General features: G+C 74.0%; 49 protein-coding genes and 1 pseudogene (1 of these 50 only partly in view). 23 read left to right on the plus strand and 27 right to left on the minus strand.

Features of this window, described 5'->3' with window-relative positions; genetic code table 11:
- Positions 1-191: the final stretch of an NAD(P)-dependent oxidoreductase gene (locus tag LCD35_RS00265; RefSeq protein ID WP_225043536.1), read on the plus strand. The gene continues 466 nt to the left of window position 1, outside the view; 191 of the gene's 657 nt are visible here — the last part of the coding sequence; its start codon lies off the left edge, out of view; it ends in the stop codon at positions 189-191.
- A 1-nt stretch (position 192) separates the two neighbouring features.
- On the opposite strand, the gene LCD35_RS00270 is transcribed toward LCD35_RS00265, so the two are convergent.
- Together LCD35_RS00270 and LCD35_RS00275 are read right to left on the minus strand one after the other, a co-directional pair.
- Entirely contained in the window at positions 193-1,416 is a 1,224-nt protein-coding gene (locus tag LCD35_RS00270; RefSeq protein WP_255613930.1) for an MFS transporter, read from the minus strand.
- A 485-nt stretch (positions 1,417-1,901) separates the two neighbouring features.
- Complete coding sequence (locus LCD35_RS00275) at positions 1,902-2,477, minus strand: M15 family metallopeptidase (RefSeq protein WP_225043537.1); 576 nt, start codon at positions 2,475-2,477, stop codon at positions 1,902-1,904.
- A gap of 86 nt (positions 2,478-2,563) precedes the next feature.
- On the opposite strand from LCD35_RS00275, the gene LCD35_RS00280 reads away from it, so the two are divergent.
- Both LCD35_RS00280 and LCD35_RS00285 read left to right on the plus strand, forming a co-directional pair.
- A complete protein-coding gene (locus LCD35_RS00280; RefSeq protein ID WP_224957618.1) occupies positions 2,564-3,241 on the plus strand; it encodes a response regulator transcription factor in 678 nt (225 codons plus the stop codon).
- A 10-nt stretch (positions 3,242-3,251) separates the two neighbouring features.
- Positions 3,252-4,319 carry a HAMP domain-containing sensor histidine kinase gene (locus LCD35_RS00285; protein ID WP_255613932.1) on the plus strand — a complete coding sequence of 356 codons (1,068 nt, stop codon included), beginning with the start codon at positions 3,252-3,254 and terminating at the stop codon, positions 4,317-4,319.
- Between the two features lie 48 nt (positions 4,320-4,367).
- Here LCD35_RS00285 and LCD35_RS00290 read toward each other — a convergent pair whose 3' ends face one another.
- The 5 genes from LCD35_RS00290 to LCD35_RS00310 form a co-directional block, all read right to left on the minus strand.
- Positions 4,368-5,240, minus strand: a complete 873-nt coding sequence (locus LCD35_RS00290) for a sucrase ferredoxin (RefSeq protein WP_224957638.1) — start codon at positions 5,238-5,240, stop codon at positions 4,368-4,370.
- Complete coding sequence (locus LCD35_RS00295; RefSeq protein WP_225043539.1) at positions 5,237-6,493, minus strand: JmjC domain-containing protein; 1,257 nt, start codon at positions 6,491-6,493, stop codon at positions 5,237-5,239. Before LCD35_RS00295 ends, LCD35_RS00290 begins: the two co-directional genes overlap by 4 nt.
- Positions 6,483-6,776, minus strand: coding sequence for a hypothetical protein (locus LCD35_RS00300; RefSeq protein ID WP_224957640.1), 294 nt, complete (start codon positions 6,774-6,776; stop codon positions 6,483-6,485). The genes LCD35_RS00295 and LCD35_RS00300 overlap by 11 nt, the downstream gene beginning before the upstream one ends.
- Before the next feature lie 77 nt (positions 6,777-6,853).
- On the minus strand, positions 6,854-7,528 hold the full coding sequence (locus tag LCD35_RS00305; protein ID WP_225043540.1) for a GNAT family N-acetyltransferase: 675 nt from the start codon (positions 7,526-7,528) through the stop codon (positions 6,854-6,856).
- Between the two features lie 202 nt (positions 7,529-7,730).
- Entirely contained in the window at positions 7,731-8,423 is a 693-nt protein-coding gene (locus LCD35_RS00310) for a FadR/GntR family transcriptional regulator (protein WP_224957622.1), read from the minus strand.
- Between the two features lie 154 nt (positions 8,424-8,577).
- On the opposite strand from LCD35_RS00310, the gene LCD35_RS00315 reads away from it, so the two are divergent.
- The 5 genes from LCD35_RS00315 (at position 8,578) to LCD35_RS00335 (ending at position 13,893) form a co-directional block, all read left to right on the plus strand.
- Positions 8,578-9,009, plus strand: coding sequence for a VOC family protein (locus tag LCD35_RS00315; RefSeq protein WP_224957623.1), 432 nt, complete (start codon positions 8,578-8,580; stop codon positions 9,007-9,009).
- A gap of 83 nt (positions 9,010-9,092) precedes the next feature.
- On the plus strand, positions 9,093-10,478 hold the full coding sequence (locus LCD35_RS00320; RefSeq protein WP_225043541.1) for a GntP family permease: 1,386 nt from the start codon (positions 9,093-9,095) through the stop codon (positions 10,476-10,478).
- Positions 10,479-10,512: 34 nt separating this feature from the next.
- Entirely contained in the window at positions 10,513-11,610 is a 1,098-nt protein-coding gene (locus LCD35_RS00325; protein ID WP_224965821.1) for an isocitrate/isopropylmalate dehydrogenase family protein, read from the plus strand.
- Position 11,611: 1 nt separating this feature from the next.
- Entirely contained in the window at positions 11,612-13,066 is a 1,455-nt protein-coding gene (locus LCD35_RS00330) for a four-carbon acid sugar kinase family protein (RefSeq protein ID WP_224965822.1), read from the plus strand.
- Positions 13,060-13,893 (plus strand): class II fructose-bisphosphate aldolase, encoded by an 834-nt coding sequence (locus LCD35_RS00335; RefSeq protein ID WP_224965823.1) that lies wholly within the window; start codon positions 13,060-13,062, stop codon positions 13,891-13,893. Before LCD35_RS00330 ends, LCD35_RS00335 begins: the two co-directional genes overlap by 7 nt.
- A 75-nt stretch (positions 13,894-13,968) precedes the next feature.
- On the opposite strand, the gene LCD35_RS00340 is transcribed toward LCD35_RS00335, so the two are convergent.
- Positions 13,969-15,015, minus strand: coding sequence for an Lrp/AsnC family transcriptional regulator (locus LCD35_RS00340; RefSeq protein WP_224977723.1), 1,047 nt, complete (start codon positions 15,013-15,015; stop codon positions 13,969-13,971).
- Positions 15,016-15,082: 67 nt separating this feature from the next.
- Between LCD35_RS00340 and LCD35_RS00345 the strand changes: the two genes are divergently transcribed.
- Both LCD35_RS00345 and LCD35_RS00350 read left to right on the plus strand, forming a co-directional pair.
- Complete coding sequence (locus LCD35_RS00345; protein ID WP_224957631.1) at positions 15,083-15,790, plus strand: SDR family NAD(P)-dependent oxidoreductase; 708 nt, start codon at positions 15,083-15,085, stop codon at positions 15,788-15,790.
- Complete coding sequence (locus LCD35_RS00350; protein ID WP_224957632.1) at positions 15,787-16,794, plus strand: amidohydrolase family protein; 1,008 nt, start codon at positions 15,787-15,789, stop codon at positions 16,792-16,794. The genes LCD35_RS00345 and LCD35_RS00350 overlap by 4 nt, the downstream gene beginning before the upstream one ends.
- Here the strand turns inward: LCD35_RS00350 and LCD35_RS00355 are convergent.
- From LCD35_RS00355 to LCD35_RS00365, 3 genes are all read right to left on the minus strand, one after another.
- Entirely contained in the window at positions 16,791-17,246 is a 456-nt protein-coding gene (locus LCD35_RS00355; protein WP_224957633.1) for a hypothetical protein, read from the minus strand. The two genes, LCD35_RS00350 and LCD35_RS00355, sit on opposite strands and share 4 nt — an antisense overlap.
- A gap of 38 nt (positions 17,247-17,284) precedes the next feature.
- Complete coding sequence (locus tag LCD35_RS00360; RefSeq protein WP_224957634.1) at positions 17,285-18,775, minus strand: FAD-dependent oxidoreductase; 1,491 nt, start codon at positions 18,773-18,775, stop codon at positions 17,285-17,287.
- A gap of 247 nt (positions 18,776-19,022) precedes the next feature.
- Positions 19,023-19,706 (minus strand): TetR/AcrR family transcriptional regulator, encoded by a 684-nt coding sequence (locus LCD35_RS00365; protein ID WP_224957635.1) that lies wholly within the window; start codon positions 19,704-19,706, stop codon positions 19,023-19,025.
- Between the two features lie 79 nt (positions 19,707-19,785).
- Between LCD35_RS00365 and LCD35_RS00370 the strand changes: the two genes are divergently transcribed.
- Positions 19,786-20,916, plus strand: coding sequence for an NAD(P)/FAD-dependent oxidoreductase (locus LCD35_RS00370; RefSeq protein WP_225043542.1), 1,131 nt, complete (start codon positions 19,786-19,788; stop codon positions 20,914-20,916).
- Between the two features lie 57 nt (positions 20,917-20,973).
- A complete protein-coding gene (locus tag LCD35_RS00375; RefSeq protein ID WP_225043543.1) occupies positions 20,974-21,558 on the plus strand; it encodes a TetR/AcrR family transcriptional regulator in 585 nt (194 codons plus the stop codon).
- Between the two features lie 160 nt (positions 21,559-21,718).
- Here the strand turns inward: LCD35_RS00375 and LCD35_RS00380 are convergent, their stop codons facing one another.
- The gene (locus LCD35_RS00380; RefSeq protein WP_308015880.1) at positions 21,719-22,618 is read right to left on the minus strand and encodes an alpha/beta hydrolase; all 900 of its coding nucleotides are present in this window, start codon (positions 22,616-22,618) and stop codon (positions 21,719-21,721) included.
- Between the two features lie 244 nt (positions 22,619-22,862).
- On the opposite strand from LCD35_RS00380, the gene LCD35_RS00385 reads away from it, so the two are divergent.
- Positions 22,863-23,732, plus strand: coding sequence for a DedA family protein (locus LCD35_RS00385; RefSeq protein WP_225043544.1), 870 nt, complete (start codon positions 22,863-22,865; stop codon positions 23,730-23,732).
- Positions 23,733-23,956: 224 nt separating this feature from the next.
- Here the strand turns inward: LCD35_RS00385 and LCD35_RS00390 are convergent, their stop codons facing one another.
- The 9 genes from LCD35_RS00390 to LCD35_RS00430 form a co-directional block, all read right to left on the minus strand.
- Positions 23,957-24,709 carry an HAD family acid phosphatase gene (locus LCD35_RS00390; RefSeq protein ID WP_224962784.1) on the minus strand — a complete coding sequence of 251 codons (753 nt, stop codon included), beginning with the start codon at positions 24,707-24,709 and terminating at the stop codon, positions 23,957-23,959.
- Positions 24,710-24,907: 198 nt separating this feature from the next.
- On the minus strand, positions 24,908-26,032 hold the full coding sequence (locus tag LCD35_RS00395) for a M20 family metallopeptidase (RefSeq protein WP_224962782.1): 1,125 nt from the start codon (positions 26,030-26,032) through the stop codon (positions 24,908-24,910).
- Entirely contained in the window at positions 26,029-26,700 is a 672-nt protein-coding gene (locus LCD35_RS00400) for a DUF1028 domain-containing protein (RefSeq protein WP_224962780.1), read from the minus strand. Before LCD35_RS00400 ends, LCD35_RS00395 begins: the two co-directional genes overlap by 4 nt.
- Positions 26,697-27,143: a RidA family protein gene (locus LCD35_RS00405; RefSeq protein ID WP_224962786.1), complete on the minus strand. Its 447-nt coding sequence runs from the start codon at positions 27,141-27,143 to the stop codon at positions 26,697-26,699. The genes LCD35_RS00400 and LCD35_RS00405 overlap by 4 nt, the downstream gene beginning before the upstream one ends.
- 43 nt (positions 27,144-27,186) lie before the next feature.
- Positions 27,187-28,455 carry an NAD(P)/FAD-dependent oxidoreductase gene (locus LCD35_RS00410; RefSeq protein ID WP_225043545.1) on the minus strand — a complete coding sequence of 423 codons (1,269 nt, stop codon included), beginning with the start codon at positions 28,453-28,455 and terminating at the stop codon, positions 27,187-27,189.
- 111 nt (positions 28,456-28,566) lie between these two features.
- Positions 28,567-29,937: an MFS transporter gene (locus LCD35_RS00415; protein ID WP_224962776.1), complete on the minus strand. Its 1,371-nt coding sequence runs from the start codon at positions 29,935-29,937 to the stop codon at positions 28,567-28,569.
- A 176-nt stretch (positions 29,938-30,113) separates the two neighbouring features.
- On the minus strand, positions 30,114-31,022 hold the full coding sequence (locus tag LCD35_RS00420; protein WP_224962774.1) for a LysR family transcriptional regulator: 909 nt from the start codon (positions 31,020-31,022) through the stop codon (positions 30,114-30,116).
- A gap of 226 nt (positions 31,023-31,248) precedes the next feature.
- On the minus strand, positions 31,249-33,045 hold the full coding sequence (gene nhaA, locus LCD35_RS00425) for a Na+/H+ antiporter NhaA (RefSeq protein ID WP_224961571.1): 1,797 nt from the start codon (positions 33,043-33,045) through the stop codon (positions 31,249-31,251).
- Between the two features lie 107 nt (positions 33,046-33,152).
- Positions 33,153-33,836: a FadR/GntR family transcriptional regulator gene (locus tag LCD35_RS00430; protein ID WP_224961540.1), complete on the minus strand. Its 684-nt coding sequence runs from the start codon at positions 33,834-33,836 to the stop codon at positions 33,153-33,155.
- 109 nt (positions 33,837-33,945) lie between these two features.
- On the opposite strand from LCD35_RS00430, the gene asnB reads away from it, so the two are divergent.
- Positions 33,946-35,808 carry an asparagine synthase (glutamine-hydrolyzing) gene (asnB, locus tag LCD35_RS00435; protein ID WP_224961542.1) on the plus strand — a complete coding sequence of 621 codons (1,863 nt, stop codon included), beginning with the start codon at positions 33,946-33,948 and terminating at the stop codon, positions 35,806-35,808.
- Positions 35,809-35,853: 45 nt separating this feature from the next.
- On the opposite strand, the gene LCD35_RS00440 is transcribed toward asnB, so the two are convergent.
- A complete protein-coding gene (locus LCD35_RS00440; RefSeq protein WP_224961544.1) occupies positions 35,854-36,123 on the minus strand; it encodes a helix-turn-helix transcriptional regulator in 270 nt (89 codons plus the stop codon).
- Positions 36,124-36,209: 86 nt separating this feature from the next.
- Here LCD35_RS00440 and map point away from each other — a divergent pair, with 86 nt between their 5' ends.
- Entirely contained in the window at positions 36,210-36,995 is a 786-nt protein-coding gene (map, locus tag LCD35_RS00445; RefSeq protein ID WP_224961546.1) for a type I methionyl aminopeptidase, read from the plus strand.
- Between the two features lie 154 nt (positions 36,996-37,149).
- On the opposite strand, the gene LCD35_RS00450 is transcribed toward map, so the two are convergent.
- Positions 37,150-38,328, minus strand: a complete 1,179-nt coding sequence (locus LCD35_RS00450; RefSeq protein ID WP_224961549.1) for a YbfB/YjiJ family MFS transporter — start codon at positions 38,326-38,328, stop codon at positions 37,150-37,152.
- Positions 38,329-38,420: 92 nt separating this feature from the next.
- On the opposite strand from LCD35_RS00450, the gene LCD35_RS00455 reads away from it, so the two are divergent.
- A complete protein-coding gene (locus LCD35_RS00455) occupies positions 38,421-39,275 on the plus strand; it encodes a LysR family transcriptional regulator (RefSeq protein WP_224961551.1) in 855 nt (284 codons plus the stop codon).
- A 118-nt stretch (positions 39,276-39,393) separates the two neighbouring features.
- Here the strand turns inward: LCD35_RS00455 and LCD35_RS00460 are convergent, their stop codons facing one another.
- The 3 genes from LCD35_RS00460 to LCD35_RS00470 all read right to left on the minus strand — a co-directional run bounded on the left by LCD35_RS00460 (position 39,394) and on the right by LCD35_RS00470 (position 42,342).
- Complete coding sequence (locus tag LCD35_RS00460; RefSeq protein ID WP_224961554.1) at positions 39,394-40,401, minus strand: 1-aminocyclopropane-1-carboxylate deaminase; 1,008 nt, start codon at positions 40,399-40,401, stop codon at positions 39,394-39,396.
- A gap of 173 nt (positions 40,402-40,574) precedes the next feature.
- Positions 40,575-41,135 carry a GNAT family N-acetyltransferase gene (locus LCD35_RS00465; protein WP_224961556.1) on the minus strand — a complete coding sequence of 187 codons (561 nt, stop codon included), beginning with the start codon at positions 41,133-41,135 and terminating at the stop codon, positions 40,575-40,577.
- 328 nt (positions 41,136-41,463) lie between these two features.
- On the minus strand, positions 41,464-42,342 hold the full coding sequence (locus tag LCD35_RS00470; protein ID WP_224961557.1) for an alpha/beta fold hydrolase: 879 nt from the start codon (positions 42,340-42,342) through the stop codon (positions 41,464-41,466).
- Between the two features lie 97 nt (positions 42,343-42,439).
- Here LCD35_RS00470 and LCD35_RS00475 point away from each other — a divergent pair, with 97 nt between their 5' ends.
- Entirely contained in the window at positions 42,440-42,946 is a 507-nt protein-coding gene (locus LCD35_RS00475) for a CGNR zinc finger domain-containing protein (protein WP_224961559.1), read from the plus strand.
- Between the two features lie 3 nt (positions 42,947-42,949).
- Here the strand turns inward: LCD35_RS00475 and LCD35_RS00480 are convergent, their stop codons facing one another.
- Positions 42,950-44,104: a sugar MFS transporter gene (locus LCD35_RS00480; protein WP_224965837.1), complete on the minus strand. Its 1,155-nt coding sequence runs from the start codon at positions 44,102-44,104 to the stop codon at positions 42,950-42,952.
- Between the two features lie 1,099 nt (positions 44,105-45,203).
- Between LCD35_RS00480 and LCD35_RS00485 the strand changes: the two genes are divergently transcribed.
- The 6 genes and pseudogenes from LCD35_RS00485 (at position 45,204) to add (ending at position 50,808) form a co-directional block, all read left to right on the plus strand.
- Entirely contained in the window at positions 45,204-46,688 is a 1,485-nt protein-coding gene (locus tag LCD35_RS00485; RefSeq protein ID WP_224965860.1) for an aldehyde dehydrogenase (NADP(+)), read from the plus strand.
- Between the two features lie 144 nt (positions 46,689-46,832).
- A pseudogene (locus LCD35_RS00490) lies at positions 46,833-47,144 on the plus strand (alcohol dehydrogenase catalytic domain-containing protein); the annotation flags it as partial.
- Positions 47,145-47,167: 23 nt separating this feature from the next.
- Positions 47,168-47,902: a zinc-binding dehydrogenase gene (locus LCD35_RS00495; protein WP_224961563.1), complete on the plus strand. Its 735-nt coding sequence runs from the start codon at positions 47,168-47,170 to the stop codon at positions 47,900-47,902.
- A gap of 36 nt (positions 47,903-47,938) precedes the next feature.
- The gene (locus LCD35_RS00500) at positions 47,939-49,063 is read left to right on the plus strand and encodes a mandelate racemase/muconate lactonizing enzyme family protein (protein WP_224961565.1); all 1,125 of its coding nucleotides are present in this window, start codon (positions 47,939-47,941) and stop codon (positions 49,061-49,063) included.
- A 119-nt stretch (positions 49,064-49,182) separates the two neighbouring features.
- Positions 49,183-49,743, plus strand: coding sequence for a TetR/AcrR family transcriptional regulator (locus tag LCD35_RS00505; RefSeq protein WP_224961567.1), 561 nt, complete (start codon positions 49,183-49,185; stop codon positions 49,741-49,743).
- Positions 49,744-49,791: 48 nt separating this feature from the next.
- Positions 49,792-50,808 (plus strand): adenosine deaminase, encoded by a 1,017-nt coding sequence (gene add / locus LCD35_RS00510; RefSeq protein ID WP_224961569.1) that lies wholly within the window; start codon positions 49,792-49,794, stop codon positions 50,806-50,808.
- Positions 50,809-50,921: the final 113 nt, after the last annotated feature.

The raw sequence follows: 50,921 nt of genomic DNA on the forward strand, positions 1-50,921 counted from the left end.
TCTACCCGGTGACGTTGAAGTCCGGCCCGGCCGACGAGGACCGCGAGCTCGCCCCGCTGGACGAGGTGACCGCGGTCCCCGGCAGGCCGGTGCTGACCTTCGCCACCGTCGCGGCCGCCCTGATCGACCTGGTGCCGGAGCAGGACGGTCCGCGGCGGCTCGTCCTCACCGCGCGCGGGGCCTGGCGCTGACCTACTTCTCGGCGCGCTGGACTTGCGCGTCGCCTTCGCCGGTGCTCAGGACGGGTTCGATGGTGCCGCGGCGGCCGCTCGTCTCGGGCGCGGCGAACCAGGCGGCCAGCGCCAGCACCGCGGTCAGCCCGGTCACCGCGAACGCGGCCCGGTAGGAGATGAGGTCGGCGAGCACCCCGGTGACCAGCGGGCCGAGGATCGACCCGACGTCCGCGCTCATCTGGAACGCGGCCAGCACCGGCCCGCCCTTGCCCTTCGCGCCGACGAGGTCGGCGACGGCCGCGTTCTGCGCCGGGTTCAGCAGCCCCGCACCGACTCCGGCGACCAGCGACACCGCCAGGAACACCGGCACCGAACCGCTGAAGCCCAGCGCCGCGGTGCCGAGCCCCGACACGGCCAGCCCGACGAGCACCAGCGGTTTCCGGCCGTGCAGGTCGGAGAGCCGCCCGGACACCATGATCACGGCGGCGTTGCCGACGGCGAACACCGACAGCGCCACGCCACCCATCGCCTGCGTGGAGCGCAGCGCTTCGACGACGAACAGCGGGATCAGCGCGATCCGCACCCCGTACACCGCCCAGCCCATGCTGAAGTTCGACAGCATCGCCGCCCGGTAGGTGCGCGAGCGCAGCGCTTCCCGGACCGTCATCGCCGGGACGTCGTCCCTCACCGGCGCCGCCAGCGTCGACTTCCGCAGCAGCAGCCAGCCGATGAACGCGGCGAGGAACAGCGCCGCCCCGTAGGTCAGGAACGGCATCCGCAGCGAGAAGCCCACCATGACGCTGCCGATGATCGGCCCGGAGATGTTGCCCAGCAGGAAGCTCGTCGCCCACAACCCGGACGCGCGCCCGCGCTGCTGCGGCGGCGCGAGCCGCACCAGCAGCGCCACCACCGACACGGTGAACATGGTGGAGCCGATGCCGCCGAGCGCGCGGAACACCAGCAGCTGCCAGTACGAGGTGGCGAACGCGCAGGCCGCGCTGCTGACGCCGACGATGCTGATGCCCCACACGTAGATCGGCCGCTCGCCGAACCAGGCGACGAGCCGCCCGCTGGCAGGGGCGAAGGCCAGGCGCATGAACGCGAACGCGCTGACGATGAACGACGCCGCCGTCACGCCCACGTCGAAGGAGGTCGCGAAGGCCGGCAGCGCGGGCGAGACGATGCCCATGCCGATCGCGACGATGAAGCTGCCGCCGACCAGGATCCAGATCTCGCGGGGCAACCGGGTTCCACTGCCGGGACCGCCCGACGCCTGGCTCGACGACTCACCTGACACCACTGCCTCGCTTCCGCTGGATGATCCGGGCTTCCCGGCCAAGAGGGCTCAACCGCGCCCGGGGCCAGCGCATTCCCAGCAGGTGGTGGGCCCTTGACAACTCGCGCCGGACGCGTCGACGCCCGGTTGTGGATCCACGAGGGTGATCTGGCGTGGCGGCCCGGAGGCCGACCGGGTGATCCGCGGGTCGGAGCCGGTGGAGATCGGGCCCGGGCGTGATCGCGCACCCGTTCCCCAGCCCGGGGACGGCGCTGTTCCTCGCCGAGCTGCCGGGGCACGGCCCGCACCACCGGCTCCCGGCGGTGGAGATGCGCGAGCGGATGCGGGCGTTGGCGCGGCGGGCGGCGCGCTTCGACGAACCGGAGCGCGAGGACTACGGCGCGGTCCGCTACGAGCGGGGGGCGGCCCGCCCCGCCGGCCGGGACGGGCCGTCACGGGCGGATCCGCGGGTCCTCGGTGGGGTCGGTGTAGGGCTGCGGACAACCCTCGGTGATGGCCAGCGGGCGGAGTTCGAAGTGCCACGGCTCGTTGGCGTAGATCTGGCAGAGCCCGTGGTCGTCACCGTGTCGGACCAGCCAGTCCGAGGCGTCGTACGGACCGATGTCCACGGCCTGGCCGGACACGTGCGCGGAGGTCTCGGCGGTGGCGACCCAGCGCGCGGCCTCGGCGCGGGAACCGTAGGTGGTGACGGCGTCCTGCAACATCCGTTCCTGGAGGCCCGGTGATCGCCAGCCGCTGTTGACGCGGAACCGCAGTCCCTCGTCCTCGGCCTCGGTCGCGGCGGCCCGCAGCGCCTTCAGCAGGTCCTCGTCGAGCTTCGCGACGGCGGGTTCGGCGTCGTCGAACACCGACACCTCCCGGTCGTCGGGGATCGCGCCGTCCTCGGCGGTGGGTTCGCCGCGCAGCGCGGGAGAAGCGGCGATCGTCACGGCGACGCCGAGGGCGCCGAGCAGCGCGACGGCGGAGGCGGTGGTGATCCGGTTCCGGAGGTGCGGTGTCGTGGTCATGCCACCAGCGAAGACCCCGCGCCGTTGCCACCGCGTATTCGTTTTCGCATACGCTGGCGATACGTCCGCCGAACTAGCATTCCCCCATGCGAGTGCTGATCGTCGAGGACGAGCGCTACCTGGCCGAGGCGATCCGGGACGGCCTGCGGCTGGAGGCGATCGCCGCCGACGTGGCCGGGGACGGCGACACCGCGCTGGAGCTGCTGCAGGTCAACTCCTACGATCTCGCGGTCCTCGACCGGGACGTCCCCGGCCCGTCCGGGGACGACGTGGCGCGGTGGATCGTCGGCTCGGGCAGCGGGCTCCCCATCCTGATGCTCACCGCCGCGGATCGGTTGCACGACAAGGAGACCGGCTTCGAACTCGGCGCCGACGACTACCTGACGAAACCGTTCGCGCTGCGGGAGCTGGTGCTGCGGCTGCGCGCGCTGGACCGCAGGCGGGAGCGGTCCCGGCCGCCGGTGCGGGAGATCACGGGGCTGCGGCTGGACCCGTTCCGGCGCGAGGTGTTCCGCGACGGCAGGCACGTCGCGCTCACCCGCAAGCAGTTCGCGGTGCTGGAGGTCCTCGTCGGCGCGGAGGGCGGCGTGGTCAGCGCGGAGGAGCTGCTGGCGCGGGCCTGGGACGAGAACGCCGACCCGTTCACCAACGCGGTCCGCATCACGGTGTCCGCGCTGCGCAAACGGCTCGGCGAACCGTGGCTGATCACGACCGTCCCCGGCGTCGGCTACCGGATCGAGGCCGCGGTGGACGACCGTGGCTAGGCGCCCCGGGATGAGCGCCCGGTTCAAGCTGGCCGTGAGCTACGCCGGGTTCCTCGTCGTCGCGAGCGCCCTGCTGCTCGCCGTGGTGTGGGTGTTCCTGCTGCGCTACGTCCCGGAGCAGGTGAACACGCCGGGCGGTTTCGTGCCGGGACGCCGGGACCTGGTGCGCGCGTTCGCCCCGAAGGCGGCGCTGGTGCTGCTGGCGGTGCTGGTGTTCGGCCTGGTCGGCGGCTGGTTCCTCGCCGGGCGGATGTTGTCGCCGCTGCGCCGGATCGGCGCGGCCGCGCGGCTGGCGGCGGACGGTTCGCTCTCGCACCGGATCCGGTTGCCGGGGCGGCGGGACGAGTTCCGAGACCTCGCCGACGTCTTCGACGCCATGCTCGCGCAGCTGGAGGCGCACACCGCGGAGCAGCGGCGGTTCGCCGCGAACGCCTCGCACGAGCTGCGCACCCCGCTGGCGATCTCGCGGACGCTGCTCGACGTGGCCAGCCACGACCCGGATCCGGACGTGGACGCGCTCGTCACCCGGCTGCGGCAGGTCAACACCAGGGCGGTGGAGCTGACGGAGGCCCTGCTGCTGCTCGCCCGCGCCGACCGGGGTTCCTTCAGCAGCGAACCGGTCGACCTGTCGCTGCTGGTGGACGAGGCGGTCGAGACGTCGCTGCCGCTGGCCGAGCGGCGCGGTGTCGAGCTCGACGCGGGCGGGGACGCGGCGTGGGCGTCCGGTTCGGCGGCGCTGCTGCTGCCGATGGTGACGAACCTCGTGCAGAACGCGATCGTGCACAACCTGCCCGGCGGGGGTGCGGTGCGGGTGCGCACCGAGGCGCGGCCGGACGTCGCGGTGCTGCTGGTCGAGAACACCGGCGCGGTCCTCCCGCCGGAGGTGGTGGGGACGTTGACCGAGCCGTTCCAGCGCGGTGCGGAGCGGGTGCGCGACGACGAGCACGCGGGCGTCGGGCTCGGCTTGGCGATCGTGCGCAGCGTCGTGCGCGCCCACGACGGGATCCTCGACGTGGCGCCCCGGCCCGGTGGTGGTCTCCGCATCACCGCCGAACTGCCCGCGGCGCGCCCGAGCTGACCCGCCCGGTCTCCGGCCGCGGACCGGGCCGGAAGCGGAGTCCGGCGGTCAGCCGCGCAGGTCGAGGAGGTCGAACACGCGCATCCGGCCGGGTGCGGTGGCCGCGCAGGTCAACGGTCTCCCGGTGGCGACCCACCGCTCGCGCAGCCGCACCGCGACGTCCGGATCGGCGAGTTCCACCCGCCAGCCGGCGTCCCCGTCGGGTTCGACGGCGACGGGCCGCAGCTCGTCCACGCCGGTCGCCCCGGTGGCGGCCCGCGCGTGGTGCTGCGCGGCCTGCGCGGCCGGGGGCAGCGAGGTGCGGCCGCGCACCCAGCGGGCGTCGAGGTTCCCGGCGGCGTAGTCGCGCGCGGCCCCGACCGCGTCCACCGCCGGGATGCCGCCGAGCGCGTAGCCGTGCGGCAGCAGCACCAGCGCTGGCGCGAACCGGCAGCCGCCGAGGTGGCTGCACTCCCACGTGCCGCCGGGCGCCGCCGCGGCGAGGGCCGCGGCCACCGGCCGGCCGCGCACCGCGCAGCAGGTGTCGTGCCTGCCGTGCGCGCACACCAGGTTCAGCGGCCCCGCGACGGGTTCGCCGGGTGCGTCCACCGCGTCGACCAGTTCGGCGGCCGAGGCGACCGCGCCGCCCCGGACGGATTCGCGTCCCGGCCGGGAGTCCACCCGGAACCAGCGGCGGACCGCTCCGCTCGCGTTGCGCCCGGGCCGGCGCACCAGCAGCACGCGCGCGCCCGCGTCGGCGGCCCACCCGGTGATCGCGGTGACGACGGCCGGGTCGAGCCCGGACCCGGTGAGCGCGTCCCGCCCCCACGGCCCGGGGTGTTCGAGGAGGAACCACCGCTGCGCGGGCGGCGCCGATCCCTCCAGCGGGTCGCCCGCGGCCTCGGCGACGAAGGAGCAGCGCGGCCAGTGGTGCCCGGTCACGGGAGGGCCGCGGGGACGAGCACGCCCTCCCGCAGCAGCCTGCGGACCAGCACCACCTGATCGGCCTCGTCCAGCCCGGGCAGCTCGCCCACCCGGAACGTGCCGCCGGTGAGCAGTTCGCGCACGGCGTCCGCGGTGTCCGCGGGCAGCGCGAGCCGCCGGTCCGGCAGCTCCAGCACCACCTCGTCCGCGCCGTCGACGACCCGGTGGCGCAGCCCGGCGCGCCGCCGCACGACGTCCCCGGCCGCCAGCCCGCCGGCGAACTCGGCGGTGGCGACCGGCCGCACCGGTTCGGGACGTCCGCCGGACCAGACCCGGCCGCGGACGCGGCGCGCGACGTCGTCGGCGGGCACGTCCCGCAACGCGCGGGTGAGCGCCGTGCGCACCGCGTCGAGGTGCGGGGCGAGCTCCGCGGGGTCGGCGACGTCGATGCCCAGCGGCAGCGAGGCCCGCAGCTCCGGGTCCCGCGCGCAGAGCGCGGTCAGCGCCTCCACCAGCGCGAACCTGGTCAGCACGTGCACGCCCACCGTCAGGTGCGCCGACACGTCGCCGAGCGCGGTCGCGGCGTGCAGCCAGCCGCGCGGCAGGTACATCGCGTCGCCCGGCTCCAGCACCGCGTCGATCTCCGGAGCCTCGTCGCGCGCGCGTGCGGCGACGGCCGAGGCGTGGGCGTTCCACGGCTGGTCGCGCAGCGGGTCCGGGTGCACGGGCGCGTGCACCGTCCAGTGCTTGCGCCCGGCGAGCTGCAGCACGAACACGTCGTGCACGTCGTAGTGGGCGGCGAACCCGCGGGAGGACGGCGGCGTCACGTACGCGTTGGCCTGCACCGGGTGGCCGAGTTCCGCGGCGAGGTCGGTGGTGAGGTCGATGACGCCGGACCAGGTCCGGTGCAGCGCCTGCAGCACCACGGTGGTCCCCTCGGCGAACAGCGCGGCGACCTGGTCGTCGCGCACCTGGTCGCCGATCTCGGCGCCCACCCCGCCTGGCCCGGTGAACGATCCGGAGTCGACGACCTCGCCCTGCTTGGCGAGGCGCAGGAACGGGGTGCGCAGCCCGCGGCGGGAGAGCAGTTCGTCGACACCGTCGAGGTCGAGCACGTCCCGGAACGAGTCCGGGTCGGCGCCGCGCCGCAGCAGCGGTTCGCGGCCCCAGTGCCGCCGGGCGAACGCGTCCACGTCGGGCCCCACGACGCGGGAGAGCGCCGCCGCGGGTGCGGCGGCGCCCTCCACGGGGCTGCTCAGTTCAGCGGGCACCGCTGTCGGCTCCGCCGTCCGCCCCACCGTCGTGCTGGCCGGGCGTGCCGCGGCCGGTCCCCGAGTCGGCGGGCCCTTCGGCCGAGCCGTCGGCGCCCCCGTCGTGCTGGCCCGGTGTGCCGCGCCCGGCGCCGGAGTCGGCCGGGCCCTCGGCGCCTCCGTCGGCTCCGCCGTCCGCGCCGCCGTCGTGCTGGCCGGGCGTGCCGCGTCCGGCGCCGGAGTCGGCCGGGCCCTCCGGTCCGCCGCTGCCCGAACTTCTGATGTCATCGTCGTCGAGAGCCACCTGAGCCTCCTCGGTCGTGCGCGGTCACCGCCAGTGCTCCTCCCGATTACCCGGCGCCGCGCGAAATATGCCGTGGATCAGGGGACGCGGTGGCCGCGGAAGGTCACCGGCTTGCGGGTCCGGAAACCGAGCCGCTCGTAGAGCCCGAGAGCCGCGGTGTTGGTGTCGGTGACGTGCAGGAAGGCCCGTTCGCCACGCGCCGCGATGCGCCCGGCCAGCGTGCGGACCAGCCGGGCCGCGTGCCCGCGCCCGCGCGCTTCGGGCGCGGTGCACACGGCGCTGATCTCCGTCCAGCCCGGCGGCCGGAGCCGTTCGCCCGCCATCGCCACCAGCGCGCCGCCCTCGCGGATGCCCAGGTAGGTGCCGAGTTCCCGGGTGCGCGGCCAGAACGGTCCCGGCTCGGTCCGGGCGACCAGGTCGAGCATCGCGGGCACGTCCGCGACGCCCAGTTCGACCACGTCGGTGCCAGGACCGACGGGGGCGGGCTCGGCGGGGCCGATCAGCTGCCGGGCTTCGAGCGCGAACACCGGTTCCCAGCCGGGCGGCGGCACCGCTTCGGAGCTGAACATGTCGGCGAGCGCCCCGGAACCGAGCAGCCGCGCCAGGTCGTCCCACGCCGCCGGTCCCGGTTCGGCGACCGCCGCGAACGTCGTCACCCCGGGCAGGTACGTCGCCGCCGTCCCGCACCACCGAGCGAGGTGCGCGTGCCGCCCCCGCAACGACGCCAGCACCGGCTCATCCAGCACGTCCACCGCTCGCCCTTTCCTTCCTGTCAGCGGCGAAGCCGCTGAGCAAACGACCACCTGAGCAACAGGACCACCCGCGGGTTCTCAGCTGCTTCCACGCGAGGACAGCGTTTTCTCCTGTGGCGGAGCCACCGGTGAAAACGATCCCGCAGCGAGGAAGCAGCTGAGGTTCCGCCACCCCAGGTACTCAGCAAACCGAGTCGAACATTCAGTCCCCATGCCAGTAGCCGAACACCGCGCTGAGGTGGCTCGCCATCGCGGCGCGCGCCGCGTCGGGGTCGTGCGCGGTGATGGCGTCGACGATGGCCTGGTGCGAGTCGCAGGCCTCCTGGTGGGCGGCGCGCAGGGTGAGGTTGTGCTCGCGCACCCGGATCAGCCCGCCGCGCAGCGAGGACAGCAGCAGGCTGAAGATCTCGTTGCCCGCCATGACGCTGACCAGCCGGTGGAACTCGAAGTCGGCGGCGACGGCGCGGGCCACGTCCTCGCCGCTGGCGCGCAGCTCGTCGTTGGCGGCGCTGAGCAGGCGGGCGGTCTCGGCGTCGCCGCGTTCGGCGGCGGCGCCCGCGGCGTGCACCTCGATCACCTCGCGGACCTCGTGGATCGAGCGGTAGTCGAGGTCGTTGTCCCGCAGGTACAGGAAGAGCGCTTCCTGCGCGCGTTCCGGTGCGACCGCGGTGATGCGCAGTCCGCTGCCGCCGCGGGAGGCGATCAGGCCGCGCCCGGTCAGGTTGCTCATGGCTTCGCGCAGCGCCGTCCGGGAGACGCCGTACTCGGTGGCGAGGTCGCGTTCGGCGGGCAGCCGGTCGCCGGGCCGCAGCCTGCCGTCCAGGATGCGCCGCAGCAGCCCCGCCACCACCTCGTCCGAGCGGCGGATCTCGCCGGGTGCGGTGTCCTCGGCCACTGGTCGTGCTCCTTCCCGCGGAGGTCGCGTGCTCGCCGATCCTAGAGATCGGCCGGGGTGTGGACATCGGGCGCACCGGTTTGCTAGAAAACCTGTCATACCAATTGGTCGACCAAGGAGGTTCCGGTGCCCGCCACCGCCCACGAGGCCACCCGTGGCTGAGCCGCTCGTCCCCGCGGGCCCGATCGACCACGTCGCGCTCATCACCGGCGACGCCGACCGCACCGCCCGCTGGTACGCGGAGCACCTGGGCCTGCACGTCGTCCGGGACGAGTTCGTCGACGCGGTCGGGGTCCGGCTGGTCTGGCTCTACCCGCGCGGCTGCTCGCCCGGGGGGACCGCCGCCGGGCTCCAGCTGCTCGAACCGCACCGCCCCGGGCCGCCGCTGACCCACCTGCGGGAGCGCGGCGAAGGGCTGCACCACTTCTGCTTCGCCGTCGACGACCTCGACGCGGTGCTGCGCTCGGCCGGGCAGCCACCGGAGGACGCCTTCACCGGTGGATTCGGGCTGCCGTGCGCGTTCCTCGCCGAATCCGCGGGCGGCGAACTCGTCGAACTCGTCCAACGCCCGGCCCCGCCGGCCTGATCCCGCACGACCTTTCGCAACGACGCAAAAGGAATGGACAGCAGCATGCAACCGGACCACGCGCGTTCTCGCGCAGGTGCGCCGTGATCGGCGCGCAAGCCGCCGCCACGGCACCGCTCACCGGGCACGACATCCGCCTCATGGCGGTCCTGCTCGGCGGGATCGTCTTCGTCGCCGTCGCCGTCAGCGCGCTCAAGCTGCACCCGGTGCTGGCGCTGCTCAGCGGCGGCGTGCTGGTGGGGCTGGCCGCCGGGCTCGGCGTCACCGGCACCGTCGAAGGGCTCACCACCGGCATCGGCAAGACGCTCGGCGAGACCGGGGTGCTGATCGCGCTGGGCGCCATGTTCGGCGCGGTGCTGTCCGAATCCGGGGCGGCCTCGCGGATCGTGCAGACCCTGACCGGCGGGGTGGGCGTGCGGGGACTGCCCTGGGTGGTGCTCGCCGCGTCCGTCCTCATCGGACTCCCGATGTTCTTCGAAGTCGGGTTCGTGACGCTGATCCCGGTGGTGCTGCTGCTCGCGCGGCGCACCGGCATCGAGCTCACGCTGCTCGCCTTCCCGCTGCTGGCCGGGCTGGACGCGGCGCAGTGCCTGCTGCCGCCGCACCCCGGCCCGGTCGGCGCGGCCGGAGCGCTCGGGTCCAGCATCGGGCTGGTCCTGGTGCTCGGGCTGGTCGTCGCCGCCCCCGCCGTGCTGCTCACCGGCCCGTGGCTCGGTCGGCTGATGCGGCGCTGGGTGCGGGCGCGTCCGCCCGCCGGGCTGGAGCGGTTGTTCGCCGCCGACGGGAGCGACGTGCCGCGTCCGCCGGGACGCGCCCGCAGCTTCGCGGTGATCCTGCTGCCGGTGCTGCTCATGCTCGGCAAGGCCGCCACCGACCTGTTCTGGGCCGACGGCACCGGGCCGGTGCACGCGGTGGTCGAACTCGCCGGAGAACCGGCCATCGCCCTGCTGATCTCGGTGCTGGTCGCCGTCGTCGTGCTGGGCGGGCTGTCCGGCACGCCCCGCGAAGTGCGCGAGCGCTGGGTCGGCTCGTCGCTGGCGCCGATCGCCGGGATCACCTTCATCGTCGGTGCGGCCGGCGGGTTCAGCCGCGTCATCGTCGAGTCCGGCACCGCCGACGCGGTGCTCGACCTGGCCTCCGGGGCCGGGGTGCCGACGCTGCTGCTGACCTTCGGCATCGCCGCGATCCTGGTCGCCGCGCTCGGCTCCGCCACGGTGGCGGGCGTGACCGCGGCGCCGCTGGTGGCCCCCAGCGTCGGCGCGCTCGACCCGGTCCACCTGGCGCTGCTGGTGCTGGCCGCGGGCGCGGGATCCTCGTTCCTGCTGCACGTCAACAGCGCCGGTTTCTGGCTCAGCAAGGAGTACTTCGGCCTGACCGTCGGCGAGAACCTGCGGGTGTGGACGCTGAGCCACACCGTGCTGTCGTTGACCTCGATGGCCGGGGTGAGCCTGCTGTGGGTCCTGCTGTGAGCCACCGAATTCGCTGCTACCGAAGGGGAATCGCATGACCACCTACCGGATCGCCGTGCTCGGCGGGGACGGGATCGGGCCCGAGACCACCGCCGAAGCGCTCAAGGTCGCCGCGACCGCCGCCGAACTGGGCGGGTTCGGCCTCGACTTCGAGGAGCTCGACGCGAGCGCCGGGCGCTGGCAGCGCACCGGCATCGCCATGCCCGACGAGCAGTACGCGGCCTGCGCCGCCGCGGACGCCATCTACATGGGCGCGATCGGCCTGCCCGAGGCGCGCCATCCGGACGGCCGCGAGGTCAACGGCGACGTCATCTTCCGGCTGCGCTTCGGCCTCGACCTCTACGCCGGGATCCGCCCGGTGCACTCGATCCCGGCGCTGCCGCAGCCGTTGACCCGCGGTGACGGCATCGACTACGTGGTGGTGCGGGAGAACGTCGAAGGCCTCTACGCCTCCCGCGAAGGCGGGACGAACGTGCGCGGCGAGGTCGCCACCGACACCATCGTGATCACTCGGCGGGGCACCGAGAAGGTGGTGCGGCAGGCGTTCGAGCTCGCCCGCTCCCGGCACGCGGCGAACCCGGCGCGCCCGGCGAAGGTGACCTGCGTGGACAAGGCGAACGTGCTGTCCAGCTACGCGTTCTTCCGCGAGGTCTTCGACTCGGTCGCCGACGAGTACCCGGACGTGCAGCGCGATCACGCCTACGTGGACGCGATGACGGCCTACCAGGTGCAGCGCCCGCAGTCGCTGGACGTGCTGGTCGCCGAGAACATGTTCGGCGACATCATCTCCGACCTCGCCGCCGCCACCGTCGGCGGTCTCGGGCTCTCGGGCAGCGGCGACGTGGGCGACGAGCACGGCCTGTTCCAGTCCTCGCACGGTTCGGCGCCGGACATCGCCGGGCAGGGCATCGCGAACCCGGTCGCCGCGGTGCTCTCGGCGGGACTCATGCTGGACTGGCTGGGGCGGCGCCGCGGCGACGAGGGCGCGGTGCGCGCGGGCGCGCTGGTCGAACGCGCCGTGGACGCGGCGCTGCGGGACCCGGCGGGCCGCACCCCCGACCTCGGCGGCTCGGCCTCCACCGTGCAGGCCGGGGACGCGATCGTGCGCGCGCTGAAGGAGCTGGAGTCCTGAGATGACGATCTCCCAGCAGCGGTTGCTCGCCGACGCCCCCGAACCGCGGGACGTCCCGGCCGCCGAGCTGACCGCGGCGGTCGCGGCCGGACGCCGGGTGGTGGTGCTCGACGACGATCCCACCGGCACGCAGAGCATCCGGGACCTGCCGGTGCTCACCGTCTGGACCCGCGAGGACCTGGAGTGGGCCTTCGCGCAGGAGACCCCGGGCTTCTTCGTGCTCACCAACACGCGCAGCCTCGCGCCGCAGGACGCGGCCCGGACCAACCGGGAGGTCGCGCGGGCCGCGCTCGACGTCGCCCGCGACCTCGGCGTCGACTGCGCCTTCGCCAGCCGCGGGGATTCGACGCTGCGCGGGCACTTCCCGCTGGAGACCGACGTCCTCGGTGCGGAGAGCGCGGCCGCCGGGCAGGACGTGGACGGCGTGCTGCTGGTCCCCGCCCTGATCGAACCCGGGCGGATCACCGTCGACTCGGTGCACTGGATGCGGACCGTGGACGGGATGGTGCCGGTCGGTGAGACGGAGTTCGCCCGCGACCGCACCTTCGGCTACCGCAGCTCCGACCTGCGGGACTGGGTGGCGGAGAAGACCGGTGGCCGGGTCCCGCGGGACGCGGTGACCGCGGTGCCGCTGGCCGAGCTGCGCTCCGGCGGGCCGGCGGCGGTCGCCCGCATCCTCGGCGGAATCACCGGCGGGCTGCCGGTCGTCGCCGACGCCGCCACCGACGAGGACCTGCGGGTGCTCGTCGCCGGGTTGCTGCGCGCCGAGGCGGACGGCGGGCGGTTCGTCTACCGCACCGGCCCGTCGTTCGTGCGGGCGCGCACCGGCCAGCGCGCGCACCCGCCCGCGGACCCGGCGGACCTGCGCGCGGCCGAACCGGGCCCGGACGATGCGCGGGACCGGTCGAGCCGCGGGCTGGTGGTCGTCGGCTCGCACGTCGGGCTCACCACCCGCCAGCTCGCCGCGCTGCACGCCGACGGCCGCAGCGCCGAGGCCGAGCTCGACGTGGCCCGGGTGCTCGATCCGGCGGCCTGCGCCGAGCACATCGCGCAGCTGACCGCCCGCGTCGTCGCGCTGCTGCGCGCCGGGGCGGCCGAGGACGTCGTGCTGCGCACCAGCCGCGAGCTGGTCGGCGGCCGCGACGCCGAGCACAGCCTGGAGATCGCCCGCACCGTCAGCGCCGCCCTGGTCGCCGTGGTGCGGTCGGTGCTCGCCGAGGTCCGGCCCGCGTTCGTGCTGGCGAAGGGCGGCATCACCTCCTCGGACGTCGCGACCGGCGGCCTCGGCATCCGCCGGGCGTGGTCGCGCGGCACGCTGCTGCCCGGCACCGCCTCGATCTGGGAACCGGTGTCCGGTCCGGCGACCGGCGTGCCCTACGGCGTGTTCGCGGGGAACGTGGGCGACGAGCACGGCCTGCGCGATGCGGTGCGCAGGCTCCGGGAGGCCGCGTGCTGAGCCGGGGGACGGCCACCCTGCGCGCCGCCGCCGATGGCGGGTGGGCGCTCGGCGCGTTCGCCACCTACAACCTGGAGCAGGTGCAGGCCGTGGTGCGGGCGGGGGAGCGGACCGGGGCACCGGTGCTGCTGCTCGCGGGATCGAGCCACTTCCGGCACGCGGGCCGGCTGCTGGCGACCGTCGCGCTGGCGGCCGCCGCGGACGCCGACGCGGAGGTCGGCGTGCACCTGGATCACTGCCGGGACTTCGCCGAGCTGCGCTGGTGCGCCGAACTCGGCTACACCTCGCTGATGTACGACGGTGCGCACGACCCGTACGAGGACAACGTGGCGGCGACCGCCGAAGCCGTCCGCATCGCCCACGACCACGGTGCCTGGCTGGAGGGCGAGCTGGGCGCGCTCGCCGGGGACGAGGACGTCTCCACCGGCGCCCGGTCCGCGGCGATGACCTCACCCGAGCAGGCCGCGGACTTCGTCGGCCGCACCGGGGTGGACGCGCTGGCCGTCGCCGTCGGCAACGTGCACGGGTTCTCCCCGGACGCGCGGCTGGACCTGGACCGGCTGCGCGCCGTCCGGGCCGCGGTGCCGGTGCCGCTGGTGCTGCACGGGGCGAGCGGGCTGCCCGCCGAGCAGATCCGGAGCGCGGTCGGCTCCGGCGTCGCGAAGATCAACGTGAACGCGGAGCTGCGCCGCGCCCACCTGGAGGCCGTCGCCGAGGCACTGCCCGCGGCGCTGCCCGGATCGGACGCGGTCGCCGTGTGGCGGGCCGGTCGCGACGCGGTGGAGGAACGGGTGGTGGCCGCGATCCGCTCGTTCGGCCCGCGGTGACCGGAACTCGCCGTGCGAGCGGGTGATCGGCCGCCGCGGCGATGGGGTGCCGGCGGCTCCGCGAGGTGGGTGGAGTCAGCGGCGGGGGATTCCCGGGACGGCGAGCCGGTCGTCGTCGACGAGGGTGCCCGCCTGCTTGACGTGCCGGACGAACGGCGACACCTCCACGTCGTGCACGCCCGGCAGCGCGCCGATCCGGTCGGTGGTGAACTCGAAGAGGTCGTCGAAGTTCCGGCAGTGCGCCACGGCGTGCAGGTTGTGCGGCCCGGATACGGCCGCGGCGAACCCGACCTCCGGTTCCCGCGCCAGCGCGCGCCCCACGTCCTTCACCGCCGACGGGTGCACCCGCAGCCACAGGTTCGCCCGCGCGTGCAGGCCCAGCGCGGCCGCGGCGATCTCCACGTCGACGTGCACGACGCGCCGCTCCAGCAGCGCGTGCAGGCGGCGCGCGGCGCGGCCCGGGGTGAGGTCCGCGGCCGCCGCCAGGTCCACGAATCCCGCGCGGCCGTCGGCCGCCAGCGCGGCCAGCAGCCGTTCGTCCGAAGTGGACAACTCGACCGGATCTCCTGCGGTGACGGGGTTTTCCGCGAACGGGTTCCCCGCGGAACCGAGCTCCGCTTCCTCCTGCTCGGTCAGCGCGCCGCGCAGCGCCGCCCAGTGGTGCCCGCGGCCACCGACGAACTGCCGCAGCAGCGCCGCCGCGCGGATGTCGAGCACCGCCGCAGTGCGCGGCAGCCGGCGGCCCAGCAGCTCCTCGCGCTGCTCCCGGGTCCGCGACCGCACCGCGCAGGTCACCTCGGACCCGGCGGCGCCCAGCGCCACCCAGCTCACGTCGTCCCGCTCCGCGAGCGCCTCGGCGATCGCCGCCGCGCTGCCCGGACGGCAGCGCAACCGCACCAGCCACCGGCTCTGCCCCAGCGCGCCCGGATCGACGATGCCCGCGACGCGCAGCACGCCCCCGGTGCGCAGGCGGTGGTAGCGGCGGCGCACCGCTCCCTCGGAGGCGCCGAGCGCCGCCGCGATCGACGCGAACGACGCCCGCGGGTCGATCTGCAGCGCGCGCAGCAGACGCACATCATCGGTGCTCACATCGGCGGATTCGCTCACCAGGGACGGCTCCATTCGCGGAATCCTACGAATCCGGCCGCGGTACGTGCCCGGTCGACACGCCGGGGAGCAGGCTCGGGGCATGACTCCAGAAACGAACGGACCGACCGCGCTCATCGCAGGCGCCTCCCGCGGCCTCGGGCACGCGATGGCCGCCGAACTGCACGAACGGGGGTGGCACGTCATCGGCACCGTCCGGGACAGCACCGCCCGCACCCCGCTGCACGAGCTCGCCGAGCACTCCGGCGGGCGGGTGCGGGTGGAACGGCTCGACGTCACCGAACCCGAGCGGCTGCCCGCGCTGCGCGAGCGGCTCGCCGGGACGCGGCTCGACGTGCTGTTCGTCAACGCGGGCACCACGAACGACGTGCGCACCCCGATCGGCGAGGTCGGCACCACCACCTTCGTCGACGTGATGGTGACCAACGCGCTCGGCCCGGTGCGGGTGCTCGACGCGCTCGCCGACCTCGTGATCCCGGAAGGGCTCCTCGGGGCGATGTCCTCCGGGCAGGGCAGCATCGCGAACGCCGGCACCGGATCCCGCGAGCTGTACCGGGGGAGCAAGGCCGCCCTGAACATGTTCGTGCGCTGCCTCGCCGCCAGGGACTCGGCCGCGCGGCGGTCGTTCCTGCTGCTGGCACCCGGCTGGATCCGCACCGCGCTCGGCGGCCCGGACGCCCGCTACGCGGTGGAGGAGAGCGCGCCGCTGCTGGTGGACGTGCTGCTGTCCAGGCTCGGCGAACCGGGCATCGCCTACCTGGACCGGTTCGGCGAAGCGGTGCCGTGGTGATCGGCGAGCAGACCGTGATCGCGGTCGAGGAGCACTGGGACCTGCCCGCCGCGACGGCCGCGCTGCGCGCGCGGCCCGCCGGCCTGCGCGACGACGCGCTGGTCCTGAGCGAGCACGGCGACCTCGCGGCGCGCCTGGACGATCTCGGGGACGCGCGGATCGCCGACATGGACGCGCAGGGCGTCGACGTGCAGGTGCTGTCCCCGGCGAACCCGCCCGGCACCGGCGCGCTGCCCGCGGCCGAAGCCGTCCCGCTGTGCCGCGACGCGAACGACGCCGCCGCCGAGGCCGTGCGCAGGCACCCGACCCGGTTCCGCGCCTTCGCGACGCTGCCGGTGGTCGCTCCCGCGGTGGCGGCCGACGAACTGCGCCGCGCCGCGCGGCTCGGCCTGGTCGGTGCGGTGGTGCACGGCCGCGCCGCCGACGTGCCGCTCGACGACCCGCGCCACGACGAGCTGTTCGCCACCGCGGAGGCGCTCGGGCTGCCGCTGTTCCTGCATCCCGGCCCGCCCGCGCGCGACGTGCGCGAGGCCGCGTGCTCGGGGTTGGGGGACGCCGTCGGACTGGGGCTGGCGACCTACGGCTGGGGCTGGCACGTCGACGCGGGGACCGCGGCGCTGCGGCTGGTGCTGCGCGGCACCTTCGACCGGTTCCCCGGGCTGCGGCTCGTGCTCGGGCACTGGGGCGAGCTGCTGCCGTTCTGGCTGAGCCGGGCCGATTCCCTGTCCGCGGCGGCGGGACTGCCGCGTACCGTCTCCGAGTACGTCCGCTCGCACGTGCACCTCACCTGCTCGGGGATGCTCGAACCGGCGCTGCTGCGGCACGTGCTGGCGGTGACCGCGGCGGACAGGTTGCTGTTCTCCACCGACCACCCGTTCCAACGGCCCACCGCCGGCGAGATCGCGCGCTTCCTCGGCGAGTTCGCCGACGAGGCGGACCGGCGCCGGTTCTGCTCCGGCAACGCGGCCGAGCTCCTCGGCATCGGGGGACCGGCGGCGGCCTAGCGGAACGCCTCGAAGGTGAGGGCGGTGACGACGCCGTAGGCGAGGTGCGGGACCAGGTCCATCGCCCAGCTCTGCGCGGTCCACCCGCGCGGGTCCGTCACCCCGAGCGCCGTCATCGGCGCCGTACCTGCCGCATTGGCCGCGAGACCCGCGGCGACCGCCATCAGCGGCAGCGGGGCGCGCGGCAGTCCGGTCCGGACGCAGCCGTAGGCGGCGCCCACCCCCAGACCGGCGCCGATGCCCAGCAGCGCACCGAGCCCGGAGCGGCGGTTGTGCACCGCCGACTCACCACCGGGCAGCGCGCCCAAGCGGTGCTCGGCCTCCTGCACGGTCCGCTCCGGGCTGGTGCTGCCCGGCCGGGCGCGCACCGCCATGTCCAGGTAGGTGGCCGTGTTCAGGGCGGTCGTCCCGGCCGCTCCGGCCAGGACGCCGCGGAACAGGTGGTGGTGCACTGGAACCTCCTCGGAGATCGGGCTCGTCGCGCCGCGGGTCAGCGGTGCGGCGTTTTCACGGGCAGCGGGTGCACGGCGGGACCTTCGAGGACCGCGCCGTCCACGTCGAACCGCGAACCGTGGCACGGGCAGTCCCAGCTCCGCTCGTCGTCGTTGAACCGCAGCAGGCAGCCCAGGTGCGTGCACCGCAGCGACACGGCGTGCGCCGCGCCGTCCTCGTCGCGGTACACCCCGGTCAGGTCGGTGCCCTCCCGGACGACCCGGGCGGTGCCGGGCGCGACCTCGTCGGCCGAGCCGACCTGGCCCGCGGTGAGCCGGTCGCCTACGAAGTCCGCGCCGACCTTCAGGTTCATCTTCGCCAACCGCCCCGCCGCACGGGGCGAGACCCGTTGCGGTGCGAAGAACTCCGCCTCCGGCCGGGTGTGGTCCCGCACGATGCGGTCGGTCAGCATCGCGGCGGCCGCCGTGCCGCCGCACAACCCCCATTTCATGAACCCGGTGGCGACGAACACCCGCGTCGAGCCGGGCAGGTACGGGCCGCACAGGGGGAAGTGGTCGTAGGCGGTCGGGTCCTGCGCGGACCAGCGGTGGGTGATCTCGTCGACCGGCCAGTGGCGGCGGGCGAACTCCTCCAGCGCCGCGTACGGCGGGTGCCCGTCGTGCGCGCCGGTGGGGTGGCTCTCCCCGCACACCACGACCAGGTCGCCGACCGACCGCAGCGACCGCTTCGGCGACCGGGCGTTGATCGCCAGCGGCAGCGGCGCGTGCGCACCGACGCGGGCGGCCACGCAGTACGAGCGCTCCGCCTCCAGCCGCGCGAAGTACAGCCCGCGGTCCAGGATCGGGAAGTGCGTCGCCACGACCACCCGGTCCGCGCGCACGACGCCGCCGGAGGTGACGACCTCGCACGGCGAGCCCTGGTGCACGTCGAGCACCCGGGTGCCCTCGAACACCGCGGACCCGTCGCCGTGCACCGCGCGGGCCAGGCCGGCGAGGTAGTCGACCGGCTGGAACTCGACCTGGTCGGCCAGCCGCACCGCGGCGTCGGTGGCGAACGGCAGCTCGGCGGAGTCCGCGAGTTCCACCGGCAGCCCGGCGTTCCGGGCGGCGTCGGCCTCCGCCCGCACCTCGTCGGCTTCGGCCGCGCTCGTCGCGTAGGTGCACGCGGGTCGCCTCCGCAGCTCGCAGTCGATCCCCTCGGCGGACGCCAGTTCGGCGACCAGCTCGACGGCGTCGGCGCAGACCGCGGCGTAGGCGGCGGCCGCGTCGGCACCGCGGTGCGCGCGGATCGTGGAGCACGTCGTGGACTGCAGCGCGGTCACCTTCGCGGTGCTGGACCCGGTCGCGCCGGAACCGGCCCGGTCCGCTTCGAGCACCGCGACCCGGGCGCCCGCCCGCCGCAGCAGCAGCGCCGTCGTCAAGCCGGTGATGCCCGCGCCGAGCACGGCGACGTCGAACCGCCGGTCGCCCGGCAGCGGCGGGTGGGGTTCGGGCCGCCGCGCGGTGTCCCACCACAGCGATCGCGACATGGCGCACTCCTTCGCCCGGGTCTGGTCGTGGCCCAGGCTTCCCACCGGGCGGCCTCCGGCAAACCGGAGCGCGGCCACCGGTGGGCTGGCGGCCCGCATCCGGTTCGGGCGGTCACGGCGCGGCGGCGACCCGTGCGGCGGGCCGCTCCAGGGCCACTGCGCGGAGGTCGAGCACCGCGCGGTGGCGGTCCGACCCCGCACCCGACGCCGCAGGTCGCCGCCTTCCCGCACGAGCTGTTCTCCCGCGTCAGCGATCGGCGGCGATGCCGGTGAGGACGAAGTCCAGGCCGTCGAGGAACTGCCGCCGGTCGTCGTGGCCGCGCAGCTGGTCGGCGACGGCCCGCGCGAACGGGAAGTCGTCCGGATCCAGCGCCTCCCAAGCGTTCGACACCGAGTCGAGGAACTCGTCCCGGTCCACCTCGTGATCGGCGGCCACCGCGTTCGCCGCGTTCTGCCCGGCCGCGCCGAGCACGTAGTGCACCAGCGCCGAGGTGGCGGTGAACCAGCCGGATTCGGGGACGCCGAGCGCGCGCACCCGCCTGCCGAAGCTGTCGTAGATCCGCGGTGTGACGGCGCCGCGCGGGTTGCGGGAGAGCTCCGCGGTCAGCTGCGCGGCGAGCCACGGGTGCTCGTCGATCGCGTCGAACAGGCCGAGCGCGACCTCCCGGACCTGCTCCCGCGGCGCGGCCGCGGTGGTGCCCGCGGCGAGGGCGGTGCTGACGACGGCCTCGGTGGCGGCGGCGAGCAGCGCGTCCTTGTTCGGCACGTGCCAGTAGATCGCGCCGGGCCCGGTGGCGAGGCGTTCGGTGAGGGCCTTGAACGTGAGCCCGCGCGCACCGGCGGAGTCGAGGAGCGCGACGGCGGTCTCGACGATGCGTTCCCTGGTGAGCCCGTCGGTGCGCCGCTGCGACCGCTGTTCCCGTGTGGCCATGCCGTCATCTTGACACATCTGGAGCGCCGTTCCATATTGGAATGGCATTCCATGAGTTCGCGATCCCGGAGGAACCGCCATGCGCCACCCCGTCACGATCATCGGAGCAGGACTCGGCGGCCTCGTGCTCGCCCGCGTGCTGCACGTCCACGACATCCCCGCCGTCGTCTTCGAAGCCGAACCGTCCCCGGACTCCCGACCGCAGGGCGGCATGCTCGACATCCACGACCACAACGGCCAGCCCGCCCTCGACGCCGCCGGGCTGCTGGAGCGGTTCCAGGACCTCGTGCTGGAGGGCCGCCAGGCGATGCGGCTGCTCGACCGGGACGGCGGGGTGCTGCTCGACGAACCCGACGACGGCACCGGCGGGCGGCCCGAGGTGCAACGCGGCGAGCTGCGGCGGCTGCTGCTCGACTCGCTGCCGGAGGGCACCGTCCGCTGGGGCCGCAAGGTCGCCGCCGTCCGCCCCCGCGACGACGGCCGCCACGAGGTGGTGTTCGCCGACGGCGCGGTGCACCTCGCGGACCTGCTGGTCGGCGCGGACGGCGCCTGGTCGAAGGTGCGTCCGCTGCTGTCCGGCGCCGAACCCCGCTACACCGGCAAGTCCTTCGTCGAGACCTACCTGCACGACGCCGACATCCGACACCCGGCGGCCGCCAAAGCCGTCGGCGGTGGCGCGATGCTGGCGCTCGCGCCCGGCAAGGGCATCCAGGCCCACCGGGAGCGGGGCGACACCCTGCACACCTACGTGGCGTTGGAGCACCCCCGTGACTGGTTCGCCGCCGTCGACTTCACCGATGCCGCCGCGGCCACCGCGCGCATCGCCGCCGAATTCCCCGGCTGGGCACCGGAACTCACCGCGCTCATCACCGAATCCGACACCGCGCCCGTGCTGCGGCCGCTGCACGAACTGCCGGTAGGGCACCGGTGGGAGCGGGTGCCGGGCGTGACGCTGCTCGGCGACGCCGCGCACCTCGCCGCCCCCAACGGGGAGGGCGCGAACCTGGCGATGCTCGACGGAGCCGAGCTCGGCGCCGCCCTCGCCGCGCACCCCGGCGACGTCGAGACCGCGCTCGCCGAGCACGAGCGGGCGATGTTCACCCGCAGCGCCGAAGCGGCGGCCGATGGCGCCGAGGCCTACGAGCTCATGTTCGGACCCGACGCGCCGCACGCCGTGGTCGACTTCTTCGCCGCAGCAGCGCAGGAATGACCGAACCGTCCTAACCGGACGGTGGAGCGGGCGGGGCCGGACGGTAACCTTCGCGGCGTGGTGACCAAGCGGGACCCGGACCGCGAACCGACCCCGACCGAGCGGATCCGCCGCGAGCAGCTGATCGACGTGACGATCGACCTCATCGCGCTGCACGGCTACCAGGGCACCTCCCTGGCCGGCATCGCCGCGGCCGCCGGCATCACCAAAGCCGCCGTGCTCTACCACTTCACCGCGAAGGACGCCCTGGTGCGGGCCGCGCACGAGACGGTGCTGGCCGCACTCGACCGCGCGGTCACCACCGCCGTCGACACCGCGGGCGCCGCCGACGGACCGGCCGCCTACGTCCGAGCCACCCTCGGCCACCTGCGGGACCACCCGCGACACGTGCGGCTGATCATCGAAGCCGATGGCACCGGCGGCGCCGAGCGCACCCCCCGCGAGCGCTGGGCCCCGCTCGCCGGCATCGTCGACGCCGCCGCCCGCGCCCGCGACGCCCCCGTCGACGCCCGCACCGCCGCCATCGCCCTCGGCGGCGCCATCGACGCCATCCTCACCGAACGCCTGCACACCCCCGACTACGACACCACCGAAGCAGCGGAACAACTAGTAGGAATGATCGAGGCGGTGCTGGATCGCTGAGAACTCGTTCTGCCTGGCGGGTGAGGTGGCGGAACCTCGGCGCTCCCTCGCTGCTGGATCGCTTTCCCGAGTCCGCCACGAGGGGCATCGCCGTCCTCGCGGGGCCGCTGAGAACCCGCGGGTGGCCGGGTCGCGTGCGTGGTGGCCGCTCATCGGCGGATCAGCTCGCCAGGACGTCGCGGACCGCCCGGGCCGCGACGTCCGGCCGGGACCAGACGAGACCGGAGTGGCCGACGTCGTCCAGGCGGCGGAGCTCGGCACGGGGGAGCGCGGCGACGAAGTCGGCGTAGAGCTCGTGCTTGGCGCGGGCGGCCGCGGCGGCACCGGCGCGGGCCTCCGGCGGGGAGAGCTCCGCGGCGAACGCGTCGGACCCCATCGCCGAGACGAGCACCAGCGGCAGGTCCGGGTCGGGACTCGCGTCGCGGACCTCCTGGAACAGCTCCGGCAGGTTCATCGATTCGCGCAGCGACCGCAGGTGCGCGGCTGGGCCGAACCCCCGTGCCAGCAGCGGTTCCCGGATCTCCGCGGGCCAGTCGGCGAGCGCCCGGCCGACCGCGGCCCGGTACGCGTTCCGCATCGCCGACAACCCGTCGGCGGGCAGCTCGACGTCGGTGGTCCACGCCAGGAGCCGTTGCGCGGCCTCGGCGGGCAGGTGCTGCACGATCTCCTCGTGCGTCGGGTCGAGCAGCACCAGCCCGGCCACCTCGTCCGGGAACCGCTTCGCGTACAACCGCGCGTAGAGCCCGCCCAGCGAATGCCCCACCAGCACGCGCGGCCCCGGCACGTCCGCCACCCGCAGCAGCGCGCGCAGGTCGTCGGTGACGCGGGTGCCGCTGCGCGGCAGCTCCACCGGATCGCTCCAGCCGAGGCCGAGGCGATCCACCAGCACGCTCGTGGTGAACTCGGCGACCCGCTCGTGCAGGCGCAGGCCGTGCAGCCCGGACATCCCGCCACCGGCCAGGAACACCGCGGGCGGGCCGCCGCGACCGGAGCGGTGCAGCAGCATCTGGCCGGCGGGAACCGGGTAGCGCGCTCCCAGCGGAGCGGGTGCGTCGTCCACGTCCGAACCTCCCGTAGTCCGCCGCCGATGCTCCCAGGCGACGCCGCGCATCCCGCGCCCGGGGTGATCGCGGACACACCTCGGGCAAGGAGGCTTTCCGTGCCGCTGCGGCATGGTTGGACACTGCTCCCGGACGAGGCGCGCTGGTCGGTTCGCCGATTCGCGACGGCCCGGGCCACCCGGGACCGCACGGCAGACGACCTCCTCTTCTCGTCGAGGGGGCAAGCCATCCAGAGGGAGAGACATGACCGGCATCGACCACGAGGGCGCGCAGCCCGGGCCGAACGGGGACACGGCCGACGCGGCGGACGCAGCCACCGCGACCGGCACGACCGGCGCGACTGCGGAGGACCGGGCCGCCGCGCCCGCCGCGAAGAAGCGGTTCCGCTGGCGCAGCAAGGACTACACGCCGGAAGAACTCGCCGAAGCCCAGCAGCAGTGGCGCGACGCGATGCCGTGGGAGCACCCGATGTCGCGCGGCGACAAGTTCCTCGTGCTCGCCACGTTCGGCGTCGTGCTGCTGATGCTCGGCTCGATGCCGTTCCGCCCGTTACTGCTGGCCTCGCACCCGCTGGGGTTGAGCGCGGTCACCGGCAGCCTCTCCGCGATCGGCGCGGGTGCCGCGTTCGCCCGCATCGGTGAGCTGGACCTGTGGCTGGTCGTGGCGGCCGGCGTGTTCGGCATGGTCAAGTTCGACTGGCTGTTCTGGCTCGCCGGACGCCGCTGGGGCGAGAAGATCATCCAGATGTGGGCGCCGGGCGAGTTCGGCAAGCGGTTCGTGGCCCGCGTCCGGTCCTGGCCGAGCTGGGCGATGCCGCTGGTCATCATCGCCGCGGCGCTGCCCGGCATCCCCGCGCCCGCGGTGTTCGCGGTGGCCGGGGTCAGCGGGATGGGCCTCGTCCGGTTCCTGGTCTTCGACGCGATCGGTGCCGGGCTGATGGCGGGCCTGGTCGCCGGGCTCGGCTACGGGATCGGGCAGCACGCCGTGGACTTCGTGCTGATGATCGACGACTACGCGCTCTACCTCACCCTGGCCCTGGTCGTCTGGGTCTCGATCCAAGCAGGCCGCAAGGCGAACAAGGAGCAGCAGGAGAAGAAGCGCCAAGCCGCTTGATCTGCGGGGGCGCCTGCTTCTGCTGCTCGGGGGGCGGGTGGCGGAACCTCAGCGGTTCCCTCGTTGCGGGATCTTTTTCACCGGTGGCTCCGCCACAGGCGAAAAAGCTGTCCTCGCGAGGGAACCGCTGAGCCCGCGGGTGGTCCTTCTGCTCTGGTGGTCGCCGCTCAGCGGCTTCGCCGCTGACGGGGAACAGGCGCCGGGCCGCCGAGTCCGCCCCAGGATCAGGGCAGGTAGTACATCGGGTTCGGGAGTTTGACGGGCTTTTCGGCGTGGCCGCCCTGCAGGTCGCTGTGCTGGTCCCCGAGGTTCAGCACGATCGTGCTGCCGAGCGATTCGATGTGGGCGCGGGTGGCGGACTTGTACTCCACGGTGCTGCAGTCCAGCCCGCACGGCAGGTGCTCGGGCGCTTCGGTGGTCGGCTTGAAGAACGCCCCGGCCGGTTCCGGGAAGCCCTCGTCGGCGAGGTTGCGCAGCGAGGCCTTCTGCAGGTCGTCGCCGCGCCCGGTGAGGAAGTAGACCCGCACGCCGTGCTCCGCCGCCCAGTTCGCGAGCGCCCGGGTCTGGCGGATCGGTTCGAACTCGGCGTCGTCGATGGCCTCGCGCTGCTTCTCCTCGTCGAAGCCGAAGTCGTTGTCGGCCTCCCAGCCGTAGGTCAGCTCCGAGGTGTCGTCGACGTCGAGCACGATCGCCGGGTTCGGCACGCCCTCCGCGAGCCGCTGCCGCAGGTAGCCCTCCGCGTGCGCGACCGCCTCGTCGACCTGCCGGTCCCAGGCGCTGCCCTCGGTGGCGTGGTGGTTCCCGTCGGAGTCCACCCGGTCGCCGTAGTAGTCCTGGACGGCGAGCTTGGCCCGCCCGAGGTTGGCCGGTTCGGTGCCGGCCGACTCCGAGGCGACGGCGGTGACCCCGCCGGCCAGCGTGGCGCCGATCGCGGCGGCGGCACCGAGTTTGGCGAGTCCGGTCCGGCGGTGGGCCATCGTGTCGCTCCCTGGAGATCGCGGTCGAGATGCGCGGAACCTAGCAGCCGGGCGCCTCCGGGCGCGGGATCTGACGCGTTCCCGACGGCGAGTCGCCTCCGGCGAGCTGCGGATTTCCGCTGCGCGGGAGGAGTTCCCTCGACTGCTCGCCTTCGGCCGCGATCTTCCGGAGATCCGCCCCGGCGTGCGGTCGACTGGTCAGGACGCCACGTCGAGGGCGGTCCAGGCGAGCGCGGTGGCCGCGTCCAGCAGGGCCCGTTCCGCGTCGCCGCCGACGCAGTGCGCGGCGAACTCGGGCTGGTGGTTCAGCGCGGGCAGCGAACCGATCCCGACGTAGGGGTGGATCGCCGGGACCACCTGCGAGACGTTGCCCATGTCGGTGGACGCGCGGTTCATCCGGCGTGCCACCGGGTTCGGGTCGCTGCGGCGGCCGAGCCGTTCGGCGTTGCGCACGTAGGCGTCCAAGGCCGGCCGGTCGGTGCGGAACTCCGCGTACGGCTTGCTCTCCGGCACGATCTCCAGCGCGGCGCCGGTGGCGTGCGCGCCCGCTTCGAAGCAGCGCCGCACCTTCTCCTCGGTCTCGGCGAGCTCGTCCAGGCTCTCGGCCCGCACGTACCAGCGGCCTTCGGTGCGCGCCGGGATCGCGTTCGGCGCCTCGCCGCCGTTGGTGAGGACGCCGTGCACCCGCACCGTGTGCGGGAGCTGCTGGCGGAGCAGCCCGATGGCGACCTGCGCGACGGTGAACGCGTCGGCCGCGTTGACGCCCTGCTCCGGGTAGGCCGCGGCGTGCGCCGCCTTCCCCTGGTAGGACACGTGCGAGTGCGACACCGCGAACGGTTCCGCCTCCGCGACGTCCACCGGCGCGGGGTGCGCCATCATCGCCAGGTCCAGTCCGGCGAACGCGCCGCGCTCCAGCATCTCGATCTTGCCGCCGCCGCCTTCCTCGGCCGGGGTGCCGTAGACCTCGATGGTCAGGCCCGCCGAATCGGCCAGCGGGGCCAGCGCCCGCGCCGCGCCGACGGTGATCGCGGCGATCAGGTTGTGCCCGCAGGCGTGGCCGAGCCCCGGCAGCGCGTCGTACTCGGCGCACAACCCGAGCCGGAACGGGCCGCTGCCGAACGTCGCCAGGAACGCGGTCTCCAGCCCGAGGTAGCCCGGCGTGACGTCGAAACCGGCCTCGGACAGGGATTCGGCGACCCAGCGCGCCGAGCGGTGCTCCTGCCACGCCGTTTCCGGGTGGGCGTGCAGCTGCTCGGAGAGCCGGACGAGCCGGTCGGCGTCCGCGGTGACGGTGGCCCCGGCGGCCTGCTTCGCGCCGCTCACCGCTCGTCCCCCGGCACGCCGTAGGACGGCGCCGCGGTCGGGTCGAGCGCGCGGGTCACGTAGTCGTCGCGCTGCGGCAGCCAGATCTCCAGCAGGTCGCGGAGATCCGCGATCGGCGAGTCGCTCCAGTCGATGCGCAGGTCGGTCTCGCGCCACGACACCTCGCGGACCACGGACAGCCCCGCCGAGTGCACCGGACCGGCCTCGCCACCGGCGGCCAGGCCCGCTTCGAGGGCGGTGAGCAGCCGCCGCTCCAACTCGCCGGTCGATGCGGCGAAGGACTCGGCGACGGCGTCGACGACCTCGGGCGCCGCCAGCATGTTCCCGGCGGCCACCACGCCCGGCTCGACGCGGTGCCGGTGCACGCCCAGCGACGCGGACCCGGAGTGCGCGGCGCCGTCGCCGCCCGGTGCCAGCACGGTGAGCTGCCGGTGCTCCACCAGATCGTGCCCGCGCACCACCGAGTCCAGCGCGGCCTGCGCCCCGGACCCGGACTCCAGCGCGTCCAGCAGCGCCGGGCCCAGCCGCGGATCGGTCACGTTCTGCGAAGAGGCACCGCCGACCCCGGCGCGCAGGTGGATGCAGCGGGCCGCGACGGCGGGGCTGGAGGAGGTCACGGCGATCCCGACGGCACCGCGGCCGTCGCTGCCGAGCACGGAGAACGTCACCGGGCACCTCCCGGGAGCACGGCGATCGCGTCGATCTCGACGAGCCACTCCGGCCGGGCCAGCGCGGAGACCACCACGCCGGTGGAGATGGGGTGCACGCCGCGGGTCCACCGTCCGATGGTGCGGTACACCGCCTCCCGGTAGCGCGGGTCCACCAGGTAGATCGTCAGCTTCACCAGGTGCTCCATCCGGGCCCCGGCCTCGTCGAGGAGCATCGCGATGTTGGCCATCGCCTGCTCGGCCTGGGCCGCGGCGTCGCCGATGCCGACCGATTCGCTGGTGTCGAGGTCCTGGCCGATCTGCCCGCGCACGTACACGGTGTCCCCGGCGACGACGGCCTGGCACAGGTCGTTGTCCAGGTCCTGCTCCGGATAGGTGTCGCGGGTGTTGAACGGCCGGATGCGGGTGTGGCCGCCCGCGACGATCGGCGGGTGGTGGGTCATCGTCGGCTCCTTCGCGGTGTCGTTGGACCGCTGGCAGCGGCGGTCAGCTCTCGTGGCCGGTGGCGAGCGCGGCGGCGTGCTGTGCGAGGTAGCCGCGCTGGGTGGCGATGTGGTCGGCGACGTAGCGGGCGTCGTGCCACACGCCCCAGATGAAGCTCGACCCGCGCCGCGACAGCCACGGCAGGCCGAGGAAGTAGATGCCGGGCTCCGCGGACACGCCCCGACGCTGGTCGGGGCGTCCGTTCTCGTCGAACGCGTCGACCTGCAGCCAGCCGTAGTCGGCGGCGAAGCCGGTGGCCCACACGATCGACCCGACCTCGGCCAGGTCGAGCTCCCGGAGCGGATCGGTGGCGGCGGCGGGCAGCGGTCCGAGGACGTGCGCCTCCGGTTCCGGAGGCAGGTCCAGCCCGTTGCGCTCGACGTGCTCGTCCGCGGCGCGCAGCAGCGCGAGGTGCTGGGCGTCGCCGAGTTCGATGTTCGCGGCCAGGTCCGGCGCGAAGCGCAACGCACCGTCCACGTAGGACTCGGTCATGCCGACGAGCTCGATCCCGGTGCGGGCCAGCGCGCGGAAGTCGACGGTGCGCCCGCCCTGCGCGCCGCTGACCGCGATGGTCACGTGCTTCGCGCCCTGCGGCGGGGTGTCCGCGTCCCACAGGCCGAGCACGCCCAGCCACCAGCAGAAGTCGCGGCCGCGGTACCGGCGCGGCGGCCGGTCGTGCGGGCCGACGGACAGCAGCACCCGGCGCCCGGAGCGGCGCAGCTCGTCGGCGATCTGGACGCCCGAGGAACCGGCCCCCACCACGAGGACCGGCCCCTCGGGCAGCTGCTCCGGGTTCCGGTAGCCGCTGGAGTGCAGCTGCACCGGTCCGGCGTCGGCGGGCACGACGGGCGGGATCACCGGCCGCTGGAACGGGCCGGTCGCGGCCACCACGAACCGAGCGTCGATCGAGCCCGCCGAGGTCTCGACCCGGAACCCGGGGGCGCCGGCGTTCTTGCGCACCGAGGTGACCTCGACGCCGCAGCGGATCGGCGCGTCGATCTTCGCGGCGTAGTCGGCGAAGTAGTCGGCCACCTGGTCCTTGGTGGCGAACTCGTCCGGGCCGATCCCGGCGAACTCCATGCCGGGGAAGCGGTCGTGCCACGCGGGCCCGTTGGCGACCAGGGAATCCCACCGCTCGGTGCGCCAGCGTTCGGCGATGCGGTGCCGTTCCAGGACGACGTGCGGCACGCCCTGTTCGCCGAGGTGCTCGCTCATCGCCACGCCCGCTTGGCCGGCGCCGACGACCACCACCTCGGTCCGTTCGCTCGACATCTCGACCTCCTTCGACCGGCAGTCGCGAGTTCTTCCCGCTGCCACGGGAAAATCCTCGAAGACGCCGTGAGTTCTGTCCAACAGTCGTTGCAGCTGCGCCGCATCTGCTCGTCAGATGCGGGCGGGTTCGGCGTCCGGTTCGCCGGCGGGGGAGAGGTCCTCGGCGCGCAGCAGCGCGGTCCCGGAGGTCTCCCGCAACGTCAGGGCCGCGACCAGCCCGCCCACCGCGAAGATCATCATGTAGGGGCCGGGCACCAGGGTGCTGCCGGTCGCGGAGATCAGCACCGTCAGCACGTACGGCACCGTCCCCGCGAACAGCGCGGCGGTGAGGTTGTAGCCGATGGACAGGCCGCTCTGCCGGGTGCGCGTCGGGAAGATCTCCGCGGACCACACCGCGTAGGTACCGAGGATCGCCGCGAGGCACGCGCCCAGCAGCAGCCCCGCGATCCACGTCCCGACGAGCCCGGTCCGCATCAGCAGGAACGCGGGCGTCGCCAGCACCAGCAACGCACCGGTGGCCCCGATGAACACCGGTTTGCGCCCCACCCGGTCCGAGAGCCCGCCGAACAGCGGCACCAGCACCAGGCCCAGCAGCGAGATCGCCGTGGACAGCAGCCCGGCGTTGCCCGCCGAGTGCCCGAGGTGATCGGTCTCGTAGGTGACCAGGTAGGTCAGCACCACGTAGAACGGCACGTGCATCGCCGTCATCAGCCCGGCCGCCTGCAGCAGTTCCCGGCGGTGGGTGCGCAGCAGCTCCCGCGCGGGGCTGCGCGGCACGGTGTCCGCGGCCTCCAGCGCCCGGTACTCCGGGGTGTCCTCGATCTTGTTCCGGATGATGAAGCCGATGACGCCCAGCGGCGCGGAGATGAGGAACGGGATGCGCCAGCCCCACCCGGTGAGCTGCCCCTCGTCCAGCCCGACCGACAGCAGCAGGAACGCGCAGGACCCGGCGAGGAACCCCAGCAGCGAGCCGACTTCCAGCCAGCTCACCCCGAACCCGCGGCGGCGGCGCGGCGCGGTCTCGGCGAGGAAGCTCGCCGCGCTGCCGAACTCGCCCCCGGCCGCGAAGCCCTGCACCAGGCGCAGCACCACCAGCAGCACCGGCGCGGCCATCCCGATGGACGCGTAGCCGGGAAGCAGGCCGATCGCCAGCGTCGCCCCGGACATCAGGAAGATGACCAACGACAGCGTCCGCTTCCGCCCGATCCGGTCGCCGAGCGGCCCGAACACGGCCGCACCGATGGGGCGGATGCCGAACGACACCGCGAACACGCCGAACACGGCGAGCAGCCCGGTGGTGCTGTTCTCCGCGGGGAAGAACACGGTGGCGACGGTGTCGGCGAGGTAGGCGTAGGCGGCCCAGTCGAACCAGTGCACGAAGACGCCGACGGCGCCGGCGGCGACGCTCCGGCGCAACCCGGCGGCGCTCGTGGCCTCCGGCGCGGCGGATTCCGGGGCGGGGCCGTGGTGCGAGGTCGGCATGCGCGCCTCCAGGCGTCGGATCGGTGGGACCGCGCTGGTCGGGCGGCGCGGTGCGGACCAGACTGACGCCGGGCAGCGGGATTCGTCCAATAGATGTTTTCGCTGCGCGCGAGCTGAAGAACAGATGATCTCGGACGGATTCCGGCGCGGTTGCGGGCGTGTTGCCGGACCGGTGGCTAGCGCACGTCCCGCAACAGGTCCATCACGGCGCGGGCACGCGCGGTCTGCCGCACGCCGCCGACCGAGGTGATCGTCACTTCCAGCGGCGGGCGGTCCCCGAGCAGGTCGAGGGCGACGACCTCGCCGCCGCCGTAGGTCTGCGCGGTCCGCGGCCGCTGGTTGAGGATCGAGTACCCGAGGCCCTGCGCGACGAGGGAGCGCACCGTCTCGTAGCTCCGGCTGCGGTACCGCACGTCCGGCGCGGTGCCGGAGGACGCCACGACCTCGCGGAAGTAGTCGCGGCTGTAGGGCAGGTCCAGCAGCACCATCGGATCGGTCGCCAGTTCCGCGAGGTCCACCGCCTCCCGGTCGGCGAGCCGGTGCCCGGCCGGGACGATCACGTGCGCGGGCGCCAGGTCGATCGTCTCCCGCCGCAGGTCGGCGTCGGTGGGCGTGCCCAACCCGTAGGTCAGCGCGAAGTCGATCCGCCCGGTGCGCAGCGCCTGGTGCAGGTGCTCGGCCTCGTCCTCCACCACGGTCAGCTCGACGTCCGGGTAGTGCTCGCCGCAGGAGGCGAACAGGGCGGGCAGGTAGTACGGCGCGAGCGTCACGAAGCAGCCGATCGCCACCGGGCCGCTGACGGAGCCGCCGCTGCCGCGCGCCTCCGCCTCGACGTCGCGGGCGCGGGTCAGCAGGTCGCGGGCCTGCTGCAGCAGTCGTTCCCCGGCCGAGGTGAGGGTGAGGCCGCGGGCCCGGTGCCGGATGAACAGCTGCAGCCGCAGCTCGTGCTCCAGGTTGGCGACCGCGGAGGAGACCGCCGACTGCGCGATGCGCAGCTCGTCGGCGGCCGCGGTCATCGAGCCGCGCTCGGCCGCGGTGACGAAGTAGCGCAGCTGCACCAGGGTGAAGCCGACGGGCGTGGTCATTCGTTGCTTCCTTGTCTTCGAACTCTTGCTGCGTGGTGCTCGGGTGGCGGGTTCTCAGCGTCCTCCTCGCTGCGGGATCGTTTTCACCGGTGGCTCCGCCACAGGAGAAAACGCTGTCCTCGCGAGGAGGACGCTGAGAACCCGCGGGTGGTCGAGCTGCGTGCTGGGTCGGCGCTCAGCGGCTTCGCCGCTGACAGGAAGACTGCTTGGTTCGGCGGGGGGCGGGTCATCGGCTGAGGCGGGCGGTGCGGGTGATGTTCCACGAGTTGGCCGGGCCTTCGAGCTTGTGCCCGTCGACGTAGAACACGGCCTGGTCCGGCAACGAGGCCGTGTCGGCATCGAGGTTGTCGTCCTCGATGCGGCCCAGGTGGGCGTAGGTGCGCACGTCGTGCACGAACCGCTCCACGTCAAGGCCCAGGTCGGCCGCGATGCCGCGCAGCAGCCGGGCGTCCGGTTCGCCGCGCTGCTCGGAGATCGCGTCGTGCATCTCCCAGAACCGGTCCTGCGCGCCCGCCGCCTCGATCGCCAGCGCCCGCACGAAGTCCGGCTGCGCGGTGACGTGGTGCCGGAACACCAGCCGGAACTCGTCGCCGAGCAGGTGGCGGACCTCGTTCTCCACCTCGAAGGTGCGGGTCCGGTAGCGGTGGTCCAGCGCGGCGTAGACGACGATCGTGGTCCGCGCGTCGACCGGCCCGCGGATGTGGTCGCGTTCCGGATCGACCTCCCGCTGCAGGGTGCGCCCGGCGGGCGCGGGCAGCGGCCGCAGCCGGTTGCCCGCGGCGAACACCGCCCAGGACAGCCCCAGCGCGAGCGCGGACGCGAGCAGCACGCCGACCCGCGCCTCGTCCCGCAACGCCGGATCGGACAGCGCCAGGTCCACCACCAGCAGCGAGATCGTGAAGCCCATCCCGGACAGGGCCCCGACCCCGGCCAGTCGCGGCACGTCGAGGCTCGGCACGCGGGTACCCGGCACCAGCCGCCGCACCAGCGTGGAGGTGCCCGCGATGCCGAGGAACTTCCCGAGCACCAGCCCGGCGACCACGCCCCAGGTCAGCCGGGAGCTCAGCGCCGCCGACAGCGCCTGCCCGGACAGCGGGACCCCGGCGTTGGACAGCGCGAACAGCGGCACGACGAGGAAGTTGACGTAGCTCTGCAGCAGGTCGGTGAGCCGCTGGTTCATCGGCACCGACCGGTCGATGCTCCACCGCGCGAGCCGGGCCACGCGGGCCGCCGGGGCCTGCCGGAACTGGTGCACCACCTTCGAGGCGGTGTCCACGTCCTCCAGCCGCGTCGGGTAGACCGGCATCAGCAGCGCGATCAGCACCCCGGCGAGCGTCGGGTGCACCCCGGACAGGTGCATCGCCAGCCACACCCCCATCCCGACCACCAGGTACGGCATCACCCGCCAGATCCGGAAGCGCTGCAGCAGCCAGATCAGCACCAGCCCGGCGGCGGCCACCGCGAGCCAGCCGGGAGAGAGGTCCGCGGTGTAGAACAGCGCGATCACGCCGAGCGCACCGATGTCGTCCACGACGGCGAGCGTGAGCAGGAAGACCCGCAGCCGCGGCGCCTTCCGCGGGCCCACCAGCGCGAGCATGCCAAGCGCGAACGCGGTGTCGGTGGAGATCACCACGCCCCACGCGGGCGCGGCCGCCGATCCGGCGTTGAGCGCGAGGAACAGCAGCACCGGCACGACCAGCCCGCCGAGCGCGGCGCACACCGGCAGCACCGCGCGCCTGCGGTCGCGCAGCTCGCCGAGGGTGAACTCGCGCCGGACGTCCAGCCCGACGGAGAAGAAGAACACCGCCATCACCGCGTCGTCCACCCAGTCCGAGGCGGACATCGACAGGTCCAGCCCGCCGATCCGCACCCCGGCCTCGGTGGACCAGAAGTCGTCGTAGCCGCTGCCGAGGTTCGCCCACACCAGGGCGATGAGGGTGGCGGCGGCGAGCGCGGCGGCGGCCAGCGGCTCGCTGTCCAGGGCCCGCAGCAGCGCGCGCCGCTGCCGGTAGAAGCGCGGCATCGTCAACGTGCACCCGTCCCGGTGGTCCCTGCGCACCGGTGCGTGCAGGTGCGCCCGGCGCCGTCGCGGGCAGCATAAGGCGGTCCCCGGCCCGGCGCCGGAGCCGATCAGGAACGGCGGAACAGGTCCTCGGCGAGGGCGAGGTGTTCCCCGACCGCGCGGTCCGCGGCGGCCGCGTCGCGGCGTTCGACCGCGTCGACGAGGTCGACGTGCGAGGCGTGCAGGTGTGAGTGCTCGTGCTGCAGTTCGGCGACCGCACTGCCGATGGTGCGGCGCAGCACCACCGTCAGCCCGGCGTAGAGCTCGTCGAGGACGCTGTTGTGCGCGGCGGCGACCAGCGAGCGGTGGAACTCGACGTCGGCTTCGGCGTACCGGTCGGCGTCGCCGTCGTCGTAGGCGGCGTGCTGCGCGTGGAGGTGCTCGCGCAGCGCGGCGAGGTCGTCGTCGGTGCGGCGCAGCGTCGCCAGCCGGGCCGCGTCGCGCTCCAGGCTGTTGCGCGCTTCGAGGCCTTCCAGCGCGTCCGCGGAGATCCGCCGGGACAGCGAGGCGGCGAGATCGCTGTCGGCGCGCACGAAGGTCCCGCTGCCGGGGCGGGTCTCCAACATGCCGAAGTGGGCCATGGCGCGCAGCGCCTCCCGGACGGTGCTGTGCCCGACGCCCATGTCGCGGGCCAGCTGCGTCTCGGGGGGCAGCTTGGTCCCGACCGGCCACTCGCCGCGGCGGATCAGATCCTGCACCTGGGCGATGACCTGGCCGGGCAGGCTCGTGCGCTGCAACGTCCTCACCGTCATGCGCACTTCCTACCAGAACGCCGTTTTCGTCTTCACCTCTGGTGGTGTGCAACAGTTCTGAACTGTAGTAGTTTCGCGGCCGCACTGGCAGGAATGAGAGGAGCACGCGATGTCCGGAATCGCCGGTTGGGTCGACTTCGACCGCGACCTCCGCGGCGAAGGGGCCGCGGTGCGCGCCATGGGCGAGGCGCTGCGCCACCGCGGCCCCGACGGCGGGGACGTGTGGCTCGACGCGGACGCGGGTCTGGCGCACCGCAGGCTGGCGGTGCTCGACCCGCAGCACGGGCGGCAGCCGATGGTCCTCGACGAGGACGGGCGCACCACCGCCGTGCTCAGCTTCAGCGGCGCCGTCTACAACCACGCCGAACTCCGCGCCGAACTGCGCGGCCGCGGCCACCGCTTCGGCACCGGTACCGACGCCGAAGTGGTGCTGCACGCCTACGCGGAATGGGGCGAGTCCTTCGCCGAACGCCTCGACGGCATGTTCGGCCTCGCCGTCTGGGACCCGGCAAGCCGCAGCCTGCTGCTGGTCCGGGACCGCGCCGGGATCAAACCGATCTACTACCACCCGACGCCGAGCGGGGTGCTGTTCGGTTCCGAACCGAAGGCGCTGCTGACCCACCCGCTCGTCGAACCCGTGGTGGACGTCGACGGCCTGCGCGAACTGCTGGCCTTCGTCAAGACCCCGCGCACCGCGAGCTACCGCGGCGTCTACGAGGTCGAACCGGCCGAGATCGTGCGGATCAGCCCCGAGGGCACCACGACCCGCCGCTACTGGCGGCTGACCGCCCGCGAGCACACCGACGACCACGACACCACCGTCGCCACCGTGCGGCGGCTGCTGGGTGGAGCGGTCGAACGCCAGCTCACCTCCGACGTCGGCTGCGGCACGCTGCTGTCCGGCGGGCTGGACTCCAGCGCGATCACCGCGCTCACCGGACGAGCCCTCGCCGAGCGGGGCGACGGGCCGGTCCGATCGTTCGCGGTCGACTTCACCGGGCAGGCCGAGAACTTCACCGCCGACGTCGGCCGCGGCTCACCGGACCGGCCGTTCGCCGAGGAGCTGGCCCGGCACGTCGGCGCCGACCACCGCACGCTCACCTTCTCCCCGGACGAGCTGGCCGATCCCGGGCACCGGCTCACCTGCCTGCGCGCCTACGACCTGCCGCTGTTCATGGGCGACATGGACGTCTCGATCCACCGGTTGTTCGCCGGCGTCCGGCAGCACACGCCGGTGGTGCTGTCCGGGGAGGCGGCCGACGAGCTGTTCGCCGGATACCGCTGGTTCCACGACGAAGCGCTGCGCGACGCGGACACGTACCCGTGGCTCGCCGACGCCGAGCACACCTTCGCCGGGGAGGGCACCGCGGACACCACGTTGCTGTCCCCGGAGATGTGGAAGCTGCTGGACCTGCCCGGCTACCGCCGCGAGCGCTACCGCGAGGCCCTGGCCGAAGTGCCGCGGCTGGACGGGGAGCCGGCCGCCGACGCGCGGATGCGCGAGCTCACCTACCTCAACCTGAGCCGGTTCGGCCGTCTGCTGCTGGACCGCGTCGACCGGATGAGCATGGCCGCCGGGGTCGAGGTCCGCGTCCCGTTCTGCGACCACCGGCTGGTCGAGTACGTGTTCAACGCCCCGTGGTCCGCCAAGATCGCGGGCGGACAGGAGAAGGGCCTGCTGCGCGCCGCCACCCGCGACCTGCTGCCCGACTCCATCTTCGGGCGGAAGAAGGCGCACTACCCGGCCACCCAGGACACCGAGTACGAGCGGGCGGTGCGCCGCGAACTCGCCGAGCTGCTCGACGACTCGGATTCCCCGGTCGGCCCGCTGCTGGACGAGCGGCGTGCCCGGGAACGGCTGGCGAGCGATCCGGGGGAGAACAGCGTGAACTTCCGCCGCCGGGACATGGAGAACGTGATCCAGCTGGATCGCTGGCTGCGCGACTACGACGTGCGCCTGGAGCTGGGGTAGTCCCGTTGGGGGGCCGGACGGCGCTCTTCCGGGGCGCCGGGCCGGCTAGCCGGCGGCTTCGAGGGGCTGGTCGGCGCCGCGCCAGGTGGCGGCCAGTTCCTCCACCGGCAGGTCGAGGGCCTCGCCGAGGCAGATGATCGTGCCGAAGCCGGGGGAGGGCAGCCTGCCGGTCTCGATCTTGCGCAGCGTCTCCGGTGAGATGCCCGCCGCCTGCGCGACCTCCACCAGGTCCCGGTCGGCTCGCGCCTGGCGCAGCAGGGACCCGAGGCGCCTGCCTGCTTCGATCTGCTGGGGTGTGAGCGGTTGGCGGACCATGCGACCAGGATAGGGTTGGTATTACTATACCGTCCAGTGCTAGCGTTTCCGGTATAACTATACCGACCACCCCTGATGAGGTTTCCTTGATCGAGTTGAAGACGTCCGCGGAGATCGAACGCATGCACGTGACCGGCCGCTTCGTGGCCGAAGTGCTCTCCGAGATCGGCCGGATCGCCGACGTGGGCGTCAACCTGATGGACCTGGAGCACCACGCGCGCGGCATGATCGAGAAGCGCGGCGCGGAATCCTGCTACTGGGACTACGCGCCGTCCTTCGGCAAGGGCCCGTTCCGCAACGTCATCTGCCTGGCGGTCAACGACGCGGTGCTGCACGGGAAACCGCACGACTACACCCTGCGCGACGGCGACGTGCTCACCGCCGACCTCGCGGTCAAGATCGACGGCTGGGCCGCGGACTCGGCGCGCACCGTCATCGTCGGCACGCCCGCCGCGGAGGACCAGCGGATCATCCGCGCCACCGAGGAAGCGCTGGAGGCGGCGATCGAGGCCGCGCGCCCCGGCAACCGCATCGGGGACATCTCGGCGGCGATCTACGCGGTCGCCTGCGACTACGGCTACCCGGTCAACACCGAGTTCGGCGGGCACGGCATCGGCCGCACCATGCACGAGGAGCTGCACGTCGCCAACCGGGGCCGCGCCGGGCGCGGCCTGAAGCTGCGCACCGGGCTGACCCTCGCGCTGGAGCCGTGGTTCGCGCGCACCACCGACCAGATCATCTACGACGAGGACGGCTGGACGATCCGCTCCGCCGACGGCTCCCGCACCGCGCACTCCGAGCACACCGTCGCCATCACCGAGGACGGTCCGAAGGTGCTCACCCGCCGGGAGGCCGAACTCGCCGCCGCCTGATCGCTCACCGCCCGTCCCTCCACTTCTGCTCGTGCGGTGGTGGCGGAACCCGCTGGTGGTCGGGCTGGGTGGATGGTCGGCGGCTCAGCGGAAGAACTCACCGGGCGGGTTCGCAGGCAGGCGGCCGGGTGGACGGCCCCCGCCGACGGGCCGTTCACCGGGGCGCGATCGCCGGGCGCGGGGACGCGAGCGGGTAGCGGAAGCGGACCGCCGCGGCCGCGGCCGCCGCCGCCAGCACGATCGCCCCGGCCAGCAGCAGCACCCGGTCGTAGCCGCCGCTCAGCAGCGGCGCGGCCAGCAGCGGCCCGAGGATCTGGCCCGCGCTGTAGCCGGCGGTCAGCATCGCCACCGCCCGCGGGACCGCCAGGTCCCGCCCGACGGCGAGCGCGAGGTTGCTGATCCCCATGAACGTCGCGCCGAACAGCGCGGCCGACACCAGCGCGGGAACGGCGCCGCCGAGCAGCGCGGGCAGCGCGATCCCGGCGGACTGCACCAGCAGCGCGGTGAGCAGCAGCGCGGGCCTGCTCCAACGCAGGGACAACCGGGCCCACACCGCGCACGAGGGCAGCGCGGCGAGCCCGACCAGCACCCAGGCCCCGCTGCCGAGCGCGCCCGGCGCGGTCCGCTCGATCGCCGCGACCAGGAACGTCCCGGCGATGATGTACCCGACGCCCTCCAGCGCGTATCCGGCCAGCAGCGGCGCGAACCACCGGTGCGCGCGCGGGACGGCGGGCTCCGCCGCCACCGCTCCCGGCCGTGTTCCGGGAACCAGCCGCCACGCGAACGCGCTGAGCAGCGCCGCGAGCAGCGCGCACGCCCACCACGCCTCCCGCCAGCCGCCCGCGGTGCGCAGCGCCAGCACCAGCAGCCCGGACGCGGCGATCCCGCCGCCGACGCCGCCGAACACCCAGCCGGTCCAGTGCTGCGCGTGCCCGCTCAGCCGGGACAGCGCCGTGCTCACCGCGATCATGAAGATCAGCGCGCTGGCGACGCCCGCCACCAGCCGCAGCGCCGACCACGCGGCGGCACCGGTCAGCACCGGCATCAGCGCCAGGCTCGCCACCAGCGCGAGCAGCGATCCGCGCAGCACCGCCGTCGAGCGCACCACGCCGGGCGCGGCGATCCCGACCAGCGCACCGGCGAGGTAACCGGCGTAGTTGACCGTGGCCAGCGAGGCGCCGAGCCCGGCGGACAGGCCGGCCTGGGCCTGCATCAGCGGCAGGATCGGGGTGAAGGCGAACCGGCCGACCCCCATCGCCGCGGCCAGCGCGGCTGCCGAGCCGACGACGACGGGAAGGGGAGAACCGGTGCGTTCGGAGGTGTCGAGGTTCATGGTGCGCTCGACGCTAAGCGGCCGGGATCTCCTTGTGAAATGCCGATCGGGCTGGTTGCATGCCTGCCGGGCATGGCGCGAGGTGGAGCGGGGTGCAGGCGGTGGACGTGGAGCTGCGGCACCTGCGGGCGTTCGTCGCGGTGGTGCGGCGCGGCTCGTTCTCCCGCGCCGCCGAGGACCTGCTGATCACCCAGCCCGCGTTGAGCCGCACCGTCGCGCAGCTGGAGAAGGTCCTCGGCGTGGAGCTGGTCGACCGCTCCGCCGGGCAGGTCGGGCCCACCGCGGCGGGCCGGGAGTTCCTCGGCCACGCCGAGCAGGTCCTGGCCGCGCTGGGGCGCGGTGTCGCGGCGGTGCGCGCGGGCCGCACGGTCCGGCTCGGGTTCAGCTGGCTGCTGCCGGACCCGTGGGCGCAGCGCGCGATGACCCGCTTCGAACGCGCCACCGGCGCCTCGGTCCAGCTGGTGCGCTGCGATGATCCGCTGCGCGAGCTGGGCGGGGGAGCGGTGGACGTCGCCGTCGTCCGCGGTGCGCCCCGGGACGCCCCGCCGGGGTCGCGGGCCGTGCACCTGCACGACGAAGCGCGGGTCGCGGTGTGCGCGCGGCGCAGCGCCCTGCCGAGCAGCGGGCTCGACTGGTCGGAGGTCCCGTCCTGGCCGCTGGTCGTCAACGTCCGCAGCGGCACCACCGGACCGTGGTCGTTCCCGGTGGGGCGGGGGCCGGAACGCGTCGTGGAGACCGGGAACTTCGACGAATGGCTCGAATCGGTCGCCGCGGATCGCGGCATCGGCGTCGTCCCGGACGTCGCGCGCCGCCGCACCCACCACCCGGCGGTGCGGTTCGTGCCGCTCACCGGGGCCCCGCCGAGCGCGGTGCACCTCGTGCACCCGGGCCGTCCGAACGACCTGGTGCGCGGGTTCCTCGACGCGGCCACCGCCGCCGGGCCCTGACGGTCCGCTGCGCACCTCCCCGGCACCGCGTCCGACGGGCGGAGAACGCCGGGGCGACCGTCGCCCGGCGCATCCGCACCGGGTGACGGCCCGTTCGCCGGGGCTCGTCCACCCGCGGTCAGGCGAAGGCGCCCGCGTAGGCGTTGAGCGCGGGCTGGCCGCCCAGGTGGGCGTAGAGGACGTTGGAGTCGCGGCCGATCTCCCCGTCGCGCACCAGGTCGATCAGCCCGGCCATGGACTTCCCCTCGTACACCGGGTCGATGATCATGCCTTCGAGGCTGCCGCTGAGCCGGATCGCGTCGAGCGTCGACCGCACCGGGATGCCGTAGCGATCACCCGCCCAGCCTTCGAGCACGGTGATCTCGTCCTCGCGCAGTTCGCGGCCGAGGCCGACCAGCTCGGCGGTGTGCCGCGCGATCCGCTCGACCTGCGCGCGGGTCTTGTCCAGCGTCGCGGAGGCGTCGATGCCGATGACGCGCCGCGGCCGGTCCTGCCCGGCGAACCCGGCGATCATGCCCGCGTGGGTGGAACCGGTGACGGTGCAGACGACGATGGTGTCGAAGAAGACCCCGAGCTGCTCCTCCTGCTGCGCGACCTCGTCGGCCCAGCCCGCGAAGCCGAGCCCGCCGAGCCGGTGCTCCGACGCTCCGGCCGGGATGCCGTAGGGGGTGCCGCCCGCGGCCCGCACCTCGTCCATCGCCTCTTCCCAGGACTCGCGGATGCCGATGTCGAACCCGGCGGGGTCCAGCCGCACATCGGCGCCCATGATCCGGGACAGCAGGATGTTGCCGACCTTGTCGTTGACCGCGTCCGGCCAGTCCACCCACTTCTCCTGCACGAGCCGCGCCCCGAGTCCGAGCTTCGCGGCCACCGCGGCGACCTGGCGGGTGTGGTTGGACTGGTAGCCGCCGATGGACACCAGCGTGTCGGCGCCGGAGGCGAGCACGTCCGGGACGATGTACTCCAGCTTGCGGGTCTTGTTGCCGCCGTAGGCGAGCCCGGAGTTGCAGTCCTCCCGCTTCGCCCAGATCCGCGCCCCGCCCAGATGGGTGGTGAGCCGGTCCAGCGGGTGGATCGGACTGGGCCCGAACAGCAGCGGGTAGCGGGGGAAATCGGCCAGCGGCATGACATCTCCTAGATCTCGATCGCCCGGGGGCGTTGATCGCCCGCCAGATCGTGCGGGTCGCCCCGGCCGCGCGCCACCCCCGTCCCGCGCACCGGGACCGCCGCACCCACCCGCGGCGCGCTGACCAGCGTCGAAAGCCTGGAAGCGCGCCGCGGATCACACCGCCACACCGATCACCGCAATTCTCCCGGCAGCAACCCGAACACGGCGGTGTCGCGCCGCCCGCGCCGGAACCGCTGGTGCGAGCGCAGCACCCCTTCGAACGTGAATCCGCACCGTTCGGCGACCCGCCGGGACGAGGAGTTGGTCGGCTCGCAGGTCAGCTCCAGGCGGGCGAGGCCGAGGTCGTGGAAGCCCCACGCCGCCAGCAGGCGAACGGTCCCCGTGGCCGCACCGCGCCCGCGCGAGTCCGCACCGAGCCAGTACCCGATCCGGGCGCGCAGCTGCGCCAGGTCCACGTCGTAGAGCGCAGCGCCACCGAGGACCGTGCCGAGATCGTGCGGATCGACCACGGCGAACGCCAGCCTCTCCCCGCGGAGCCGCGCCTGTTCGTCCGCGGCCGCCCGGTCCCGCAGGTGCTCCGCGGTGAACGGTTCCGGGTGCGGCCAGGAGTAGCGCAGGCACAGCGGATCGGAGAAGGCGGCGAATCGTTGCGGCACATCGGCCGTGCGCCACGGCCGCAACGCCACGGTGCCGTCGGTGAGCGGGGGATTCGGGAACTCCAGTACGGCCACCACCGCACCTTCCCGCGAAGCGCACCGCATTTCCAGGCGTGGCGATCGCCTCCGAGGGCGAATCCGATCGACGGCCGAACCCGCACCGACCGGCTGCCACCGACCGGCTGCCACCGACCGGCTGCGTGGCCCGCTCGGCGGCTGCTCGGTCACCGAGGTGGCGGGGCGGCGTGCGGTACGACGTGCGGGATCACGGAGAAGGGGAGGTTCCGGGCGCACGAGGCCGAAAACGGAAGGGATCGCCCGCTCACCCGGGACGATCGCTGACCGGCGCAACACGTCGGGCGTGGCCGGTCGCTCCGGCCGGCGTCGTTCGTGGCCGAGCTCGTCACCGGTCGTTCTGCGGCAGGTTCCGGCCGAGGAAGTCGCGGATGAGGTCGGTGGCGGTGTCGAGGTGGCTTTCGAGGGCGAAGTGCCCCGCGTCGAGCAGGTGGATCTCGGCGTCGGGCAGGTCCTCGGCGAAGGCGCGGGCGCCGTCCGGCCCGAAGATCTCGTCGTTGCCGCCCCACACCGCGAGCAGCGGCACCCGGCTGTCCCGGAAGTACTCGTGCACCCGCGGGTAGAGCGCCACGTTGCTCGGGTAGTCGCGGAACAGCCGCAGCTGCACCGCGTCGTTGCCGGGCCGCGAGAGGAGGGCGTGGTCGTGGTGCCAGGTGTCCGGGCTGACCAGGCTGGGGTCCGGGACGCCGTGCAGGTACTGCCACCGGATCGCCTCGATGCCGAGGGCGCCGCGCACGGCCTGCTCGTTCTCCGGCGCGGGATCGGCGGCGTAGTCCCAGATCGGCGCCCAGAACTCGGGGACGAAACCGGCTTCGTAGGCGTTGCCGTTCTGGCTGATGATCGCGGTGATCCGCTCGGGGCGGCGCAGCGCGAGCCGCCAGCCGACCGGGGCGCCGTAGTCCTGCACGAGGACGGCGCACTCCCGCACGTCCAACCGGTCGAGCAGCTGCTCGGTGATCGTGGTGAGCGCGTCGAAGCCGTAGTCGAACTCGTCGGCGGGCGGCGCGTCGGACCGCCCGAAGCCGAGGTGGTCGGGGGCGAGGACGTGGTAGCGGTCGGCGAGCGCCGGGATGAGCCCGCGGAACATGTGCGAGCTGGTCGGGTAGCCGTGCAGCAGCAGCACGGTCGGGTGCTCGCGGGAGCCGGCTTCGCGGTAGAAGACCTCGTGACCGTCGATGGTCGCGGTCCGGTGGTGCACAGCAGGCATCGTAACCCCATCAGTTGGTTTTTATTGGTTAGGTGCGGAACGCTAGAGCGCATCCTGCTAACCTGTCAACAGGTGACGATGCGGTTAGGTTGGTGTGATGGTCGACGACGTGGAACTGCTGCTGGCGCTGCTCAACAGCAGGCCGGTGCTCGACGGAACCGAACGGGACGAGCTCGCCACCGACGACGCCGGCCGGGCGTGGGCCGCCGCGCACGGCGGCACCGGCGGCGCCGGAGAGCTGCGGCTGCTGCGGCAAGTTCGGGACGGGCTCACCGACGTCGCGCTCGGCCGGCGACCGCCCTCCGCGCTCGCCGGAGCGCTCGACGGGGTCCACCGGCGTCCGGTGCTCGACGACGACGGCCTGAGCTGGGAGCTCGCCGCCGCTGACGACGTGCTGCTCCCGGCTCGGGCCGTGCTGGCGTGGGCCTGGGTCGCGGAGAACCTGCCCGGGCGGTTGCGGCCCTGCGGCAACGACGAGTGCCGGCTGTTCCTGCTCGACCGGAGCAAGGCGAACAGGGCCCGCTGGTGCTCGATGGCCACCTGCGGCAACCGGATGAAGGCCCGGCGGCACTACGAGCGCACGCGGAAGTCCACTTCGGACTGATCGTCACGAGCTCGTCGTCACGTGCTGATCCACCTGGTCGCGGGACCTCCGGCGGGACCGGAACGCCGTCGTGGCCAGCGACGCGAACAGCGCGAGCGCGGCGAACCCGGTCAGCACCGCCGGGATCGACCAGGGCGCCGCCGGGTCCGCGGAGGCCCCGACCAGCCACGGGTGCGTGACGTTCGCGGCCATGCACCCGGTCAGCAGGATCGAGTTGGCCAGCTGCGCGCGGTGGGTGACGGTACCCAGCCAGGCCAGCGTCGTGGGCAGCACCGGACCCAGCGCGAACCCGGCCGCCGCGTAGCACAGCACCGGCGCCGAACCGGAAGCCGCGAGCGAGAACATCGCGACGGACACCGCGAGCGAGGTGCGGATCAGCAGGGCCGGGTGCAGGTTCTTCGCCGCCAGCGGGATGATCACCCGCCCCGCGGTCAGCCCCGCCCAGAACAGCGCCGTGGACCGCGCCGCCGCGTCCGGGTCCATCCCGGACCAGGTGAGGTGCGTGCTCGCCCACGCGCCGACCGCGGTCTCCAGCCCGTTGTAGCAGACCCCGACGATCACGAACGGTGCCGAGACCGCCAGCACGGTCCGGATCGAGCTCCACCCGGCGCCGGAGCCGGTCCCGGGTTCGCGCCGCCGCGCCGCGCAGCACCCGGCCGCCGCCCAGCAGCACGCCGTGACCACGGCGATCGCCACCAGCGTCCACCGCACGTCGACCGCCGCGGTGGCCGCCGTCGCGAGCGGACCGATGATCGCGCCGATGCCGAACGCCGCCTGCAAGAGGTTGATCATCAGCACGTTGTGCTTGCCGAACGCGCTCGCGAACGTGGTGTTGAGGTAGAGCGCGATCCCGCCGTAGCCGAACCCGGCGATGATGATCGCGGTGACGAACAGCGCCCAGCTCGGTGCCACGCCGGCCCCGCCCAGCCCGCCGGCGAACAGCACCAGCAGGCCGAGCACGGTGGGTCTGGGCGGGAGCCGCCGATCGGCCAGGCCGCATCCGAGGGTGGAGAACAGCGCGCCGACGTTGAACGCGACGATCGCGAACCCGCTGGCGGCGACGCCGATGTCGTACCGCTCGCGCAGGAACGGCAGCGCGGCTCCCAACGCGGCGACCGCCGCACCCAGGGCCACTATGAGCGCGAAGCCCGCTATCACGCCGCCGATGCTGGGCCGCCCGCCGACGTGGGCGCGGGCGTCGACGGATCCTCGCCCGGGGCCGCTCATCGGTCGGCGCCGAACGCGTCGAGCGGGCCGCAGACCGCCGAGGGAAAGGGGAATTCGTCGATGGGCACCGTCGACCTCCTCCGGAACCGGTGATGTCGCGCTTGTGCAACTCGGCATCGCGCGCTGTGGAGTTCGGAGGCTAGCTCAGGTGAATCGGTGCGCGGGATCGCCCGGCGGAGTGGATCTAGCGTGCGATTCGTTGAGATCGTCCGGCTGAATTCGTGTTATCTCATCAGTATTCGGATGTGGCGGGGAGGTGTACGAAAAATTGTCGTTGCGGCGGCAAGGGTTGCGTTCGTTGGCAGGTTTGACCAGCTAGTACTGGTACTCCGAGGGTGGATTCTCCGTTCGGTGAGCCGACTGCCGCGCTCCGATCGTGACTCGGCACGGTGTTCTTCGGGGGCGGTTTCAGCATTCCTGACGCACCGCCGGAGAGACCGTTCTCGGCGTTTTCGGAGACCGGAGGGGCTGCTTTTTCGGAGTGTGGTATCGGGTCGCGCGGAATTGGCCGACCGCGTGATTCCGCCGAACTGCGAAGAATGGGGACGCGGTGTGGTCCTCCGCGGTCTCGGTGGGCGGGGGCCGCGTGCCGGGGTGTCGGGAGGCGCGGGCTCTTCCGGGGTGCCGTCACCTGGGCGGAGCGTTGGCCGCAGAACGTCCGGATATCGGTCGTCCCGTTCACATGGCGAGTTCTGCGCGGCATGCTGGTGTCGCGCTCCGCTGCGCGCGGTCCAGCGGGGGCGGCGGAATCGGGGCCCTGGCGGAGTATTGACACTCCGAGTCGGTGACGTCCAGACTGGCCGCTTAGTGATCACAATGTGAACTAATCATCCACCTAGTGCACGTCACCGATGTGACAGCCGTCCGAGCGCACCACCGCGGTGCCGGAGGTTCCGGGAGCGGCCCGAGCCCCGCGGTCCGGCGCACCGCGGCGATCCGCGTGAGCCGGCGCCGCCCCGACGCCCGCGCCCGTCCCGCGGCGCCCGCGCACGCCTTCCCCGAACGAGAGGACGACCTCCCAGTGAGCACGATGGACACCCCGGTCCGCGGCGCGGTCGAGGAGGACCTCGACCGCACGCTCGCGGCCGCCGCTGCCGCGGCCCCCGCCTGGGCGCGGCGCACCCCTGCCGAGCGCGCGGACGCGCTCACCGCCGTCGCCGACGCGCTCGATGCCGCAGCCGGGTCGCTGGTGCCCGTGGCGGTCGCGGAGTCGGGCCTGCCGGAGGGGCGGCTCACCGGCGAGGTCACCCGCACCACGGTGCAGCTTCGGATGTTCGCCGACCTGCTGCGGGACGGCTCCTACCTGCGGATCCGGTTCGACCACGAGGACCCGGACTCCGCGCTCGGGCACCGCCCGGACCTGCGGCGGGTGCTGCTGCCGATCGGGCCGGTGCTGGTGTTCGCCGCGAGCAACTTCCCGTTCGCGTTCTCGGTGGCCGGTGGGGACACCGCTTCCGCGCTCGCCGCGGGTTGCCCGGTCGTGCTCAAGGCGCACCCCGGGCACCCGGAGACCTCGCTGCGCACCTCGGAGGTCGTGCGCGACGCGCTCCGGTCGGCGGGCGCGCCGGACGGCACCTTCGCGCTGATCACCGGGATCGAGGACGGCCGGCGCGCCCTGGAGGACCCGCGGATCAAGGCGGCCGCGTTCACCGGATCCGTGGCGGGCGGCCGCGCGCTGTTCGACGTCGCCGCGGCCCGGCCGAACCCCATCCCGTTCTTCGGCGAGCTCGGCAGCATCAACCCCGTCGTCGTCACCGAGGAGGCGGAGCGCGAGCGCGGCGCGGACATCGCCCGCGGCTTCACCTCCTCGTTCACGCTCGGCGCCGGGCAGTTCTGCACCAAGCCGGGAATCCTGCTGGTGCCGGCGGGTTCCGGGCTCCCCGCCCGCATCGCCGAGCTGGCCGCGGAGGTCCCGGCGGCCCGGATGCTCACCACGAAGATCGCGGACGGCTACCGGGCGCGGCTCGACGAGGTCGCCGCGCTCGACGGGGTCGAGGTGTTGGTGCGTGGTGCGGAGCAGCGCACCGAGTCCGGGGTGCCCGCGTTCGCGCCCGCGCTCGTGCACGCCGGTTCCGCGTCGACCCTGCTCGACGGGGCGCTGCTGGAGGAGACGTTCGGGCCGACCGCCGTGATCGCCGAGTACGCCTCCGACGAGGAGCTGCGGCAGGTGCTGGCCGCGATCGACGGAAGCCTCACCGCCACCGTCCAGACCTCCGGCGATCCCGGGCCCGCCGAACGGGACCGGCTGCTCCCCATCGTCGAGCTCGTCGCGGACCGCGCCGGGCGGGTCGTGTTCGACCAGTGGCCGACCGGGGTGGCGGTGACGGCCGCGCAGCAGCACGGCGGCCCGTACCCGGCGACGACCGCCCCGTCGCACACCTCGGTGGGCACCGCGGCGATCGACCGGTTCCTGCGCCCGGTCACCTTCCAGAACGCCCCCGACTCCCTGCTGCCACCGCTGCTGCAGGCGGCGAACCCGCTGGGCGTCCCCCGTTCCGGGGAGGGCGCGGGCTGAACCTGCGCCACGACGACCGGTGCGAGCGCGGGGAAGGGCCGCACGGAACGGGAGCGCACCGGTTCGCGGCGGGAGCGGGTGCAGGGGACGTGCCCGCTCCCGTTCGGACCACCTGAGGAGGAGTGGATCGTGCTGCCGACGACGATGACCGCAGTGCACCTGACCGGCCACGGCGGGGTGGACGTGCTGGAGTACCGCACCGACGTCCCGGTGCCCCGGCCCGGCCCGGGCGAGGTGCTGATCCGGGTGGCCGCGGCGGGCGTGAACAACACGGACGTCAACACCCGGATCGGCTGGTACTCGAAGTCCGTGGCCGCCGCGACCGGTGCCGGTGCGGCGGCGGGCGTCGCCGGGCTCGACGGCGCGGACGCCTCCTGGTCGGGTGCCGCGCTCCGCTTCCCGCGCATCCAGGGCGCGGACGTCTGCGGCCACGTCGCCGACGTCGGCGCGGGCGTCTCCCGCGACCGGATCGGGCAGCGGTGCTGGTGCGGAACCTGCTGCGCAGCCCGGTCGGCTTCCGGCCGTTCGAGTGCTGGACGTTGGGCAGCGAGTGCGACGGCGGGTTCGCGCAGTTCACCGTCGCGCCCGATCGGGACACCTACGCGGTGCGCAGCGACTGGAGCGACGCGGAGCTGGCCGCGGTGCCGTGCGCCTACTCGACCGCGGAGAACATGCTGCACCGGGCCGCGGTCGGTGCGGAACGGGTGCTCGTCACCGGCGCGTCCGGCGGAGTGGGCCTCGCCGCCGTGCAGCTGGCGAAGCGGCGCGGGGCCGAGGTGATCGCGGTGTGCGGGGCGGTGAAGGCCGACGCGGTCCGGGCCCAGGGCGCCGACGAGGTCGTCGACCGCGGTGCGGACCTCGTCGAGGCGCTCGGCACGTCCTCGGTCGACGTGGTGCTCGACCTGGTCGGCGGACCCGCTTTCCCGTCGCTGCCGGAGGTGCTGCGCCCCGGCGGGCGCTGCGCGATCTCCGGGGCGATCGGCGGCCCGCACACCGAGGTCGACCTGCGCACGGTGTACCTCAAGGACCTCGCGGTGCTCGGCTGCACGTTCCAGGAGGACGAGGTCTTCGCGAACCTCGTCGGCTACGTCGAGCGCGGCGAGGTGCGGCCGGTCGTCGCCCGCACCTACCCGCTGGCGGAGATCGCCCGCGCGCAGCGGGACTTCGCCGCGAAGGACCACGTCGGGAAGCTGGTGCTCCTGCCACCCGCCTGACGAGCCCGGCCCGGACGCTCACGAGGAAGGTGCCAGATGCGGATAGCGAAGATCGACCTCTACCAGGTGGACCTGCCGTACTCGGGCGGTGTCTACGCCCTCTCCGGCGGGCGGACCTACGAGTCCTTCGACGCCTCGATCGTGCGGATCACGTGCGACGACGGAACCGAGGGCTGGGGTGAGAGCACCCCGTTCGGCTCCACCTACGTCGCCGCGCACGCCGCGGGTGTCCGCGCGGGCGTCGCCGAGCTGGCGCCCGCGCTGCTGGGACGCGACCCGCGGGCGGTGGACCGGATCGGCGACGTCATGGACGACGTGCTCGTCGGGCACCCGCACGCGAAGACGCCGCTGGACGTGGCGTGCTGGGACGCGTTCGGAAAGTCGGTCGGCCTGCCGGTGTGCGCACTGCTCGGCGGCTCGTGGGACGTCCCGATGCCGATGATCTCCTCGATCCACGCGGGGGAACCGGAGGAGATGCGGCGGCGGGTCGCCGACCACCGGGCGCGCGGCTACCGCGGCCACTCGATCAAGATCGGCGCGCTGGACGGCGAAGGCGGGCCCGCGCTGGACGCCGAACGCATCGCCGCCTGCCTGGCCGATCGGCGCGCCGGCGAGTACTTCGTGGTGGACGCGAACTGCGGGCTGCTGCCGGAGACGGCGCTGCGGATGATCCGGCTGCTCCCGGAAGGCCTGGACTTCACCTTGGAAGCGCCCTGCGCGACGTGGCGGGAGACGGCGTCGCTGCGCCGCCGGTGCCCGGTCCCGATCGTCGTCGACGAACTCGCCCAGGCCGACGGGGACCTCGCGCACCTGGTCGCGGCGGACGTCGCCGACGGGATCGGGCTGAAGATCTCCAAGGCGGGTGGCCTGACCCCGAGCCGGCGCCACCGGGACCTCTGCCGCGCGGCCGGGCTCACCGCGAGCGTGCAGGACACCGTGGGTTCGGACATCGCGTTCGCCACGATCCTGCATCTGGGCGCCACCGTGCCGCCGAGGCTGCTGCGCTGCGTGCTCAACTGCGCGGACATGGTCACCCGGCGCACGGCGGACTCGGGCGCCCGGATCATCGGCGGGAGAGTGCTGCCCGGAACCGCACCCGGTCTCGGCATCGAGGTCGACCGGGAGGTGCTCGGCGCTCCGATCGCGAGCTGGGGCGGCTGACCCCGGCCGGACCGCGGGGCGGCGCGGGGCGGTACCGCGGACGGCTCCGCCCGGCCGTGAGTTCGTCGGGCCGGCGGTGAGTTCCCGGCGACCCGGGCGGGCGTGGTTACGATCCGGCGGTGGCGAGTGGTTCTGGTGAGCGGGCGCGGTTGCTGGGCCTGACGCGCGAGTTCGTCCTGGCGCGCGGGGTGATCGGGTTGTCGTTGAGCGAGCTGGCGCGGGGGATCGGCTCGAACAACCGCATGCTGCTCTACCACTTCGGTTCGCTGGACGAGCTGCTCGGCGCGGCGATCGACGAGATCCTCGGCGGCACGGTGCTGCTCGACCGGCTCGCGGAGCTGCTGCGCGGGCCGGGCGGGACCGCGGATCGGCTCGCGGCCGCCTGGGGGCACCTCGCCGACCCCGAGCGGCTGCCGCACCTGCGGTTGTTCTTCGCGCGCGTCGGCATGGCCGTCGACCTGCCCGACAAGTACGCCGGGTTCCTCGCGGAGGTCCGCGACCGGTGGACCGCGGTGGTCGCCGAGGCGTTGCGGGACGCGCCGGAGGTCGCGGATCCGGAGGCGACCGCGGTCGCGGTGGTCGCGCTGTGGCGCGGGTTGCAGCTGCAGCTGATCTGCGGTGAACCGCGGTCCCGGGTGGACGCGGCGCACGTCCGCGCCATCGGCGGGCTGCTCGGATAGGGTACGACTAGAAGTGAATCGTTCAGTTCACTTTTGAGGAGTCGTGCCATGACGGACCCGTTCATCCCGGCGCTGCCCAAGGCCGAGCTGCACGTCCACCTGGAAGGGACGCTGGAACCGGAGCTGCTGTTCGCGCTCGCCGCCCGCAACGGCGTCGACCTGCCCTGGCCGGACGTCGAGCAGGTGCGCGCCGCCTACGAGTTCACCGGCCTGGAGCACTTCCTCGCCCTGCTGTTCCGGGCGGCGTCGGTGCTGCGCACCGGCCAGGACTTCTACGACCTCGCGCACGCCTACCTGGCCCGCGCCGACGCCGACGGGGTGCGCCGCGCCGAGATGTTCCTCGGCGTGCAGACCTTCCTCGACGCCGGCGTGCCGATCGCCGACCAGCTGGACCCGGTGCTGGCCGCGATCGACGACGCCCGGGCCGAGTGCGGCATCGACGGCGCGCTGCTCGTCACCAGCCAGCGGCACCGCACGCAGGGCGCCGCGCTGGAAGTCCTGGACCTGATCCGGCCCTGGGGCGAGCGGGTGCTGGGTGTCGGGCTCGGCGCGGCCGAGCGCGGCAACCCGCCGGCCAAGTTCGCCGACTACTACGCGACCGCCCGCGCCCGCGGCTACCGCACCACGATCCACGCGGGCGAGGACGGGCCCGCCGAGTACGTGCGCGAAGCCCTCGACGTGTGCAGGCCGGACCGCATCGACCACGGCGTCGCCGCCATCGACGACCCGGAGCTGGTGGCGCGGCTGCGCGATGCGGCGGTGCCGCTGACCGTCTGCCCGTTGTCGAACGTCGCGTTGCGCGTGGTGCCCTCGATGGCGGCGCACCCGCTGCGCGCCCTGGTCGAGGCCGGGGTGCTGGTCACCGTCAACTCGGACGACCCGCCGTACTTCGGCGGCTACCTCAACGACAACTACGAGGCGGTGCGCGCCCACCTCGGGCTGGGCCGCGCCGCGCTGGCCGAGCTCGCCCGGAACGGATTCCGCGCGTCCTTCGACGATCCGGCGCGGATCGCCGCGCACGTGGCCGATGTCGACCGGTGCGCGGCGGCGTTCCCGGAACCGTGATCGAACCGGCGTCGCGGCCCCCCCCCCCGGGGGGGGGGCCCCCGGGGGGCCGGGGGGTTTAAAAAAAAAGCCGCCCCCGCCGCCCCAACACCAAGCGGGGGGGGCGGGTGGGG

Source organism: Saccharopolyspora sp. 6V (genome assembly GCF_020176785.1).
Taxonomy (GTDB): domain Bacteria; phylum Actinomycetota; class Actinomycetes; order Mycobacteriales; family Pseudonocardiaceae; genus Saccharopolyspora_C; species Saccharopolyspora_C gregorii.

Coding starts and splice junctions, on each gene's coding strand:
- LCD35_RS00275 (WP_225043537.1), bottom strand. CDS start 2,477: ATGACCACGACACCGCACCTCCGGAACCGGATCACCACCGCCTCCGCC.
- LCD35_RS00280 (WP_224957618.1), top strand. CDS start 2,564: ATGCGAGTGCTGATCGTCGAGGACGAGCGCTACCTGGCCGAGGCGATC.
- LCD35_RS00285 (WP_255613932.1), top strand. CDS start 3,252: ATGAGCGCCCGGTTCAAGCTGGCCGTGAGCTACGCCGGGTTCCTCGTC.
- LCD35_RS00325 (WP_224965821.1), top strand. CDS start 10,513: ATGACCACCTACCGGATCGCCGTGCTCGGCGGGGACGGGATCGGGCCC.
- LCD35_RS00330 (WP_224965822.1), top strand. CDS start 11,612: ATGACGATCTCCCAGCAGCGGTTGCTCGCCGACGCCCCCGAACCGCGG.
- LCD35_RS00340 (WP_224977723.1), bottom strand. CDS start 15,015: ATGGAGCCGTCCCTGGTGAGCGAATCCGCCGATGTGAGCACCGATGAT.
- LCD35_RS00345 (WP_224957631.1), top strand. CDS start 15,083: ATGACTCCAGAAACGAACGGACCGACCGCGCTCATCGCAGGCGCCTCC.
- LCD35_RS00360 (WP_224957634.1), bottom strand. CDS start 18,775: ATGTCGCGATCGCTGTGGTGGGACACCGCGCGGCGGCCCGAACCCCAC.
- LCD35_RS00365 (WP_224957635.1), bottom strand. CDS start 19,706: ATGGCCACACGGGAACAGCGGTCGCAGCGGCGCACCGACGGGCTCACC.
- LCD35_RS00370 (WP_225043542.1), top strand. CDS start 19,786: ATGCGCCACCCCGTCACGATCATCGGAGCAGGACTCGGCGGCCTCGTG.
- LCD35_RS00385 (WP_225043544.1), top strand. CDS start 22,863: ATGACCGGCATCGACCACGAGGGCGCGCAGCCCGGGCCGAACGGGGAC.
- LCD35_RS00390 (WP_224962784.1), bottom strand. CDS start 24,709: ATGGCCCACCGCCGGACCGGACTCGCCAAACTCGGTGCCGCCGCCGCG.
- LCD35_RS00405 (WP_224962786.1), bottom strand. CDS start 27,143: ATGACCCACCACCCGCCGATCGTCGCGGGCGGCCACACCCGCATCCGG.
- LCD35_RS00410 (WP_225043545.1), bottom strand. CDS start 28,455: ATGTCGAGCGAACGGACCGAGGTGGTGGTCGTCGGCGCCGGCCAAGCG.
- LCD35_RS00415 (WP_224962776.1), bottom strand. CDS start 29,937: ATGCCGACCTCGCACCACGGCCCCGCCCCGGAATCCGCCGCGCCGGAG.
- LCD35_RS00420 (WP_224962774.1), bottom strand. CDS start 31,022: ATGACCACGCCCGTCGGCTTCACCCTGGTGCAGCTGCGCTACTTCGTC.
- nhaA (WP_224961571.1), bottom strand. CDS start 33,045: ATGCCGCGCTTCTACCGGCAGCGGCGCGCGCTGCTGCGGGCCCTGGAC.
- LCD35_RS00430 (WP_224961540.1), bottom strand. CDS start 33,836: ATGACGGTGAGGACGTTGCAGCGCACGAGCCTGCCCGGCCAGGTCATC.
- asnB (WP_224961542.1), top strand. CDS start 33,946: ATGTCCGGAATCGCCGGTTGGGTCGACTTCGACCGCGACCTCCGCGGC.
- LCD35_RS00440 (WP_224961544.1), bottom strand. CDS start 36,123: ATGGTCCGCCAACCGCTCACACCCCAGCAGATCGAAGCAGGCAGGCGC.
- LCD35_RS00450 (WP_224961549.1), bottom strand. CDS start 38,328: ATGAACCTCGACACCTCCGAACGCACCGGTTCTCCCCTTCCCGTCGTC.
- LCD35_RS00460 (WP_224961554.1), bottom strand. CDS start 40,401: ATGCCGCTGGCCGATTTCCCCCGCTACCCGCTGCTGTTCGGGCCCAGT.
- LCD35_RS00470 (WP_224961557.1), bottom strand. CDS start 42,342: ATGCCTGCTGTGCACCACCGGACCGCGACCATCGACGGTCACGAGGTC.
- LCD35_RS00475 (WP_224961559.1), top strand. CDS start 42,440: ATGGTCGACGACGTGGAACTGCTGCTGGCGCTGCTCAACAGCAGGCCG.
- LCD35_RS00485 (WP_224965860.1), top strand. CDS start 45,204: ATGGACACCCCGGTCCGCGGCGCGGTCGAGGAGGACCTCGACCGCACG.
- LCD35_RS00500 (WP_224961565.1), top strand. CDS start 47,939: ATGCGGATAGCGAAGATCGACCTCTACCAGGTGGACCTGCCGTACTCG.
- add (WP_224961569.1), top strand. CDS start 49,792: ATGACGGACCCGTTCATCCCGGCGCTGCCCAAGGCCGAGCTGCACGTC.